Raw genomic sequence first — 57,671 nt, 5'->3', positions numbered from 1 at the left:
TTTCTCGGGATCGAACCGCTTGACGGCCAGCATCAGCCCGACATTGGCCTCCGAGATGAGGTCGGCGATGGCGAGGCCATAGCGGCGATATTGCAGCGCGATCTTCGCCGCGAGCCGCAAATGGCTCGTCACCAGCCGATAGGCGGCGTCACGATCGCCGCTATCGCGCAATCGCCTCGCATAGTCGGCTTCCTCCGATGCCTCGAGCAGCGGAAAACGATGGATCTCCTTGAGATAGCGGGATAGCCCGCTTTCCCCGTGAAGGGCAGGAAGTGAGGTAACCAACATCGCGCCCTCCCTCACGAGCACCGTTCGCCCCGATCCAGGGCGCGTTGCCGATCCAAGCGATAATCTGAGTGAAGCGCCGAGAGCGGCGCGGTCCGAGCGCAGTCAGGTTTCATGGCCAAATCCTCGTTAGAGCAAGATGGTTGGACCACCGCGAACCTGATCCGCTGAGCCCGATCATGGCACCCAGACGCCTCAGGCCGGTGGGCGCCACTAGAATTTGGAAATGGCCGGAATGTTCCAGCGTGACGTGAATGAAATCGGCGATGGCGATTGCCGTCTCCTTCTCCGCGCTCGCCGGGCTCTTGAAACGCGAAGCCTTCATTCCAATCTGGTCCACGCAGGCGCCGATGAGGCTGCACGCATGTTTGGTTCGTGGGATGGATGACTATCGTGATCTCGTGAGCGCGGCTCTTGCGCTGTTCTGCGCCGGCTTGATGTTGGTGGCCGGCCATCTCCTGATCGAATGGCACGCCAGAAGCACCGATCCCGGCATCGGGATCGAGGCGCCGAAGCGCGACGGCGCTCCCGCGCCGCTCATCTCGAACGGTTCGCCGCCGGACACGTGGATGATCGAGCTTCCCGCCGAGATCAGGCGCAAGCGCGCCGCGTGAGTGGCCCTAGATCGCCCGCAACCCTTCCTTGGGCATTTCCCGGATCAGCGCATCGATGTCGCTCTGCTCCAGCGTCTCCTTTTCGAGCAGCTTCCTTGCGGCGCGGTCCAGGATCGGCCGCCGCGTGGTCAGGATGCCCTGGGTGCGCTGGAACACCTGGTCGACGATGGTTTTCACCTCGTGGTCGACCGCGGCCGCGGTCTCCTCGGCATAGTCGCGCTCGCGCGTCGGATAGGGGCGGTCAGGGCCGGCCAGGAAGTTGCCGGGATCGCGCTCATAGGCGACGCTGCCGAGACGCTCCGACATGCCGTAGCGCGTCACCATGCTGCGGGCGATATCGGTGACGCGGCGCAGGTCGTCCGCCGCACCGGTCGACAAGTGCCCGAACACGATCAGCTCCGCGGCGCGGCCGCCGAGCAGCACCGCCATCTTGTTCTCCAGCTCCTCCTTGGTCATCAGGAAACGGTCCTCGATCGGCCGCTGGATGGTGTAACCGAGCGCGCCGACGCCGCGCGGGATGATCGAGACCTTGTGCACGGGATCGGTCCCCGGCAGTGAGAGCGCGACGAGGGCGTGCCCCATCTCGTGATAGGCGACGATCTCGCGTTCCCTGGGGTTGAGCAGGCGGTTGCGCTTTTCCAGGCCTGCGATCATGCGCTCGACCGCATTGTTGAAATCGCTCATGGTCACCGCCTCGGCGGCGCGGCGCGTCGCCAGCAGCGCGGCCTCGTTGACGAGATTGGCGAGATCCGCGCCCGTGAAGCCTGGCGTCAGCGCGGCAACGGCGTCTGCATCGACATTCTCGGCCAGGCGCACCTTCTTCATGTGCACCTTGAGGATCTCGATCCGGCCCTTCTTGTCGGGCCGGTCGACCAGCACCTGCCGGTCGAAGCGGCCGGCGCGGAGCAGGGCGGGATCGAGGATTTCCGGCCGGTTGGTGGCGGCGAGGATGACGAGCCCGGAGCGCGAATCGAAGCCGTCGAGCTCGACCAGCAGCTGGTTGAGCGTCTGCTCCTTCTCGTCATGGCCGCCGGCGAACGGGCCGATGCCGCGGGCGCGGCCCAGCGCATCGAGCTCGTCGATGAAGATGATCGCCGGCGCCTTGTCGTGCGCCTGCTGGAAGAGGTCCCGCACCCGCGCGGCACCGACGCCGACGAACATCTCGACGAACTCCGAGCCGGAGATCGAGAAGAACGGCACCCTGGCCTCGCCGGCCACGGCCTTGGCCAGCAAGGTCTTGCCCGTGCCTGGCGGGCCCACCAGCAGCACGCCTTTCGGCATGCGGCCGCCGAGCCGGCCATAGTCTGTCGGGTTCTTCAGGAAATCGACAACCTCGCGCAGCTCGTCCTTGGCCTCGTCCACGCCGGCGACGTCGGCAAACGTGACGCCGGTGTTGGATTCAACGTAGACCTTGGCCTTGCTCTTGCCGATCGCCATCAGCCCGCCGCCGATCCCGCCGCCCTCGGCCATGCGGCGGCCGATGTACCACCAGACGCCGAAGAACAGCAGAACCGGCATCACCCAGGACAACAGGTCGCGCAAAAACGTGCTCTCGATCTGCCCGGTGAAACGGACGTTGTGCTTCTCGAGCTCCTGGGCGACGTCCTGGTCGACGCGCGTGGTGACGAATTGCTTCTGGCCGCCGGACAGCGGCTCCTTCAGCGTGCCCTGCAAGGTGCGGTCGGAGATGCCGACCGTCTCGACTTTCCCCTGGCGCAGCAATTGCTGATATTCGCTGTAGGGGATCACCGCGATCTGGTTCGCCGCCGAGATCAGATACTGAATCAGGAAGACCGCGAAAATTGCGGCGATGGCGTATCCGATATTGAAACGGGCATTCTTGTTCATGCGAAGACCAGATCCGATCGTGTTACGCAGGCCGGGCTAGCGTCGAGGCGCATTTGGCGCGCTCGCTCGGGCCCGGTGCGCCTCCGGACCTGCATGTTCACGACAGAACTTCTCCTGCTGCCATCGGTTCCAGTCATCCCAAACGCGGGCTCGGCAGCGCCGGACGCAGGCGATCGAGATGCCGGGCTGCGATAAGGCCCGGTTGCAGGCCGGGCCTTTGCATCAGTTCACCAGGGATACCAGTAAGGATATGCCGCCGGATAATACCGGACGGTCCGGTAATAGCGGGGGCCATAATAGTATCGCGGCGGACCATAGACCGGCGCATAATAGACCGGAGGTGCGGCCGCGGCGGCCAGCGCTCCGGTGAACATGCCGAGCGCGATGGCCGGACCAATGCCTGGACCGCCCCAATGATGATGATGGCCCCGCCAATGGGCCGAGGCCGGCGCAACGGTTCCGATGAGGAGCGTTGCTGCCGCGGCGATTGCAAGAGCAAGCTTTCTCATGTGACTTCCCTCGACTTATGCCCGCGTAAGCGGGCTTCTCAATCCTTCGCATGAGTTTCGTTTTGCCGGACACAGCCGGCAGCGTCTGAACTTAGGATGGGCGGCGACGACTTCAAGCCTCTAACCGACAATTGGCCAAGTGGAGAGAACAGTCAGATCGTGTCAATCGAAGAAGGGCTTCGAACGTCCCTGCTGGCGCGTGCCAATAGTGACTAAGTCCGTAAATTCAGCCTTTGGTCCATCTGCGAAGTTGCGCTGCGTCTCACAGAGGTCTGCTTATCGCGGCAGAGCGGTCCAGATTTGCTTAACCTGAGTTCTTCGCATTTTGACCCTTCAGCGACCTCCGGAGCCGTCCGCTTTCCCGCCGCTGTTAAGGTTGGGACCGCAGGCGGTCAGCTGGTTAATGAGCACACAGCCTAGGACAGCACCGGCGCGGCGGGTCCGCCTCTCCGTTGCCATTATGCCGCGGGCCGCGATGGAAACCGGCTCGGCGATTACGCGGTTGATTTGGCATCGAAACCTCCAATGGAGGGTGCCATGCAGAATTGGGAAGGGAATTGGACGAACGCAAAGTTTTGTGACGTTGCGAACCTGATCCTCGGCGCCGTACTGTTCGTTTCGCCCTGGATATTCGGTTTCGATGCGGGGACGGTCTCTCAAAACGCCGTTATCACCGGTATCGCCATCGCGATCCTTGCGGTCGCGGCGCTGGCGGCGTTCGCGGTGTGGGAGGAATGGCTGAACCTCGTCGTCGGCTTGTGGGCACTGGTGTCGCCCTGGGTATTGGGCTTCCAGGGAACCACCGCGATGACGGTGCATGTGATCATCGGCGCGGCGGTCGCAATCTTGGCAGCGATCGAGCTCTGGATTATGTCCCGCAACCCGCCGCGGCTGACCACCGGTAGCTGAGAAGCTGGATCGTTTGGCTCGTGGCATAGCTTCGCCGTCCTCGGAAAAACCTGTCCAGCCGACGCGGACGAAATTCGGTGCGGACCTGGGGCCGGCAGCTACTCAGCGCAGTCGGCCTTGGGTCAGCCGTAAGTGCCGCAGCTCGAGCTAGCCTTGCTGGACGGCTTACTCCCGGCGCCAAATTCCGAAAGTGCCGATGGAAAGGCCTTGCTCCGGGGCTAGGTTCATCGGGCATTCCGTTTGCGTCGGATTCCCAAATTTGAATGCCACGGGGCATGATTTTTGGGACCAAGCTGCGTTTGCCATCCAACGGCAGACCTCTCGGTCCCAGCTCGTTTTTCGATCCGGAAAAACCTCCAGGCTGGGGCCGATGTGGTCTACTCCGGGCGTAAGCCGCCCCATCAGTACCAGCCCATCTTGAAACAGAGACCAAGCCAACCAGCGAGCGCGACTAGAGCGGCAATGTTGATGTACTTCTGAGCGTCTTGCATCATTGCACCGCAATCAAAGGCGCCCCGCAATTCGGAGCAACGGTGATTTGCCACTACCCGTTCCGCCTCTCTGCCCTTGACCAGATCAACAAGGTTCCGGTTTCTGGCGCTCGGTTCATCGCGGGAGCTCGGGGTTTCTCCACCTTATGTGCTTTGGCGTGTTCTTCTCGACCTGCGGGACCATGCGGGCGGGATCGGGACCGCCCGGAACGCCCCTGGGGCCGAGCAGCTCACGCGTAATGTCATCCTCGGTTCTTTCCGGCTCGACGCCGTTGATGGGCCGCTGTCGCACGGGAGCGACCTCCTGATGCCCACGGCAAGCTCAGGTCACCTCAGGCTTGAAGGTCTGCGGCTGCTGCTCTGGCGGCGGCATTTTAAAAGGAATGGGGAACGGCGTGCGCGCGAGGCTTACCAGCGCCGCCCGTTCCTCGGAGAGACGGCTTTCGATGTACTCGCGCTCCAGATCGGAAAGGCGGGTCTTGAGCAGCCGGTGGTAGCGGTGAATGCTATTGCGGTGGGTGCGCAAGCGGGCGAGCTTTTCTTCCAGAGTCATCATCGTCGTCCTCGACGGTTACAAGCAATCCTTTCCAAAAGAGGTCGGAGGAGCCTTCCGGCGTGAGACTTAGAGAGGCTTGATCTTGTTTCAAGATGGATCAGAAGATTGGACCAATTGCCTCAACCTCAAGCCAGCGTTCTGTACGCTCCGTGCTCCCCAGCGCGGGGCCGGATCATGGCAACCGAAAATCCGCCATGTGCTCTTGCATCGTCCCGTTGATGTCCGCTTGTGGCCCTCAGCCGACCATTGGGACCTCGCCCTCCGAGCACCGCTTTTGACCCATAGCAGAAGTCTGAGCCTGCACTCCAACCCCTCAACCGCCCGGGTCGAAACTCATTCTTGCGGTTGCACGTGCCTGACGCCGGAACGTGAGCATCGTCAGGGTCCCTGATCTCCTTAAACAATGGCATGGTCAGCAATCCCAGCGAGATGTGTAGCAGTAATGCTGTCGCAAATTGGCGTGCCATATTGCAATTCTAGGAGCGGGAACAAATGTTTCTCGCTTCGTGGAGCTGGGGGAGACAGAAGTCTGCGGCGGTTCGCGGATGCAACACTTTTGACCTTGGCCACTTTCAATGAGCTCGCCTGAACGGCTACGATGCCGTCACCAGAGAGCTTAGGAGCGCACATGAGACGGCGGGAGTTCATCACGCTTCTTGTCGGCGCGGCACCTCTGTGGCCGCTGACGGCGAGCGCGCAACGTTCAGCGGTAGCTGTTATCGGTGTGTTGTCCGTGGGTTCCCCTGACATTGCGAGTCCCTATGACGCAGCATTCGAAAGAGGTCTCGCGGAGAGGGGTTTCGTAGTTGGCAAAAACGTTACGATAGAACGTAGGTGGGCACGAGGAAACCACAGTAGGCTTCCGGAGCTCGCTCAGGAGCTCTTGCATTTCAATCCAGCGCTGATCATCGGAGGGGGCAATGTGGTTGCGCTCGCCGCAAGGAAAGTGACTTCAACCATTCCGATCGTATTCGTAATCGCGTCAGACCCCGTGAAGCTCGGACTGGCAAAGAGCTTCGCTCACCCCGGGGGCAACGCCACGGGCATATCTATGATGACAGCGAGGCTTGTCCTAAAGCGCCTCGAACTGATCCAGGAGCTGCTCCAGCAAAAGGCTACCGTCGGATTTTTGGTGAACCCTGACAATCAAGACTTGCTTCAGGAAATTGACGAAGTTGCCCGTTCGACCGGGCGGACCTTGAAAGTAGCCAAGGCGCGCAACCAGGATGAATTAGAGCCAGCTTTCAGGCAGCTTGTTAGTGCCCAAGTCGGGGCGGTCCTCGTCAGCAACGATGCGATATTTTTCAACCTGCGTGCGCAACTTGTCGCATTGGCCGATCGTCATTCGCTTCCGGCGTCTTATGAATTCCGCGAGTTTCCGGCGGCCGGTGGCCTGATGAGCTACGGGCCGAGCCTTGTCGCAAACTTTGAAAAAGCCGGCATCTACGCCGCACGAATCTTGGGAGGTGCTCGGCCGGAGGATTTGCCCATTCAGCAGCCCACGGAGTTCAGTTTGGTTCTCAACTCAGCAACCGCGCGATCCTTAGGCATCGAAATCCCGCCATCACTGCTCGCCCGTGCGGACGAGGTGATCGAATAAGGCTCTACGCCCGATGTCGGCCCGTAGCGACCTTGCCGCGCGACCGCGACCGTCTGCATTCGATCCATTGCGGACTCATTTCCCTATCCTCGGTCCTGATTGCGCCCCATAATGCTCCGCTGTTTGGAGGCTAGTCATGAGGCGACGCGATTTCATGTCGACCCTCGGCGGACTGGCCGCAATTTGGCCAGTTGCCGCGCGCGCCCGGCAAAAGGAACGTGTCCATCGAATTGTTTACCTAAGTGCTCCGAGCCGGGAGTTGGTACAACGCACGCTCGATGCTTTTCTGCGAAAGCTCCGAGAGCATAGTTGGGTTGAAGGCGAGAACTTCATCACTCGCTCTGACCTAATTCAGCGAGGTTCTTGCTGTGACGTTATTTTCGACTTATTCAACCCAAACGGCCCATCTCAATCCCGCATACCTCCGTCGATCACACGGTCCCATGGCAAAATGCTAATGTAGTCATCCCCAGGCGTGGTCCTTGGAGGGTACATGCAGCGGCGGGAGTTCATTGCACTGATCGGGGCCATCGGTGCCGTTTGGCCGCGCAGCTTGATCGCGCAGCCCGCCCATCAGCTCATGAAGAAGATGCCTCGCATCGGTTTCCTGGCGTCAGTTCCGCACCAACGTATCGAAGCCTTCGATCGCGGACTCCGCGAGATGGGATATGTGGAGGGCGCGAACATCATCATCGAGCGCCGGTTCTGGAAGAATGACCGGGAACAACTGGCGAGATTTGCCGCCGAGCTGGTGGCTCTCGAAGTCGAGGTGATTGTGGCGTCCAGCACGCCCGAGGCAATTGCCGCCAGGGCAGTCACCGGCACGATCCCCATCGTGACTGCCACCGCAGACGCGGTCGGTGTCGGCCTTGCGGCAAGTCTTGCGCGGCCGGGTGGAAACGTGACGGGACTGACCGGGGTCGCAAGCAGCGGCAAGAATTTCGGGCTTCTGTTGGAGTTACTGCCACGGGCGTCGCGGTTCGCGGTGCTCCTCGACCCCGACAACCAATATCATGCACGGCTGATGGCCGACTTCCAGAAAACCGCCGCGGACCGGCAGGTCGAGATACTTCCGTTGATCAAACGCTCGGTGGAGGACATAGGCCCTGCTTTCCAGACCATAGCTTCGAAGGATATTCAGGGCCTGCTCGTGCTTGTGGACCCCATCGGGTTCGCCAACCGGCGCAAGATCATCGAGCTCGCCGCGCAAAACCGCATTCCGGCGGTGTATCACTGGCGTGAAGAAGCGGTCGAAGGTGGCCTTCTCGCGTATGGCCCTGACATCATTGACCTCAATCGCCGCTCCGCCGGTTATGTTGCAAAACTGCTGCGGGGCGCGAAAGCGGCCGAACTCCCGATCCAGCAGCCGGAACGCTTCCGATTGGTGATCAATCTTAAGACTGCTCGCGCTCTCGGACTGAATATTCCAACCGCGCTACTCGCGACGGCTGACGAGGTGATTGAATGATGCTGCGCTGCATGAATCCGCATGTGGCCCTTCAGCTACATTGGAAGATTGCTGCTTCTCCGCTGGTGTTGGGGCTTAAGCGGACATCAGTCGACGGCCAGCCGCTTAATGCGTACACGGCCTAGATCCCAGTGCCCGGATCACCGGCCAGGCCGCGAGCGCGGCGGCGAGATGTTTGAGCGTATGGCCCGAGACCATGTGGCCGGTCGCTTCGAACACGGTCACGTCGCCGAGTTCGAACAGCTTGGCCAGCACATAGAAGACGATCACGCCGCCGAGCGGCACGCCAAGCGCGCCGGGTCGCGGGCGTGTGAACGCGAGGCCCACGGCCAGCGCCATGCCGCCGAACTGCACGACCACCCAGGGCGTGAGATTCTCGCGTGCCACCCAGGCCGCCAACAGGCCCGCGATCATCGTCAGCACCAGCACCGCTTCGCCTGCGCGCGTGCTGATGCGCTCGCTGGCCGCGATGCCCAGAAAGCCCGCGAACGCGACCGCCATGCCGAGACGATCGGCGATGAGCCGTTGCGGCACGTCGGGGTCGAGATGATAGAAGCCCGAGCCGAGGCACGTGAGGATCAGGCCGACGAGGAACCAGTTCGCACCCACCGGCGCATCGTGGCGGGCACGCAGCCGTTCCGAGCCCCAGACGCCCATCGCGAGGAAGGCGAGATTGCTCAGCACGTCGCCGGCATTGGGCACGCCGAGGAAGGTGCGGCTATCGACGAAATGCGGGATGTGCCAGGCGGCGGCGGGCATCGTGGGCGCCAGAAGCGCGGTGAGCGTCAGGACGAGGAGCGCACCGATAAGATATTTCTCGCCGGTTTGAAGGGGGGCGTACGAGAGTCGGCGAACGACTGGCGGGACCAGTGCATTGGCCGGTTGAGCTTGGTCGCGCGCGCGCAGCATGAAATAGCTCCAGATATTGAACATCGTTCAATATTGGTAGCTTGAAAATGAACTATGTTCAATGCGAAATTGCCGCGAGATTTGCGCAACAAGCAAGATCTTGAAATTACTTTGTTTTTTGAACGTGAGCGGCCGCCACAGCCGTAGGGTGGCCAAAGCGAAGCATGCCCACCATTCCGCTTATGATCGACATTCGTGGGCACGGCGCTGCGTGCCTGCCCACCCTACGAGACCGCGTTTGTGGCGCTAACCCGCCCCGATCTCCGCGACGATGCGGCCCGTCGTGACCTGCTCGCCTTCGGCGACGTCGATCGCGCTAACCACGCCCGCGGTGCCGGCCTTGTGGACGTGCTCCATCTTCATCGCCTCCAGCGTCAACACCGGCTGGCCGGCGGTGACGCGGTCGCCGGGCTTGACCAGCACGGCGACGACGCGGCCGTTCATGGCAGCGCGGACCTTGCCGTCGCCGCCATTGCTCGCGGCGGCCTGCGGTGCGGCTAGCGTGAGATCATTCACCGCGAGCGGGATGCCACGATGCTGCAGATAGAGCCGATCGCCATCCCGCAGGAATTTCGCGCTGTCCATCACGCCGGAGAGGCGGAAGCGGATGGCGTCGAGATCGAGCTGGTCGATCTCGAACTTATGCTGGCGGCCTTCGACGGCGACGGTGTAGCTGCCGTCGCGCTCGCGCATGATGTCGAGCTCGTGCGCATCGCCGCCGATGTCGATTTTCGCCGGCAGCGGAAAGGTGACGGCAAGGCTCCGCCCGCCCTGCCACGACGGCGCGCGCGGGTTGGTGACGTAGAGCAGCAGGCCTGCCAGCGCCATCTCGAATGCCGCGTCCGCACGCGGCGCAAGCAGCTCGTTGCGATGGGCGCCGATGAAAGCCGTCGTCGCTTCCCCCTTGGCAAAGCCGGGATGACGCAGGCACGACAATAGGAACGCCTGGTTCGTCGTCACGCCGAACGCGGTGAGCTGCTCCAATCCGACGATCAGCCGTCCCCTCGCCTCCTCGCGATTGACGCCGTGGCTGATCACCTTGGCGATCATGGAATCGTAGAATGGCGGAATCTCCGAGCCAGGTTGCAACGCGTGCTCGACGCGGATGCCCTCAGGCACCTGCCAGCGCGCCATGCGACCGGACTGCGGCATGAAATCCTGCGCGGCGTCTTCCGAGCAGAGCCGCACCTCGATGGCGTGCCCGGAGAACCTGATGTCCTGCTGCTTCACCGGCAAGGGTTCGCCGCGCGCGACGCGCAGCTGCAGCTCGACGAGATCGAGCCCGGTGATCGCCTCGGTGACGGGATGCTCGACCTGCAGGCGCGTGTTCATCTCCATGAAGTAGAACGCGCCACTGGCATCGAGCAGGAATTCCAGCGTGCCGGCGCCTTCATAGCGCAGCGCCTTCACCGCTGACACCGCGACCTCGCCCATCTTCGCGCGAAGCTCCGGCGTGACCGCCGGCGACGGCGCCTCCTCGATCAGCTTCTGATGTCGCCGCTGTACCGAGCAATCGCGCTCGCCGAGATGGATGGCATTGCCGTGCCTGTCGCCGAACACCTGGATCTCGATGTGGCGCGGGTTCTGGATCGCCCGCTCGAGGATGACGGCCGCATCGCCGAACGCGGCTTTCGCTTCCGACCGCGCGCTGCGCAGGGCATCGGGGAAGGATGCCGCGTCAGTGACGAGCCGCATGCCGCGGCCGCCGCCGCCGGCGACCGCCTTGATCATCACGGGAAAGCCGATCTTCCCGGCTTCGGTGAGCATGACCTCGTCGCCTTGCTCAGCGCCCTGGTAGCCGGGCACGATGGGCACGCCGGCCTTCTTCATGATCTCCTTGGCGCCGGCCTTGTTGCCCATCGCCTCGATCGCCTGCGGCGACGGGCCGATGAAGACGAGGCCGGCATCCTTGCAGGCGCGCGCAAACGCCTCGTTCTCGGCGAGAAAGCCATAGCCGGGGTGAACGGCATCCGCGCCGCTGGCCTTGGCCGCTTCGATGATCGCGGGAATGTTGAGGTAGGATTGCGCCGGCAAGGCTTCGCCGATGCGCACGGCCTGGTCCGCCTGCTTCACATGAAGCGCATCGCGATCCGCATCGGAATAGACCGCGACGACACCGAGGCCGAGTTTTCGCGCGCTGCGCATCACGCGCAGTGCGATCTCGCCGCGATTGGCAACCAGAACCCTAGAGAACGGCCGGTGCTGCACTGATCCGTTCCTCATGGGCGGGCCACCGAAAACTGCATGCGCTGGGGCGTGCGCGCATCGCCCTCGCGGCAGATCGCGAGCACCTCCGATAGCACCGCGCGGGTGTCGCGCGGATCGATCACGCCGTCGTCGAGCACGCGGGCGCTGGTCGAGAACACATCCATCTGGCCGTCGAACACGCCGATGATTTGCGCCTTCATGGCGTCGAGCTTGTCCTTTTCGATCGGCTTGCCGCGGCGCGCGGCAGCGGCCTCGGTCACGATCGCCATGGTCTCGGCGGCCTGCTCGCCGCCCATCACCGCGGTCTTGGCATTGGGCCAGGAGAAGCAGAAGCGCGGATGGAAGCCGCGACCGCACATACCGTAATTGCCGGCACCGAACGAGGCGCCGCAATAGATGGTGATCTGCGGCACCGTCGCCGAGGTCACCGCCTGGATCATCTTGGAGCCGTGCTTGATCATGCCGGCCTCCTCATAGGCCTTGCCTACCATGTAGCCGGTGGTGTTGTTGAGATAGAGGATCGGCGTGCGGGTCTGGCAGCAGGCCTGGATGAAATGCGTCGCCTTGTTGGCGCCGGCGGGATCGAGCGGGCCGTTGTTGGTGATGATGCCGATGGCCTGGCCCTCGATGCGGGCATGGCCGCAGACGGTGGCCGGGCCGTAACTCGGTGCCATCTCGGTGAAATCGGAATCGTCGACGATGCGCGCGATCACCTGTTTCATGTCGACCGGGCGCTTGTGGTCCATCGGCATGATGCCGAGCAGCTCGTCCTGGTCATAGCGCGGCGGCTTGAACTGCGCCGCCGCTTTGCCCGGCCGCTCCCATTGCAGCGCGGCCATGATCTCGCGCGCGATGCGCAATGCGTCACGATCGTCCTCGGCGAGGTAATCGCCGAGGCCGGAGATCTGCGTATGCATCTCGGCGCCGCCGAGCTCCTCCTCGGTCGCGATCTCGCCGGTCGCAGCTTTCAGCAGCGGGGGCCCGGCGAGGAAGGCGCGGGTGCGGCCGCGGACCATGACGATGTAGTCGGAGAGGCCGGTCTGATAGGCGCCGCCCGCGGTGGAGGAGCCGTGCGTGACGGTGACGACCGGCAGGCCCGCCGCCGACAGCCGCGCCAGGTTGCGAAAAATGTTGCCGCCGCGAACGAAATCCTCGACGCGGTAGCGCAACAGATTGGCACCGGCGCTTTCGACCAGTTGCACATAGGGCAGCTTGTTCTCCAGCGCGAGCTCCTGCACCCGCAGCGTCTTGTCGAGACCGTAAGGCTGCAGCGCACCGGCGTCGATGCCGGAATCGCTGGCGCTGACCATGCAGCGGATGCCCGAGACGAAGCCGATGCCGGCGATGACGCCGCCGCCCGGCACGCTCTTGTTCGCATCCGGCACGTCGAACATGTAGCCGGCGAGCGTCGACAGCTCGATGAAGGGCGCCCCGGGATCGAGCACCAGCGCGACGCGCTCGCGCGGCAGCAACTGGCCGCGCTTGTGGAAGCGGTCCTTGGCCGCGGCCGACGCCGCGCGCGTGCGCTCTTCCAGTGCGCGCATGCGGTCGATCAGGCCGAGCATGCCGTCGCGGTTGGCCTGGTAGGCGGCGCTGCCGGGGGAGATGGTGTTTTCGATGGTGGACATGACTTGATCCTGCTCGTCATTGCGAGGAGCGAAGCGACGAAGCAATCCAGACTGCATCCGCGGAGAGATTCTGGATTGCTTCGCTTCGCTCGCAATGACGGGTGAGGCGATACCTTACCTGTTCGTCCCAAAGATCTTCCGCGCCTCGGCGGGGCTTGCGATCTCGCGGCCGGCGCGCCTTGCGCAGGCGGCGACGGCTTCGATCAGCTGACCGTTCGACGTCACCTTGTTGCCGTCGGCGAGATAGAAGGTGTCCTCGAGGCCGGTGCGCAGATGACCGCCGAGCTCGGCACAGCGCTGGTGCAGCGGCCAGATCTCCTCGCGGCCGATGGCGGTGACCTGCCAATGCGCCTCGGGGCGCTTCAGCTTCAAGAGGATCGGCAGCAATTCAGGATCGGCCGGCATGCCGGAGGCGACGCCCATGACGAAATTGTACTCGAGCGGGCCGTTGTACATGCCGACCTGGTGGTACATGCCGACGCAGCGGACGATACCGACGTCGAAGCACTCGAACTCGGGGATGGTGCCGACCGCGTTCATGACGTCGAGATAGTCCTTCACCTTCTCGACCGAATTGTCGAACATCATCGGCGGCCAGGCCCAGCTGTTGTCGGCCTTCACCTTCAGGTAGTTCAGCGAGCCTGCGTTGCAGGCGGCAATCTCGGGCTTCGTCTCGCGGATGCAGTCGAGCGCGCCTGAGTAGTTCGGCCCCGACACGCCCGAGGTGTGGTTGATGATCACGCCCGGGCAGGCTTCGCGGATCGCCTGCTGGATCTCCTTGCTGACCGCGACCTCCCAGGACGGCAGATGTCCCTTGCCCGGCGCCTGCTGGCGCAGATGGATGTGCATGATGGACGCGCCGGCCTCGAACGCAGCCCTGGCCTCGCGCGCCATCTGCTCGGGCGTCACGGGCACGTTGTGCTGCTTGGGGTCGGTGAGCACGCCGTTCAGCGCGCAGGTGATGACGGCCTTGTCGCTCATGCGTTCACTGTCTCGCACGTTTAGAATTCAACGCTTGCGATCATGTGACGCGCGACATGCGGCTTCTTGCGCGGAGAAGCTGGGAAAAGACGAGCTTTCGTAGGGTGGGCAAAGGCGCCCTTGCGCCGTGCCCACCGCTTTCGGTGTTTGGCAAAGATGGTGGGCACGCTACGCTTTGCCCGCCCTACGAGAGCGTGCCTAGCTCGCCTCCGCCATCCGCACGGTCTCGGTGCTGCGGTAGATCGCAAGATCGCGCGAGCCGACGAAGATCGCCCGCGGCTTCAATCCGTAGAAGCGGCGGATCGAGTGGCTGAAATGCGTGGAATCGGGATAGCCGATGTCCTGCGCCAGATGGGCGAGGTTGAGGTCCTGGTTGGCGAAGTGCAGCAGATACCGCGCGCGCTTCCAGGCGCGGAAGGAGCGGAACGAGATGCCGGTCTCCTCCTTGAACAGGTGCAGGAAGCGCGAGGCCGAGAGGCCGGCTTCAGCGGCGCAGGTATCCGCCGTCACCGGCTCGCCGGAGAAGCGCTCGATGCGGGCCACCGCACGCATCACGCGCGGATCCAGCACGCGGCGCGGCAGCGCCTCGCCAAAGCACATCTCGTCGAACTCGGCCGTGGTGATGTCGCCATAGCGGCGCTGACGCAGCAAGGCGTAGGCGGCGAGGATCTTGCGGGCATAGGCGGCCTGATCGGGTCCGGTCAGGCGCGCGGCCAAGGCTTCAAACACGCCATCCGCCATGCTTTCCGGCTCCAGCGTCACGCTGATGACGGTGCGATAGTCGCTGGCGATGGAGTGCCGCTGGTTCGGCAGGGTGACGAACAGCTCGCCGGTGGCGAGAACGTCGTCGATGGTCAGGTGCAGATTGCCCTTCACCGCGACATAGACATGGCAGCAGCCGGGTGTCCGTTTGCGCGGACGGCCGAGCAGGCCCGCATAAAACACCCGCTCCGGCGTGATCAGCATCAGGTGGTCGGATTCGCGACCGTTATATTCCATTTGGTTCCTCCTCGCGCGGCTCTCTGGCCGCTGCGGACGGAGGTCACCTTAGCGGAAATTTGGGCGCTGTCACGGTAGGATAGCGCTGTCAAAAGACATGGCGCGTCGTGGACGCGCAATAGCGCGAACCGGGAATCTCGAGGTTCCGGGATCGCGCTTCCGCGCCCCGGAATGACGGTCTCCCTTACGCCCTCACCCTCGGCGCAACATTCTGCTCTTGCCCGGCCTTTTGCTCCGCAGCAACCGCGCGCTTGAAACCCTCGCGCTGCTGCAGGCGCGCCCAATAGGCTGCGACGTTTGGCCCGAAATCCTTGGCAAGCCCGATATTGCTCGCGAGCCGAAGCGCGTAACCGATGACGATGTCGGCGGCGGTGAAGCGGCCCGCGCACAATGTTTCGGCATTCGCCGTCGCTGCCTCAACGGCGCGCAGTCTGCCCAGAAACCATTTCGCGTAATCGGTGGCGACCTGCGGGTTGCGGCGCTCCTCCGGCTCGAGCTGGGTGTATCTCAGCACCAGCGTCTGCGGGAAGGTTAACGTGGCATCGCTGAAATACATCCAGTTCAGGAACGCGCCGTAGGCGGGATCCTCAGGACCGACCATCAACGGCGTCGGGCCGTATTTGATGCCGAGGTAATGGCAGATGCCGGAGGATTCCGTCATCCTTGTCTCGCCGTCGATCAAGAAGGGGATGGTGCCGAGCGGATTGAGCGCGAGATAGTCCTTGGCGAAGACGCGCGGCGGGAACGGCAGCATCTTCAATTCATAGGGCAGCCCCATCTCCTCCAGCATCCAGAGCGGACGGAACGAGCGTGCGGCGTCGCAGTGATACAGCGTGATCATGAGGCCTTCCCTTTGCTGCCGGGCAGCGTGCCCATCATCTTGCACAGGACCATCAGCATGACCTCGTCGGCGCCGCCGCCGATCGAGGTCAGGCGGCTGTCGCGATAGGCGCGGCTGACCGGCGTCTCGTTGGTAAAGCCCATTCCGCCCCAATATTGCAAGCAAGCGTCGGTGAGCTCGCGGCCGAGCCGCCCGGCCTTCAGCTTGGCCATGGTCGCGAGCCGCGTCACATCCTCGCCGGCGACCAGCTGCTCACCGGCGCGATAGATCAGCGCACGCAGGAGCTCGACCTCGGTCTGCATCTCCGCGAGCTTGAAGTGCACGACCTGGTTGTCGAGGATCGACTTGCCGAAGGCTTTGCGGTTGCGGGTGTATTCGATGGTCTGGTCGATGATGTATTCGTGCGCCTTCAGACAGGCGGCCGCGCCCCAGAGCCGCTCCTCCTGGAACTGGATCATCTGGTAGGTAAAACCCTGGCCCTCCTCGCCGATCCGGTTGCGCTTGGGCACGCGGACATTGTCGAAGAAGATCTGCGCGGTGTCGGAGGAGCGCATGCCCATCTTGTCGAGTTTTCGCGCGACTGTGACGCCCTTGGCCTTCATGGGCACGCAGATCAGCGACTTGTTGCGGTGAACGGGACCGTCGCCGGTGTTGGCGAGTAGGCAGATCCAGTCGGCCTGGGTGCCGTTGGTGATCCACATCTTGCCGCCGTTGATGACGTAATCGCCGCCGTCGGAGCGCGCACTCGTCTTGATCGAGGCGACGTCCGAGCCGGCGCCGGGCTCGGAGACGCCGATGCAGGCGACGTAGTCACCGGAGATCGAGGGCGCCAGGAATTCGCGCCGAACCTCGTCGGAGCCGAAGCGCGCCAGCGCCGGCGTTGCCATGTCGGTCTGCACTCCGATCGCCATCGGCACGCCGCCGCAAGTGATGGCGCCCAGCTCCTCCGCCATCATCAGCGCGTAGGAATAGTCGAGGCCCGAGCCGCCGAATTCGACCGGCTTGTTCAGGCCGAGGAAGCCGAGGCTGCCCATTTTCTTGAACAGCTCGTGCGCGGGGAAGATGTCGGCCTTTTCCCACTCATCGACGTGAGGATTGATCTCGCCCGCAATGAACTTTTGCAGCGAGCGGCGGATGTCGTCGTGGTCGGCGGTGAATAGCATTTTGTCCTCTCGTCATTCCGGGGCGCGCGTAGCGCGAGCCCGGAATCCATTTGTCTACGGTGTCTGCGGCCCGATGGATTCCGGGCTCGCTTCGCTGCGCTTCGCGCCCCGGAATGACGGCCGTAGTCACAACCCCATCTGCCGCGAGGCCAGATCCTTCATGATCTCCTCGGTGCCGCCGCCGATGGCGTTGACCTTGACCTCGCGATAGATGCGTTCGGCCTTGATGCCGCGCATGAAGCCGGCGCCGCCGAAGGTCTGCACGGCTTCCGAGGCGCAAAAAGCCATGGTCTGCGTCGCCTGGTTCTTCATCATGCAGATTTCGGCGACCGGGCTCTCGCCCTGCTCAAGCCGCCAGGCCAGCATCTCCAGCATGGCTTGCGATGCCGCCACCTTCTGCGCCATGTCGACGATCTTGTGGCGGATGACCTGGTGCTGCGCGAGCGGCTTGCCGAAGGTCTTGCGCTCCTTTGCGTAGGCGATGGCCTCGTCGAGGCAGACGCGCGCAAAGGCGGTGCAGCTCGCGGCCATGCCCATGCGCTCGCTGTTGAAGTTCTGCATGATGATCTTGAAGCCTTGGCCCTCCTCACCGATCAGGTTTGCGGCGGGCACGCGGCATGCGTCGAAATGCAGCGTCGCGGTGTCGGAGGCCCACCAGCCCATCTTCTTCAGCTTGGTCCTGGACAGGCCGGGCGTGTCGCCTTCGATCAGGAGCAGGCTGACGCCGCCGGCGCCCTCGCCGCCGGTCCGCACCGCAACGGTGAGGTAATCGGCGCGCATCCCTGACGTGATGAAGGTCTTCTCCCCGCTCACGACGTAGTCATCGCCGTCGCGACGCGCCCGAGTGCGCAGGTTCGCGACGTCCGAGCCGCCGCCCGGTTCGGTGATCGCCAGTGCGGAGATCTTCTCGCCTGCCAGCACCTGCGGCAGCACGCGCGCCTTCACCTCGGCGCGTGCGGCCCGCGCGATCGGGGGAGAGCCGATCGTATGGCTCATCAGGCTGGCGCTGACGCCGCCTGCGCCGGCGCGCGCAAGCTCCTGGCTCGCCACGATCTTCATGAACTGGTCGGCGGCGACGCCGCCATATTCTTCCGGGAATCCAAGTCCCAAGAGGCCAATTTCGGCCGCCTTGCGATAGAGCGTGCGCGGGAATTCGCCGGCTTCGTCCCAGTCATGGGCAAAGGGCGCGATCTCCTTCTCGACGAAGCGCCGCATCACGTCGCGGAACGCGTCGTGCTCGGCGGTATAGAACGGGCTCTTCATCGCGAGACTTGCCTCGAACGGTTTCGTCTCAGCCACCATGGCTCTAACCTGGGCCGTTCACTTGCGCGGAGTGGCTGATCGGCGCGAACGCTTCGAGCAAGCCAGCAACGCACCCCCAGCGGATTGCTGTCACAGCGTCAGAAACAACGCGAACGGCTCTTCCACCGTGCGGCGCAAGTGCTTTCGATACAAGGCGTGGTTGGGATCCTCGGGCGCAACCCGGCCCAAGGAAGGTTTTGGGATATTCCTGAGCGGCACATAGGCGATCGGCGCGGCGATCGGCGTGAGCTGCGAGCCGGGCCCGGCGCGCAGCGTCGAGATGATGCCGTACATCTCGCCTGATACCGTCGGCCGCGACACCGTGATCACGCGGTGCTGGCCGTGCTTGATGATGACGAGGTAGATGAAGCCGGACTGATGGGGAACGGCGACCTCGCCGGTATGCTCGTAGGCGGCATCGGTCCGATCGCCCTCGCGGAAGACCAGCGACGAGAGCTTCGGCTCCCAGGCGATCTCGGTGCGATAGGCGAAGATCGCATCCTTGTCGCCGAACGACGGCCGCAGGGTGATGTAGACGTCCTCGAGCCAGGTCACCGCGCGATGGGCATAGGAGCCGAGACTGTCGGGCGCGACGTCGTTTGCGGCGGGAGGCGCCGCCGCGACGACATTTTTGCGCAAGGAAACGCCGAGCGCCTGCTCCAGCCGGACTGTCGTCGCCAGCGTGAACGGCCGCCGGCCGCCGAGCACCTTCTCCAGCGTCGACAGGCTGAGCTTGGCTTGCTCGGCCAGCGCCTGCCGGGACATCCGGCGCCGGGCGAGCTCCTCGCGAATGGTCTCGGCGATCTCGCGGCTCTGCTCGTCCGAAAGCTGCTTGTCCGTGAGTTTGTCCTGCATCTGCATCGTCAGCCCCGCTCCAGGCCGGTCACTCTAGCAGGGCGGACAAACCAGCACAAAACCGCACATGACCGCCCCGGCTCAAGCGAGCCTGGGCCGGCCGCGGCGGAACATTGCCGATCATTCTGCTCGCGAAATCCCGCCCCGCCGGCGGATGCTGAGGACCAGCAAACATGCTTCGGAGCAAGCCAAATGAACGCCTACGACACGGCCGACGGCGACGACCACCCGCTGTTGAGCCGCCTCATCAAGGTCGGACTGTTCCTTCTGGCGCAGGGCATCGCCGTGATGCTGGTCGCCTTCCTGGCCCTGCTGGTGAGTTTCGGGGCGAGCTGGTCGGCGACGACCGAACAGGCCAGCCTGCTCCAGCCCGGCGAAGCACGGTCGGGCAGCCTGCTACTGAAAGAGGACGGCACTACCACGGAGGCGATTCGCCTCGGGACCGATATCGACATTACCGTGTCGGGCCCGACCTTGCGCGCCCGCGTCACGCAAGCATTTCGCAACCCGACCAAGGATTGGGTCGAGGCCACCTACGTCTATCCGCTCGCGGCCGGCGGCGCCGTCGACACACTGAAGATGGTGGTCGGCGACCGCGTCATCATCGGCGACATCAAGGAACGGCAGCAAGCGCGCGTGATCTACGAGGAGGCGCGCCGCGCCGGCCAGAAGGCCGCGCTCACCGAGCAGGAGCGGCCGAACATCTTCACCAACTCGGTCGCCAATATCGGTCCCGGCGAAACCGTGCTGGTGCAGATCGAGTACCAGGAGCCGGTGCATCAAGTCGGCAACGAATACTCGTTGCGCCTGCCGCTCGTGGTCGGGCCGCGCTACAATCCCGTACCGATCATCCAGAGCGTCGATTTCCGCAAGGACGGCTCGGGCTGGGGCGCGGCGACGTCGGACCCGGTGCCGGATCGCGAGCGCATCTCGCCGCCTGTGCTGGATCCCGCCAAACATCCGCCGCTCAATCCGACCAGCATCATTGTGCGCCTGCAGGCCGGCTTTGCGCTCGGCGAGGTCAAGAGCCACCATCACGCCGTCAAGACGGAAAGCCCGGACAACATGACGCGCGTGGTGACGCTCGCCGACGGTGCTGTGCCCGCCGACCGTGATTTCGAGCTGACCTGGAAGCCGGCTGCCGAGACAGCGCCATCGGTCGGACTGTTCCGCGAGCACATCGGCGATGCCGATTACCTGCTCGCCTTCGTCACCCCACCGAGCGCCGAGCAGGCGGCGCAGAAGCCGCTGCCCCGCGAGGTCGTGTTCGTGATCGACAATTCCGGCTCGATGGGCGGCACGTCCATCGTGCAGGCCAAGGCAAGCCTGCTCTACGCTCTCGGCCGCCTGCAGCCGAATGACCGCTTCAACGTGATCCGCTTCGATGACACCATGGACATGCTGTTTCCGGCCTCCGTGCCGGCCGATGCTGCGCATGTCGGCGAGGCGACCTCCTTCGTCGGCGCCTTGCAGGCGCGCGGCGGCACCGAGATGGTGCCGGCGATGCGCGCGGCACTGGCCGACAGGCTCGGCGACACCGGCATGGTCCGCCAGGTCGTGTTCCTGACCGACGGCGCGATCGGCAACGAGCAGCAATTGTTCGATGCGATCACGACGATGCGCGGCCGCTCGCGCATCTTCACGGTCGGCATCGGGTCCGCGCCCAACACCTATCTGATGACCCGCGCCGCCGAGCTCGGCCGCGGCGCCTTCACCCATATCGGCTCCACCGAGCAAGTGGAGGAGCGCATGCGCGGCCTGTTCGCCAAGCTGGAGAATCCGGCCGTGACCGGCCTCACCGCAACGTTTTCCGAGGCCAAGGCCGACGTCACCCCGGCGATCATTCCCGACGTCTATCGCGACGAGCCCCTGGTGCTGGCGGCGAGGCTCGACAAGCTCGCGGGCTCGCTCGAGATCAAGGGCCGCGTCGGCGGCCGCCCATGGTCGGCGACGCTGCCGCTGCAAAACGCAGCCGAAGGCAAGGGCCTGTCGAAGCTCTGGGCCAGGCGGAAGATCGCCGATGCGGAGGTCGCGCGCACCCTGCGCGAAATGACGCCGGAGGAAGCTGACAAGGCGATCCTGGCGCTGGCGCTCGACCATCAGATCGTCACGCGGCTGACCAGCCTCGTCGCGGTCGACAAGACGCCAAGCCGTCCCGAAGGCGAACCGCTCAAGCTCAGCGAACTGCCGATCAACCTGCCCGCGGGCTGGGACTTCGAGAAGGAGTTTGGCGAGCGGCCGCATCTGACGCCGACGCAGCTGCACGAGCGCCATGCCGATGCGCGCAATCAGCCGGCAACGCGACGGCCGACGCCTGCTAGGCCCGATGCGATCCGCCTACCCAAGACCGCGACCTCGGCCGAGCTGAAGATGATCGCGGGTTTTATCCTGATCGTGCTCGCCCTGATCCTGTTCGTGTTCAAGCGGCGTCGGACCTTGCTCACCGACGCCGCTTGAGAGAGGAGCTCCCCGAACTCCTCTGTTAGCGCGCGCGGCTGCCCGTCCCCTCCAAACGGCCGCGCGCGCCTTTTTTCACTGTCATTGCGAGGAGCGAAGCGACGAAGCAATCCAGACTGCCGCCGCGGAGACAGTCTGGATTGCTTCGCTTCGCTCGCAATGACGGGAGACGAAACACAATGTCCCGCTTCATCTCTCCGCTGGTCCTCGCGCTTGTCGGCCTCATCCTGTTCGGCGACGGCGCCTATATTTACGCCAAGGCGTGGCTGGCGCAGGTGCTGCTGGAGCGCGCCTTCGACAGGAGCATTGCCACGGGACAGGCGGTAAAGCCCTGGTCCTGGGCCGACACCTGGCCGGTCGCGCGGATCGAGGTGAAGCGGATCGGTGCCAGCGCCATCGTGCTGGAAGGCACGAGCGGACAAGCGCTCGCTTTCGGGCCCGGTCATATCCAGCACACGGCTGATGCGGGCGAACGCGGGATCGCCGTCTATGCCGCCCATCGCGACACTCATTTCCGCTTCCTGAAGGATGTTGCCATTGGCGACGTCATCGATGTCACGCGCAGTGACGGTCGACACTTTCGCTATCGCGCGGATTCCTCGGCCGTGGTTCGCTTCGATGCATCCGGCATCGATCCCATGGCACAGGGTTTCGAGCTTGTTCTCGCGACCTGCTGGCCATTCGATGCCGTCACATCCGGCCCCGAGCGCTACATCGTGCATGCGACATTGATTGGCGCCGACGGATAGAGCGCCGATCGGACTGACACGCACCGGTGCGCGCTTCATTCCACCACACGGCATACCAGCCACACAGTTGCCAAAGGACTCGCCATAGAACAGAGTGACGCGACAGCAATAAGAACAACAGGTGAGGTCACGCCATGGAAGCCCGTGTGTCTGCTGCGCCCGCATCACGTCCATGGTCTCCGCCGCCCGATGCCAGCGACATCGTCAAGGGCATCCACGCAATGCTGCACCCGCACAACATCGTGCTGGTGGGCGCGACCGACAAGCCCGGCAATTATGCCGAGCGCATCTGGAACAATCTGATCAAATATGGTTTCGAAGGCGGGCTCTATCCGGTCAACGCCAAGCGCGACACCGTCTGGGGCGTTCCCTGCTACAAGGACTTTGCGAGTCTTCCGGAGAAGCCCGATCACGTCCTGGTGCTGGTGCCTGCGCGCTTTGCCGTGCAGGTGATCCGCGACGCCGCCGCAGCCGGCGCGCGGTCGGCCACCATCGTCACCTCCGGCTTCAGCGAGCTGCAGGATGACGAAAGCCAGAAGCTCGCTGCCGAATTGCAGGCTGCGGTGCGCGAGACGGGGCTCGCGGTCACGGGCCCGAACTGCCTCGGCAATTTGAGCGCCGGCGAGAAGCTCTTCACCAATATCGACGATCGCATCGTCACCATGGAACAGGGCGCGGTGGCGATCGCCGGCCAATCCGGCGCGATCGTCATGGCGATCCGCCAGACGCTGGAAGACCGGGGTGTCGGCGTCGGCTACATGGTGACCACGGGCAACGAGGCCGGGCTCGAGACGCCGGATCTGATGCGCTATTTCGCCGAGGATCCGAGCATCAAGGTGATCGTCGTCTATCTCGAAGGGGTGCGCAACACCAAGGCGTTCCGCGATGCCTGCAAGGCGGCACGCGCGGCGAGCAAGCCGGTGATCGCGCTCAAGCTCGGCGCCTCCGAAGGCGGCCGCGCCGCGGCGATGGCCCACACCGGCGCACTCGCCGGCTCGATCGAGACGTTCGACGCGATCGCGACGCGCGAAGGGGTGATCCGGGTCGGCGGCCTCGACGAGCTGATCGAGACCACCGAGTGCTTCGTGCACGCGGCCGTTCCGAAAGGCTACCGGCTCGCCGCTGTGACGCTGTCCGGCGGCAAGCGCGGCATGCTGATCGACGCCTTCTATGCCGCAGGCCTGAACTTCGCGCCGCTGAGCCCGCATGTCAGCGCGGAGCTGGCGAAGATGCTCGGCCCCGGCTCGATCGTCGGCAATCCGCTCGATGCTGGCTTTGCCGCAGTGGTCGATCCCTCCGTCTACATGAAATCGATCAAGCTGATGATCGACGACCCCGATATCGACATCGTCATCGTCGATGCCGAGCTGCCGAAGGCGCCGCATGAGCTGCGCGAGCGCAATTTGCGCATCGTCAACGAGATGGCGAGCCAGGCGGGCAAGCCGGTGATCTACATCAGCGCGATGTCGATCGGCTTCACCGAATACACCAAGGACTTGCGGAAGTCGCTGCCGCATCTCGCGGTGATGCAGGGCATGGACCGCGCGGTGACCGCGATCAAGTCGCTGCTCGCCTATGCGAAGCTGCGCAAGGAGGTGCCCGATATCGTCTCGAGCTCGAAACCCGCCGCCCGCGCCGTGCTGGAGAGGACGTTGAAATCGGCGACCGGTGCTGCGCTCGACGAGGTCGCCTCGAAGAAGCTGCTCAAGGCCTACGGCATCCCGATCTCGAAGGAGGCGATCGCACAGACCGCGGCGGACGCCATCAAGATTGCCAAGCAGATCGGTTTTCCGGTCGTGGCAAAACTCGTCAGTGCGGAGATCCTGCACAAGTCCGACATCGGCGGCGTGGTGCTGAACCTCAACAGCGCAGCCGAGGTGAAGAAGGCGTTCGCCGACATCACCGCGCGCGTGGCGAAGCTCAAGGGCAAGCCGAAGCTCGACGGCATCCTGATCGCACAGCAAGTCAAGGCCGAGCTCGAGCTCGTCGTCGGCGCCTCGCTCGATGCAGAGATGGGCCCGGTCGTGCTGTTCGGCACCGGCGGCATCGATATCGAGCTGATGAAGGACGTCGCGCTCGCCGGCGCGCCGCTGGATGAGAGCGAGGCACGGCTCCTGATCGGCCGCACCAAGGCCGGCGTCAAGATGCGCGGCTATCGCGGCAGGCCGGTCTTGCACGAGGCCTCGGCGGTGAAGGCGCTGGTCGGGCTGTCCAACCTGATCGCGGATGCGGGCGATCGCATCGCCTCGATCGACATCAACCCGTTCCTGATCAACACCAGGACGGGCGTGGCCGTCGATGCCCTGATCGTGCTGAACAATGCTGCGGCAAAGCGGGCGGCCGGGCATTGACGTCGCGCCGTGCCGTAGGGTGGATTAGCGCAGCGTAATCCACCAATTCATCCCCAGGCGTACGAGAGATGGTGGCGGGTTACGCTTCGCTAACCCGTCCTACGTAACATCGCGGGCTCCTTCCAACTTCCCCGCTTTGGCCGTAAAATCGCCCCTGCATGGCACGCGCGAGCAATCTTGTGATCGGAACGGCAACGCTGGCGGCGATCGCCGTGGCGTTCGGCGGCCTGCTCGGCGCGCAGAAATGGCGCACCATCCAGAGCCGCAGCCAGTTGCGCGTGGTGTTCGAGGGCGGCTCCGCCAGCGGGCTGCGCCGCGGCGGGCCGGTCAATTTCGACGGCGTGCCCGCCGGCCAGATCCTGTCGATCAAGCTGGATAGTCCGCGCAGGATCGTGGCACTCGTCATGCTCGACAACACCGCGCCGATTCGCAAGGACACCGTGGCCGGAATCGAGTTCCAGGGCCTCACCGGCATTGCCGCGATCTCACTCATCGGCGGCGCCCCCTCTGCACCGCCGGTGCCGCTGGACGCGGACGGCATCCCGGTGCTGACGGCCGATCTCAGCGACGCCGAAACCATCGTCGAAACCCTGCACAGCGTCGACCGCACCATCGTGAACAACGCCCCCGCAATCAAGGAGGGCCTGCACACGTTCGAGACCTATACCGCCGACCTCAGGAGCAAGGGCGCCGAGATCGATTCGGTCATGGCCAAGGTCGACAGCGCCTTTGCGGGCTTCGACAAGGCGGTCGCCAAGATCGAGGGCGCGGTGCCGGGCTTCGTCGACGGCAAGGCCGACGAGCTGTTCGAGAAGATCCAGGGACTGCACGAGCTTGCCGGCACCATGAAGAAGAAATCGGCGGCCTACCTCGACGACATTCGCCGCTCGCTGCTCGACGTCAGCGAGGCCGCCAACAAGATGAGCGGCACGCCGGCGCCGCCGCGGCCCCCGCGCCCGCCGCGCAGGCCCACGGAGCAGAAGCGGTAGTGCTTACCCTCCCCTGGAGGGGGAGGGTCGATCGCGCGAAGCGCGAGCGGGGTGGGGTGATCTCTCAACGCGGGCAGTGTGAACTGCGGATGGACTGTCACCCCACCACGGTTCGCATTGCGCTTCGCTGCATGCGAACCGATCCTCCCCCTCCAGGGGAGGATGGCAATCCCGCCGTGGCCTATCAATCGCGCCTACCACGCGTAGCGCACGAGGCCCTTGCCGGCGTAGGAGCGGGTGACATTCGAGAACTCGCCCTCGAAGGTCGCCGACGCGGACCAGCCGTTCATCCAGTTCATCTGAGCCGATGCCGTGGTTAGCGCCGAGTCGCGCGCCTGCGCGGCGCCGTTCACCACGAAGGCCGATCCAGGCAGGGTCTGAAACACCGCGCCGATGCTGCGATCCGGGTTGTAGTCATGCGCCCAGGCGAGACGGCCGCGCAGGGTCATCAGGCCGCCGGCCGCGGCAAAGGACCGGTCCGCGCGCAGGCCGAGCTCGGAGCGCGTGCTGGTTACATCCTTGGCGGCATAGTTGAGCGCGAAGACGTTGCTGCCGACCACGGCCGCCTCTGCATAGGAGGGAAGGCTGAACAAGATGGCCTGGAGCGCGGCGTAGGGCGTAACGCCGGCCCATTGCATGGCGTAGCGATAACCGCCCTCGACGCGGCCCGAGAACGCGTTGGTATTGAACTGGGCGCGCAGCTGGTCGAACCCGGCCGCGGTGACGACGCGATTGGTGGTGACGTCCTGCCAACCATAGGCCAGCGCAGCCGTGACATAGGCGGGCCCAGTGGTGTGGCGCACGAACGCGCCGGCCTGGAACAGATCGGAACGGCCCCAGCCAAGGCCGTTGACCCCGAAGCTGGTGCCGCCGCCGGCAAGCGCGAAGCCGGCGAGCGTCGACGGCGAGAAGCGGTAGTCGAGGCCGACGGCCGTGCCGTAGACGCTGCTGGTGGTGTCGTTCGAGCCGAGAGCAACATGGCCGTCGGTAGCCTGCGAGCCGCCATAGCCGGCCGCCCACACGTCCCAACGCTGCTCGAAAGTCGCGGCCGGCGCCTTGCGGTAGATCGAGGCAAAGGCGTCGCGCGCGTCCTGGCGACGTGCGGCGTAGGCATTTGCGGTCACATCGCTGGCATATGGCGTCGCACCTGACATGCCGCCCCGTCCCGAATTGTAGACATCGGTGAGCAGGCCGAGGAACAGGTTCATCGCGTTGAACGTCGTCTGCTGCGAGCCTGTCGCGGACTCGCCGGAGGCCTGCGTCAAGCCCTCCGGGGTGAGGTTCGCGAGGGCAACAGGCAGGCTGCCGGTGGTGTTGAAGACACGCGTCAGGGCGTTAGCGACATTCTGCTGGTTGATGTTGAGGCCGCTGCCATAACCCAGCGCAAGGTCGAGGAAGACGTTGTTGGGGTCGTAGCTCAACGTCGCATGCAGGTTTGGCGACAGGCCCGTCACGACCGGATTGAAAGTATCCGGCAGCGTTCCCGCCGTCAGGATCGTATAGTGCTTTGCGATCGAGCCGGTCGGCACCACGACGACGGTGGCGCTGTTGAGCGTCGCCGTTCCGGTCACGACTGCGACGCCGTTGCTCGCTCCCGAGACCTGCACCATGTAGCTCGACGCGGTAGCGAAGGTGAGATCGCCGGTCACGTTGAGCGTTCCCGTGGGACTGCCCGGTGCCAGCGCGCCGCCATTAACGACGATGTTGTTGACCGTGCCGACGCCGCCGAACGTGCCGGCGGCGACGGTCACATTGCCGTTGATCGTGCCTGCGAGGACGAGCGTTCCACCGAGAACGTTCCAGTCCTGATTGCCTATGCCGGTCACAGTCCAGGCCGAGCTGTCGATCTTGTTGAAGGTCGAGAAGCCGTCGTACTGGAGGCCGGTTCCGATCAGGCCGAGATTGAACGTGTCCTTGCCGCTGCCACCGAGCTGGAATGTGTCGGTGCCGGATGCAAGAACCTGCCCGTTGATGATGCTGCCCGGGCCGAGCGTGAGTATGCTGTTGCTACAACCGCAAAGATCGATCGCGGCGAAGCCGGTTGCCGCATTGATCGTGCCGGAGTTGAAGACGCTGCCGCCATTGCTCAGACTGATTCCGACGCCATTAACACCGACGTTGATGGTACCGGTATTGACGATCTGGTTGGTCGTCGAGATCGTGGTCGCATAAATGCCGGTGCCGATGTCGCCGACTGTGATCGTGCCGCGATTAGTTACGACGTTGTCGTCACCAAGCAGCGTCATGCCGTATGCGCCATCGCCTCCGACAATGGTGCCGTTGTTGGTGAGCGTGCCCGACACGCCGGTCAGACCAATGCCCATGCCTCCTACACCCACATTGACCGTTCCATTCTGGGTAACGACGGCGAAATTGCCCTGCACTTGCATGCCGGCCGTGGAATCGACCCCAGTGACCGTTCCGGTATTGGTCACCTTCGCATTATGGCCGATCACGGCGATGCCCATGCCGAACTGCGCGACGCTGATGCTGCCAGCGTTGCTGACTGTCTCGGTGTTGCCCTGCGCAAAGATGCCGGTGGCGCTCTGACCGACGGAGATGCTGCCGGTCGCTGCGTTCGTGACGGTATTGCCATCATTGATCGCGAAAATTCCGCCGGAACTTCCGATCGAGGCGCCGACCGAGACTGCGCCCGCATTGGTGACGCTCGCATTGCCGAAAACGTAGATGCCGATCGTGTTGTCCAGGCCCGTGATCGTGCCGCTGGCGGAATTGGTGATCGTGTTGTTCACGCCGGCGAAGATACCGGAGCTTCCGGCGCCCACGGACAGCGCGCCGCTATTGCCGATGACGTTGTTGTCCTGGACCGAGATCGCTGCGCCACCATCACCCGTGTTGATCGTACCATTGTTGGCGATGGTGTTGTTGCTCAGCAACGAAATTCCGAGACCGTTGCCGATTACCGTGACGTTGCCGTTGTTGGTCACGGTGTTGAGATTGCCGCCATTGATGCCGGTGAGGCCCGAGCCGGCCGACACGGTCCCGTTATTGGTAACGACGTTGGTGTCGTTGACGTTGATCGACGCCGTGCCGTTGTCGTTGACGGTCGCACCCGTCAGCACATTCACAGTCAGGTTGGTGACGCCGCCGCCGGCTGCAAAACCATCAGCATCGCTGCCGCTGCACGTCACCGTCTGCCCGCTCGTCGCCGGGTCGGGTGCGCAGTCCGCCCGCGCCGATGTCGCGGGCAGGCCAAGGCTGAAAATGACCGTCACGACAGACGATGCGACCACGCCAAGACGCAACCCACCTCGCCCGCTCGATGGCAATCGAACGCCCACCCCAAAGCCCTCAATGGCGCTCCCAGCGGCGCCGCCGGTAAACTAGGCGACCGGGTCCACCCGTGGAACTACGGAATCGACGGAATCACCGTACGAAGGCGCAACCTGGGTTGATTCAAAAGATCATGTTGCAACTGCGCCACGCTTTTACCGCGCAGAATGATCAATTCGCGCACGGGCGTCGTGTGCGACCCCAATGCCATATGGACGACCGTTCACATCGACGGCGCAGCACGCGAGACATGCCGTTGGCTCCGAGCTACCGCGACAGGCGGACGCGCCTCGAGCCGCTCAACGTGGCGTGGCCGATAATGGCTTAATAGTTGGACGCCGCCGCGCCGTTCGGGATGCCGTCGATCGGGCATTCCTCGGTGCCCGGCGTCGAGCGGGTCATTGCCTCGACCATGTCGCGCGTGCCTTCGGGATCCCTGATCCAGTTCTTGTAGAAGTCATACGGGCACACGGCGACGCCGCGCGGGCTGTCGCCGGAATTGATCATGCCGGTGTAGCCGCGGTGAACCAGCTTGTAGAGATGGTTCTGCGACTGGCCGTTGCGGCGCGCGTCGCGGATCAGATGCTTCGACAGCTGCGCGTACTGGATGCCGTAATCCTCCTCGCCGCATTCGCCGAGCGTGCGGCCGTCGAAACCGATGATCGCGGAGTGGCCGAAATAGGAGTAGACCCCGTCGAAGCCGGCGGCATTGGCGACCGCGACATAGACGTTGTTGGCCCAGGCCATGGCCTTGGAGATCATGACCTGCTGCTCCTTGGCCGGATACATGTAGCCCTGGCAGCGCACGATCAGCTCCGCGCCCTTCATGGCGCAGTCGCGCCAGATCTCCGGATAATTGCCGTCATCGCAGATGATCAGGCTGACCTTCAGACCCTTGGGCCCCTCGGAGACATAGGTGCAATTGCCGGGGTACCAGCCTTCGATCGGCACCCAGGGCATGATCTTGCGATACTTCTGCACGATCTCGCCCTTGTCGTTCATGAGGATCAGGGTGTTGTACGGCGCCTTGTGCGGATGCTCCTCGTGGCGTTCGCCGGTGAGCGAGAACACGCCCCACACTTTGGCCTTGCGGCAGGCTTCCGCGAAGATCGCGGTCTCCTCGCCCGGCACCATCGAGGCCGTCTCGTACATCTCCTTGGCATCGTACATGATGCCTTGCGTGGAATATTCCGGGAAGATCACGAGATCCATGCCGGGCAGCCCGACCTTCATGCCGACGATCATGTCGGCGATCTTGCGGGCGTTGTCGAGCACCTCGGCCTTGGTGTGCAGGCGGGGCATCTTGTAATTGACCACCGCGACGCCGACCGTGTCGTTGCTGCTGGAGATGTCACCGTGAAGCATGTGGAGCGCTCCTGTTGTCTGATGCTGGCGTGGGTTAGTGGCTGATCATCCAAGGGCGTGCGGTCGGAAAGCCCTTGGCGCCGCTTTTGGTCTTGGTCATCAGCCGCGCCGGCTTTGTCCTGTCCGCCGCGCTCTTGTCCTTCACGGTCTTGCCCGAGGAGCAGCAGCCGCAGCCCGGGCCGTGCGAGGCCTTATATTGCGCCAGCGTCTGCGGCGCGTGCGTGCTGCGTTCGTTGACGGCGTGCGCCTTGCGCTTCTCCGCCGGCATGCAGAAGAAGTTCGGCGCCGTCAGGATGACGCGGGGCGCCATCGTCTCGCAGTGTGGGCAGCTCTGCGGATCGTCGCATTCCGCCATCGGGCGCAGGTCCTTGAAGGGACCGCAATCGTCACAGAGATATTCGTAGACCGGCATCGCATCACCTACGCTCTTGCCTGTTCACACAACTCGCTGCCACCGTGCGTGTGGAGACAGCCCCTCACCCCGGCCCTCTCCCCGTGAGAACGGGGAGAGGGAGCGCGGCGTCATTTGTCCGGCGAGATCGGCATCTGGATGTCGCCGGTGATGTGCTTGATGGGTCCGGCCGCCGACGGCATCACGTCGAAGTCGAAGATCTCGGTCGGCAGCCACAGCGTGGCGCAGGCGTTGGGTACGTCGACGACGCCGGAAATGTGGCCCTGGCACGGCGCGGTGCCGAGGATCGAATAGGCCTGGGCGCCGGAATAGCCGAACTTCTTGAGATACTCGATCGCATTCAAGCAGGCCTGGCGATAGGCGATGTGGACGTCGAGATAGTGCTGCTTGCCGGCCTCGTCCACCGAGATGCCCTCGAAGATCAGATAGTCCTTGTAGTTCGGCGTGATCGGCGATGGCTTGAAGATCGGATTCTTGATGCCGTATTTCGACATGCCGTCCTTGATCACCTCGACTTTCAGGTGCAGCCAGCCGGCCATCTCGATCGCACCGCAGAAGGTGATCTCGCCGTCGCCCTGGCTGAAGTGCAGGTCGCCCATCGAAAGGCCTGCGCCGGGGACGTAGACCGGGAAGTAGATCTTCGAGCCGCGCGAGAGATCCTTGATGTCGCAATTGCCGCCATGCTCGCGCGGCGGCACGGTGCGCGCACCCTCGGCGCCGATCTTGGCTTTCACATCGCCCTTGGCGCGGCCGCCATGGGCGGTCGGCGCGAACGGCGGATTGGCAAGGCCGGGCACGCGGGTCGGGTTGGTCGAGATCAGCTCGGCCTCGCGCTTATTCCAGGTGTCCAGCATCTTCGGATCGGGCAGACAGCCGATCAGGCCAGGATGGATCAGACCGGCAAAGTTGACGCCGGGCACGTGACGCGATGAGGTGTAGAGACCCTTGATGTCCCAGATCGACTTCTGCGCCAGCGGGAAATGGTCGGTGAGGAAGCCGCCGCCGTTCTGCTTGGAGAAGAAGCCGTTGAAGCCCCACAGGCTCTCCTTGAGCGGACCGACGTCGAGCAGGTCGACGACGAGAAGGTCGCCGGGCTCGGCGCCCTTGACGCCGATCGGGCCGGAGAGGAAGTGCACGATCGACAGGTCGATGTCGCGCACGTCGTCGGCGGAATCGTTGTTCTTGATGAAGCCGCCGGTCCAGTCATAGGTCTCGATGATGAAATCGTCGCCGGGATTGACCCAGGCCACGATCGGGATGTCGGGGTGCCAGCGGTTGTGCACCATGTCGTTTTCATAGGCCGACTTGGTGAGATCGACCTTGATCAGTGTCTCTGGCATCGAGATGCTCCCCTTTTACACGGTTGGTTAGACGGACAGATATTTCGAGACCTGCGCGGCATCGACGGCATCGCGCGGATCGTCGCGCACGATCTCGCCGTTCTCGATCACCAGCACGCGATCGGCGATGTCGAGCGCGAAACTGAGGACCTGCTCGGACACGACGATCGACAGCCCCTTCTCGTCGCGGATGCGCTTCAACGTGCGCGCCATCTCCTTGATGATCGAGGGCTGGATGCCTTCGGTCGGCTCGTCCAGCAGCAGCACCTTCGGCTTGGTGGCGAGCGCGCGCGCGATCGCCAATTGTTGCTGTTGCCCGCCGGAGAGATTGCCGCCACGGCGGCCCTTCATCTCCAGCAGCACCGGGAACAGTTCGTAGATGTCGTCAGGCACCTCGGAGCCGCCGGAGACGACGAGCCCGGTCTCGATGTTCTCCTTCACCGTCATGGTGGAGAAGATCATGCGGCCCTGCGGCACGTAGGCGAGACCCTTGGCGACGCGCTCAAAGCTCTTGAGGTTGCCGAGCTCGGCGCCATCCATGTTCACCGAGCCGCTCTTGGCCGGCAGGATGCCCATCAGCGACTTCATCAGCGTGGTCTTGCCCATGCCGTTGCGGCCCATGATCGCAACGATCTCGTTCGCCGCGACCCTGACGTTGAGCCCGTGCAGCACCTCGCTCTGGCCGTAGGCGACGTGGAGATCGGAAATAGCCAGCATCAGCGTGCTCCTTGCTTCTTGCGCATGATCTTGTCCGGAAACCGGACGCCACTTTCCGGGATCATGCGCTAGTGACCGAGGTACACTTCGATGACCTTGGGATCGTTCTTCACCTTCTCCATCGTCCCTTCCGAGAGGATCTGGCCCTGGTGCAGCACGGTGACCTTGTGCGCGATGTCCTCGACGAACTTCATGTCGTGCTCGATCACCAGCACCGAACGGTTCTTGATGATGCGGTTGAGCAGCTCGGCGGTCTTGGCGCGCTCGGACACGCTCATGCCGGCGACGGGCTCGTCGAGCATCAAGAGGTCGGGATCCTGGATCAGCAGCATGCCGATCTCGAGCCACTGCTTCTGGCCGTGGCTGAGCTCGTCGGCATAGGTGTTGAGCTTGTCCTTGAGGAAGATCATCTCCGCGACCTCCTCGACCCGCTCCTTCACCAGCTGGTCGCGCTGGAAGGTCAGAGAGCCGAACACGGTGCGGCCGCGCGGAAACGAGATCTCGAGGTTCTCGAATACGGTGAGATCCTCGAACACCGACGGCGTCTGGAACTTGCGCCCGACGCCGGTCTGCACGATCTCGTTCTCCTTCATCTTCGTGAGCTCCTTGCCACGAAACTGGATCGAGCCCGAGGTCGCCTTGGTCTTGCCGCAGATCAGATCGAGCACCGTGGTCTTGCCGGCGCCGTTGGGGCCGATGATGACGCGGATCTCGTTCTCCTCGACATAGAACGAGAGATCGTTGACCGCCTTGAACCCGTCGAACGAGACGGTGAGGCCGGAGACCGCGAGCAGGAAGTCCTTCGGCTGATGACCGATGAGCATGATCGCCTCCTCACTCTGCCGGCGCGCCGTCGGCGACGGAATTGTCGGTCCAGTTCTCCTTCGCCTTGCGCGAGGCGAACAGCCGGTCGATGCGCGGCTGCACGTAGTCGGCCCAGAGCCCGGACAAGCCGTTCGGGAAAGCGAGCACGACGGCGATGAACAGCGCGCCGAGGCCGAACAACCAGAGTTGCGGGAAGGATTCCGACAGGCTGGTCTTGGCGAAATTCACCAGGATCGCGCCCCAGACCGCGCCGAAGATCGACATCCGCCCGCCGACCGCGGTGTAGATCACCATCTCGATCGACGGCACGATGCCGACGAAGGATGGCGACATGAAGCCGACGTTGAGCGCGAACATGGCCCCACCGATCGCGGCGAAGACCGCGGCCATGCAGAAGGCGAAGATCTTGAAATTGGCGACGCTGTAGCCGGAGAAGCGGACGCGATCCTCCTGCTCGCGCATCGCCACCAGGATACGGCCGAGCTTGGTCAGGCGGATGAACTGCGCGATGCCGATGCAAGCGAACAGCAACACCACCTCGACGAAGTACAGGACGATCTTGGCGTGGTCGGGCCGGATGTCCCAACCCTTCAGCGTGCGCAGATCGGTCATGCCGTTGATGCCGCCGGTATAGCCCTGCTGGCCGACGATGAGGATGGTCAGGATGGCGGCGACGGCCTGGGTGATGATCGCGAAATAGGTGCCGCCGACGCGGCGCTTGAACATCGCGGTGCCGATGATCAGAGCGAACAGGCCGGGGACCAGGATGATGGCGAGGATGGTGAAGGTGAGGCTGTGAAACGGCTGCCAGAAGAACGGCAGCGCCGTGATCTGATTCCAGTCCATGAAATCGGGGATGCCGGGCGTCGACTGGATCTTGGTATTCTCGACGCTGGAGGCCTCGAGCTTGAGGAACATCGCCATGCAATAGCCGCCGAGTCCGAAGAACACGCCCTGCCCCAGGCTCAAGATGCCGCCGTAGCCCCAGCACAGCACGAGGCCGATCGCGACGAAGGCATAGGTCAGATATTTCGCGACCAGGTTGAGGCGGAACACGTCCAGCGTCAGCGGCAGGATCACGAACAGCACGGCGGCGAGCGCAATGAAGCCCATCAGTTCGGATCGGTTGAAGAAGCGTGAATTGATGATCATGACTTGCCTGCTTCTCGTTATTTGCGGACCTTGAGGGCGAACAGACCCTGCGGCCGCAGCATCAGGATGCCGACGACGGCGAGCAGCGTGAGCACCTTGGCCATCGAGCCCGACATGAAGAACTCGAGCGTCGATTGCGTCTGCGAGATCGAGAAGGCCGAGGCGATGGTGCCGAGCAGGCTGGCGGCGCCGCCGAACACGACGACGAGGAAGGTGTCGACGATGTAGAGCTGCCCCGACGTCGGCCCGGTCGAGCCGATCATGGTGAAGGCGCTGCCGGCGACACCGGCGATGCCGCAGCCAAGGCCGAAGGTGTAGCGGTCGACCTTCTCGGTGTTGATGCCAACCGCGCCGGCCATGATGCGGTTCTGCACGACCGCGCGCACCTGGCGGCCCCAGCGCGACATGTAGAGGACGTAGGCGACGGCGATGGTGATCAGCACGGTGAGGCACATCACGAAGACGCCGTTGATCGGCACCTCGATGCTGTCGGTGACGCGGAGCGAGCCCAGCATCCATTGCGGCAGCTCGACGCCGACCTCGCGCGCGCCAAACACCGAGCGATAGGCCTGCTGCAGCATCAGGCTGAGGCCCCAGGTGGCGAGCAGCGTATCGAGCGGGCGCTTGTAGAGGTGCCGTATCAACCCCCATTCCACCAGCATGCCCAGCGCGCCCGAGGCGAGGAAGGCCAGTATCATGGCGAGGAAGAAGTAGCCGCTGAACAGGCTCGGCAAATAGGCCTGGAAGAGATTGGAGGTCATCCAGGTGACGTAGGCCCCGAGGATCATGAACTCGCCATGGGCCATGTTGATGACGCCCATCTGGCCGAAGATGATCGCAAGGCCGAGCGCCATCAGGACATAGACGGAGAACAGGATCAGTCCGGCAAACCCCTGCATGACGAAGATCGAGCCGAGGTCGCCAATCGAATAGTCGCCAAACATCCATGTCCTCCGTCGGGAAAGGGTCCCGCGTCGCGAGCAGGTTCGCGACGCGGGGGCTTGAGGCATGGACTTGCGATCCACGCCAGGGAGCGGTTTTGCCTTGAGGGGGTGCGACGGGCGCCGCGACTTACCGGTAACGCTTCTTACTGGTAACCCTTCGGGAACGGATCCGGCTCGACGAGATCGGCGGTCTCGTAGATCAGCTCGAACTGGCCATCGAGCTTGGCGCGCCCCACCCGGGTCTTCGACCAGAGGTGATGGTTCTCGTGGATGCGCACATAGCCTTCCGGCGCGCCCTTGAACTCGACACCCGTAGAAGCCGTGGCGATCTTGTCGACGTCGAAAGAGCCGGCCTTTTCGACCGTCAGCTTCCACAGCCACGGGCCGAGATAGGCAGCCTGGGTGACGTCTCCGATCACGGTCTTCTCGCCCCACATCTTCTTGAACGCCGAGACGAAAGCCTTGTTGTTCGCATTGTCGAGCGACTGGAAGTACTTCATGCAGGCATAGGCGCCCGCGATGTTCTCACCGCCGATACCGTCGATCTCGTCCTCGGTCACCGAGATCGTCAGCAGTGCCTGCTTGGAGAGATCGATGCCGGCCGCCTTGAGCTGCTTGTAGAAGGCGACGTTGGAACCGCCGACGACGTCGGTGAAGATCACGTCCGGCTTGGTCAGCTTGATCTTGTTGATGACCGAATTGAACTGCGTCGAGCCGAGCGCATAATATTCCTCGCCGACCACTTTGCCCTTGAGCACGTTCTCGACGTGCTTGCGCGCGATCTTGTTGGAGGTGCGCGGCCAGATGTAATCCGAGCCGATGAAGAAGAAGGACTTGGCGCCCTTCTCCTTGGCGATCCAGTTCAGGCCGGCGAGAATCTGCTGGGTCGCTTCCTGGCCGGTATAGATGACGTTCTTGGACTGCTCGAGGCCTTCGTAGAAGGTCGGGTAGTAGAGCATGCCGTTATATTGCTCGACGACCGGCAGCACCGCCTTGCGCGAGGCCGAGGTCCAGCAGCCCATGATCGCCGCGACCTTGTCGTTGACGAGGAGCTTCTTCGCCTTCTCGGCGAAGGTCGGCCAGTCCGATGCGCCGTCCTCCTGGATGAACTTGATCTTGCGGCCGAGCACGCCGCCGGCCGCGTTGATCTGCTCGATCGCAAGCTTTTCGGCCTGGATCGAGCCGGTCTCGGAGATCGCCATGGTGCCGGTCGCCGAATGCAGGATGCCGACCGTGACCTCGGTGTCGGTGACGGCCAGACCCGTGGTGTTGACCGCCGAGGTCGCCGGCGCCTGCGCAAATGACCCGCGCGGCAGCATGGTGATGGCCGGGACCGCGGCCATTCCCATCAATAATTTGCGCCGCAGCGGCGACAACAGGCCCTTGTTTGCTTCGTCTGACATGAGCACCCCACTTTTGTTCGAGAACACGCGATTGGTGCCCGTGAGGATGGCTCGAATTTATGCAGCCCACGCATACGCAAGATCGCGTATACTGCACCGCAAAATGCCGACGTAGGCTTCTGGTACGGAATTTGCGAGGGGTCCGGGTCCGTATCGGGAGTGGGGTTAAGTGGCAGGGCGGCAGCGAATAGACCGCGTCAGGCGCCAGTACAATCAATGGGTCGCCAACCAGACGCTGGAAGATTACGCCCTGCGCTTCACCGCCAAGAGCGCGCGGCGCTGGTCCGCCGCCCGCGTCGCCAACACGGCACTGGGCGCGATCTCGTTCCTGGCGATGGAGGCGATCGGCGGGACCATCACGCTGAACTATGGCGTCACCAACGCGACTGCCGCCATCGTCGTGGTTTCCATCATCATCTTCGGCTGCGGGGTGCCTATTGCGTATTATGCCGCCAAATGCGGCATCGACATCGACCTGCTGACGCGGGGGGCCGGCTTCGGTTACATCGGCTCGACCGTCACCTCGCTGATCTACGCCTCCTTCACCTTCATCTTCTTCGCGATCGAGGCCGTGATCCTCGCCTCAGCGCTCGAGATGTGCTTCGGGATTCCGCGGCCGGTGGGCTATCTCATCAGCGCCGTCGTCATCATCCCGCTGGTGGCCTACGGCATCACGCTGATCAGCCGCTTCCAATTGTGGACGCAGCCGCTGTGGGTGATCCTTCACATCATTCCGTTTGCCGCGATCGCCTGGCACAACCCGCGCTCCTTTGCGGAGTGGCACAAGTTCTCCGGCGAGCACGGCGACCTCAACGGGCATTTCGATCTCCTGCTGTTCGGCGTTGCGGCCTCGGTCGTGTTCTCGCTGGTGGCGCAGATCGGCGAGCAGGTCGACTTCCTGCGGTTCCTGCCGCGCGACCGCCGCGCCTCCAGGGCCTCCTGGTGGATGGCGCTGATGAGCGCGGGGCCGGGCTGGATCGTGCTGGGCGCGCTGAAGCTGCTGGCGGGCTCGTTCCTCGCCTTCTTCGCACTCAGCCACGGCGTGCCGCCCGAAGAAGCCGCCGAGCCGGCGCACATGTATCTCGAAGCATTCCGCTATGTGCTGTCGCAGCCCGACCTCGCTTTGGCCTTGACCGGCACCTTCGTGATCCTGTCGCAGGTCAAGATCAACGTTACCAACGCCTATGCCGGCTCGATCGCCTGGTCGAATTTCTTCTCGCGCTTGACCCACAGCCATCCCGGGCGCGTGGTCTGGCTGGTCTTCAACGTCGTCGTGGCCCTGCTGCTGATGGAGATCGGCGTCTACAAGGCCCTGGAGCAGACGCTGGCGCTCTATTCGAACGTCGCGATCGCCTGGGTCGGCGCGCTGGTCGCCGACCTCGTCATCAACAAGCCGCTCGGACTGCGGCCGCAGCAGATCGAGTTCAAGCGCGCGCATCTCTACGACGTCAATCCAGTCGGCGTGGGAGCGATGACGATCGCGACCATCGTCTCGATCAGCGCCTTCTACGGCCTGTTCGGGCCGACCGCGAAGGCGCTGTCGGCCTTCATCGCGCTCGCCGCGGCCTTCCTCACGGCACCGTTGATCGCCTGGGCCACGGACGGCAAATACTACATCGCCCGCAAGCCGAAGCGGAGCTGGCAGAACATCGAGGCGATCCAGTGCTGCATCTGCGAGCACTCGTTCGAGCCGGAGGACATGGCCTCCTGCCCCGCTTACGCCGGCCCGATCTGCTCGCTGTGCTGTTCGCTGGACGCGCGCTGCCACGATCTCTGCAAGCCGCATGCGAGATTCCAGGCGCAGGTGTCGGAAACGCTGGGCCGGCTGATGCCGCAGCCGATCTACGCCCGGATCAACTCGCAAGTGGGCCACTATATCGGCGTGTTCGTGGTCTCCGCCGGGCTGATCGCCCTGGTGCTGGGACTCATCTATCTACAGACGTCGGCGAACGTGCACGGCGACAACGAGCTCGTGTCCGACGTGCTGTGGAAAGTGTTCTTCTCCCTCAGCATCATCATCGGCGTGGTGGCGTGGCTGTTCGTGCTGGCGCAGCAGAGCCGCCGCGCCGCCGAGGCCGAAACGCGGCGGCAGACCGCGCTGCTGATCCAGGAGATCGACGCGCACAAGCGCACTGACGCCGAGCTCCAGCGTGCCAAGGAGGTCGCCGAATCCGCCAACCTCGCCAAGAGCCGTTATGTGGTCGGCCTGAGCCACGAGCTGCGCTCGCCGCTCAATGCGATCAGCGGCTATGCGCAACTGCTCGAGCAGGATACGAGCCTTGGTGCCAAGCCGCGCGACCAAGTCCGCGTCGTCCGCCGCAGCGCCGACCATCTCTCCGGCCTGATCGACGGCATCCTGGACATCTCCAAGATCGAGGCGGGGCGGCTGTATCTGTCGCGCGACGAGGTGCGCTTGAGCGAGTTCCTCGACCAGCTCGTCGGCATGTTCCGCCTCCAGGCCGCGGCCAAGGGCATCGACTTCGTGTTCAGGCGGCCGCCGGCGCTGCCGCGGGTGGTCTATGCCGACGAGAAGCGGCTGCGTCAGGTGCTGATCAACCTGCTCTCGAACGCCATCAAGTTCACCCAGTCCGGCAGCGTGCAGTTCGTGGTGCACTACCGCAGCCCGGTCGCCGAGTTCGAGGTGATCGACACCGGCCCGGGCATCCAGGGCGGCGACCTCGAACGTATCTTCGCACCATTCGAGCGGGGTGCGCTCGGCGCGTCGCAGCCGCAGACCGGCACCGGCCTCGGGCTCACCATCAGCCGCCTGCTCGCCGGCGTGATGGGCGGGGACATCAAGGTCACGAGCACGGTCGGCACCGGCTCGACCTTCAGGGTCAAGATCCTGCTCTCGGAGGTCGCCAATCCCCAGCGGATCGCGCCGGTGGAGGCGCCGGTCTCAGGCTATCACGGCCCGCGCAAGACCATCCTCGTCACCGACGACGATCCCGTGCATCGCGACCTCCTGCGCGAGGTGCTGACGCCGCTCGGCTTCATCCTGCTCAGCGCACCCGACGGCGCCGGCTGCCTCGCATTGGCGCAGCATTGCCGGCCCGATCTGTTCCTGCTCGACATCTCGATGCCTGCCATGGACGGCTGGGCGGTCGCCGAGGCCTTGCGCGCCAGCGGCCATCATCAGGCCCGCATCCTGATGGTGTCGGCAAGCGCGCTCGAGGCTCATGGCACGCCGCTGGCGCAGCCCTTCCACGACGGCTACCTGATGAAGCCGATCGACATCCCGCGGCTGCTGGCGACGATTCGCCAGCTTCTCAAGATCGAATGGCAATACGGCTCGCATGAGGTCGCGGTGCCGTTCTGGCATCCGGAGACCGGATCGAAGCCGCCGCTGCGGCACATCGAGGCGCTGATCGGGCTCGGCCAGATCGGCTACGTCAAGGGCATCCAGCTGAAGCTGGACGAGATCGGCAGCGAGCACCCCGAGCATGCCGACTTCGTCGCGCAGATGCGGTCGCTGGTCGATCGCTTCGATCTCGACCAGTACATGGACACATTGAAGACGTTGCATGCTTATGAGCATTGAATCGAAGAAGCGCGACGTCGCGCTCGTCGTCGACGATTCCCCGGAGACGCTCCGGCTGCTCACCGACGCGCTCGACGGCGCCGGCATGACGGTGATGGTGGCGCTCGACGGCGCCGCGGCGATGCGCATCATCGACCAGATCACGCCCGACATCATCCTGCTCGATGCCGTGATGCCCGGCATCGACGGCTTCGAGACCTGCCGCCGGCTCAAGCGCGATGCGGGTCTCGCCAATGTCCCGGTGATCTTCATGACGGGTCTGGCCGAAACCGAGCACATCGTGCGTGGATTGGAAGCCGGCGGCGTCGACTACGTGACCAAGCCGATCGTGATCGAGGAGATGCTGGCGCGCATCCGGGTCCATCTCGGCAATGCCCGGCTGACCCAGAGCGCGCGCGCCGCGCTCGACGTCTCCGGCCGTTTTCTGCTCGCGGTCAATCGCCAGGGCAACGTGCTGTGGGCGACGCCGCAGGCGCAGAAGCTGCTATCCGATCATCACGGCGCGCAGACCGACGACTTCGTGCTGCCGCCGACGCTGCTGCAATGGCTCGAGCAGGCGAAGGCCAAGAGCGGCTCGAAATCCCAGGCCGCGTCGCTGCCCGATAGTCCGCAGCTCCGCTTCTATTACATGGGCGAGACCGCGCCGAACGAATTCCTGCTGCGGCTGTCCAAGGAAGCCGGCACCGCGCTGCCGCCCGAATTCACCAGCGAGCTCGGCCTCACCACGCGCGAAGGCGAGGTGCTGGCCTGGCTCAGCAAGGGCAAGACCAACCGCGACATCGCGCAAATTCTGGGCCTCAGCCCGCGCACCGTCGACAAGCACCTGGAGCAGATCTACGCCAAGCTCGGCGTCGAGAACCGGACCGCCGCGGCCGCGATCGCCGCGAATGCGACGCGGCGGAATTCTTGAGCGTGGTGTAGATGAGTTGAGGCGCTGCCAACCGAGCAAATGGTGTCGTCCCGGACAAGCGCAGCGAAGCGGAGCGCCGATCCGGGACCCATAACCCCAGGGAGTAGTTTGGCGAAGGCTCGGAGTGACCAGCTCGCTCTATAACCACCGCCTGGGAGTATGGGTCCCGGGCTCGCTTCGCGCCCCGGGACGACAGTGGCGATCGCTAACCTCGCCTTACATCGGCATCGTCAACTGTAGACGAACGCCTTGTCATCCAGGTCCGTCTTCGGGATCTCGTCCTTCTCGGTCCAGTAATCCTGGCTGTGCTGCCATTCCGGCTTGTCGCCGCGCTTGGGCAGCAGGTTCATGTTGCGCATCATGTAGCCGGGATTGAAGTTTTCCGGATCGATCCAGGGCAGGATCGGCATGTTGTGGTCTTCAGGCCGCAGCTTGACCTCGACCTTCTTTGCACCCTTCGCCTTCATGTGCCCGAGCAGCCGGCAAACGAAATCGGCGACGAGATCGACGCGCAGCGTCCAGCTGGCACGGAAATAGCCGAATACCCAGACCATGTTCGGCACGCCCGTGAACATCATGCCGCGATAGGTGACGGTGTCGCCGAAGGCGAGCGGCTTGCCGTCGATCTCGAAGGCGATGTCGCCGAGCGCGGCAAGATTGAAGCCGGTCGCAGTGACGATGACATCGGCCTCGAGCAGCTTGCCGGACTTGAGCTGGATGCCATTCTCGACGAAGCATTCGATCTCGTCGGTGACGACGGAGGCCTTGCCGCTGGCGATGCCCTTGAACAAATCGGCATCCGGAACGAAGGCGATGCGCTGCCGCCACGGCCGGTATTTTGGCGTGAAATGGGTCTCGACGTCGTAGTCGGGACCGAGCACGGCGCTGATCTGGCCGATCAGTTCCTTCTTCACCTGCTCGGGCTTGGACACGCAGAGCTTGGTGAACGCATCCTGCTCGAACAGGATCTTGCGCCGCACGATCTCGTGGATCCAGGCTTCATCGACCTGCAACCGGCGCAGCTCTTCCGCGATCTCGATGGCGTTGCGGCCGAGGCGGAAATAGGTCGGCGAGCGCTGCAGCATGGTGACATGGGCGCACTTGTCGGTGATGTTCGGCACCAGTGTTGCCGCGGTCGCGCCCGAGCCGATCACGACGACCTTCTTGTTCGTGAGGTCGATATCGTCGGGCCAGGTCTGGGGATGGACGATGCGGCCCTTGAAACGGTCCATGCCCTTCCATTCCGGCGTGTAGCCTTCGGAATGGCGATAATAGCCCTGGCACATCCAGAGGAAGTTCGCCGTGAAGGTCCTGGGCTCGCCGGTGTCGGTCGTCACGGCGTCGATGGTCCAGAGATTCTGCTCGCTCGACCAGCTCGCGGAATTGATCTTGTGCTTGTAGCGAATGTGCCGCGCGATATCGTTGTCGTCGATCACCTCCTTCATATAGGAGAGGATCTCTTCGGCGGTCGCAATCGGCGGGCCGACCCAAGGCTTGAAGCTGTAGCCGAAAGTGTGGAGATCGCTGTCGGAGCGAATACCGGGATAGCGATGTGTGCTCCAGGTGCCGCCGAATGTTTCCTGCGTCTCCAGGATGACGTAGCTCGTGCCCGGCAGCTGCTTCTGGATGTGATAGGCGCTACCGATGCCGGATATGCCGGCGCCGACGATCAGCACGTCGAAATGTTCAGAAGCCTGTTTGGCCGTGGCGTGACTGCGAACAGCGACATTCATTGTTGCTTCTATGCCTTGCTTGTCTTTGTGGCCGTCCTTTGACCGGACGGCGCGTTTCCTCCGCGACTGGCATGATCACCCGCCGCGCCTCCACTTCAAAATGACATAGATCAAGTCGCGGTCAAATCACAGTGCCGCACCCCAGCTCCGCGCGGTCTGCAAGATCCAGTCGCGATAGAGCGTCAGCGGCGTCACGCCGGTCAAGCCGCCGCAACCGGCGGCGCCGTTCGGTCCTGTCGACCAGCTGATGAGGCCGACGAGCACGGGACCGTTCGACCTGTCCTCGAACACGGGGCCGCCGGAATCGCCGGTGCAGGCGCCAATTCCGCCGCGAACACCGTTGGTTACGGGATCGACCAGACGAATCTGCAGCGTGCCGGGCTGCCCGGTTGCAACGAGGCCGGCCACGCGCGTGGTGCCGCCGCTCTTGCCATCACCGAGAACCGTGACGCCGATGCCGGCGACGACGAAGCGACTGCCGACCTGAATTGGAATCGTGGGCATGCCGACCGTCACCGTGGATTTTCCCTTCAGTGGAATTTCCAACTGCAGCAGCGCCACGTCGGCGGTGGCGCGATGCGCCTGCATCGCCTGCATGTTGAAGTTCGGATGGATCGCGACGGTGCGCACGTTCAGCAATTGCGGCTGGCCGTCGCCGCCGCGATCGACCACCTTGTAATCCGCGCCCGGCTGCACGCAATGGGCGACCGTCAACACCAGCCTCGGGGCGATCAGGCTGCCGGTGCAGAAATTGCCGCGCGAGCCGACGATGGTGACGACGGCGCGGGCGACGCCATCTGCCTGCGGCGTGCCGCCGCCGACGATGGCGTGAGCGGGCGCAGCGAGCAGCAGCGTAGCTGCGATGAGGGTGGCGAGCTTCTTCATGGGAACACGCATCGGCATCGATGAAGGCGGGCGATTGCTTCGGACTGGCTCTTGCCGATAGCGCATGCTAGCCCTCTTGGAAAGCAATTGACGAGGGCAGGACATTGGCGATCGAGGCGGTGATCTTTGATTTCGGCGGCGTGCTGACGAGCTCGCCCTTCGAGGCGTTCACGCGGTTCGAGACCGAGCGCGGCCTGCCCGCCGATATCATCCGGCGCACCAACGCCGCCAATCATCTGGAAAACGCCTGGGCCAAATTCGAGCGGGCCGAGGTCGACATCGAGACGTTCGACGCATTGTTCGCCGCCGAATCGCTCGCGCTCGGTGCGGAGGTGCGCGGCCGAGACGTGCTGCCGCTGCTGCAGGGCGATCTGCGCCCGGAGATGGTCGAGGCCCTGAAGCGCATCAAGGCGCAATTCAAGACCGGCTGCATCACCAACAATCTGCCGGCCAACGCGATCGGCAGCATGACGGGACGTTCTCTCTACATCGCCGAAGTCATGGTGCTGTTCGATCACGTCATCGAATCCGCCAAGATCGGTCTGCGCAAACCCGATCCACGCATCTACCAGATGATGGTCGAGACGCTGAAGGTCGATCCGAACAATTGCGTCTATCTCGACGATCTCGGCGTGAACCTGAAGCCGGCGCGTCAGATGGGCATGACCACGATCAAGGTGACGAGCGGGGCGCAGGCGATCGCGGAGCTGGAGACGGCGACGGGGCTGAAGCTGGGGTAGTTCGACATACGCCGTCATTGCGAGCGCAGCGAAGCAATCCAGAGTCTTTCCGCGGAGGGAGTCTGGATTGCTTCGCTGCGCTCGCAATGACGGTTGTGGCGAGATATCGCCCAACCAAATCTACTTCGCCGCCGTAGAGATCCGCTCCGGAAATGCCGACGCCAGCGCGGCGCGATCCGGCTTCAGCACGCCGCGCTCGGTGATGAGACCGGTGACGAGCCGCGCCGGCGTCACGTCGAAGGCGTAATTCGCGACCGGCGAGTTTTCGGGCACGATGCGTACCGTCTCCAGCCGGCCGTCCGCGGTGCGGCCGGTCATGTCGGTGACCTCCACGCCGCTGCGCTGTTCGATCGGGATGTCGCGGATGCCGTCATGGACGGCGAAATCGATCGTCGGCGACGGCAGCGCGACGTAGAACGGCACACCGTTGTCATGCGCGGCAAGCGCCTTCAGGTAAGTGCCGATCTTGTTGCAGACGTCGCCATTGGCGGCGACGCGGTCGGTGCCGACGATGGCGAGATCGACCATGCCGTGCTGCATCAGGTGCCCGCCGGTATTGTCCGGGATCACCGTGTGCGGCACGCCGTGATGGCCAAGCTCCCAGGCCGTGAGCGAGGCGCCCTGGTTGCGCGGACGGGTCTCGTCGACCCAGACATGGATCTTGATGCCGCGCTCATGCGCGAGATAGATCGGCGCCGTCGCCGTGCCCCAGTCGACGGTGGCGAGCCAGCCGGCGTTGCAATGGGTCAGCACGTTGACGACTTCGCCCGGCTTCTTCGCCGCGGTCGCCTCGATCAGCTTCAGGCCGTTGTCGGCAATGCCGCGATTGATCTCAACGTCCTGCTCGGCGATCTCGTCGGCGCGCGCATAGGCAGCTTCCGCCCGTTCCACCGGATCGATCGGCGCGAGCGCCGCGCGCATCTCGTCCAGCGCCCATTTCAGATTGATCGCGGTCGGCCGCGCCACGACCAGCGTGTCATAGGCGCGTTGCAGCCCGGCGTCGGAAGCGTCCTCGCGCATCGCGAACGCCATGCCGTAGGCGGCGGTGGCGCCGATCAGCGGCGCGCCGCGCACCAGCATGTCCCTGATTGCAACGGCCGCATCTTCACACGAGGTCAGCCGCGCAACGACGAATTCATGCGGCAGCCGGCGCTGATCGATCGCGCCGACCGACCAGCCGTCGCGCTCGCGCCAGATGCTGCGGAAATGCTTGCCGTCCACCTTCATGGCATTCTGCCTTTTCGTTTGTCTTGCGTCTCACGCTCGCAGGATGCGCCCGGCCACCGCATCGAGCTTCTTCAGGAGCTCGGGATCGCGCGCCTCGGGCGCCGTGATCAGCGCGGTGTCGAGCGCACGGTCCGAACCGATCGGGCACGGCTCGTGCTCACGCGGAAAATCCTTGGCCAACCGCGCCACCAGCGCCTTCGCCTTGTCGGCGTTCGAATTCAGCACGCGGATGATGTCCTGCACAGTGACCGCATCGTGGTCGGGATGCCAGCAGTCGAAATCCGTCACCATGGCGACAGTGGCGTAACAGATCTCCGCCTCACGGGCGAGCTTGGCTTCGGGCATATTGGTCATGCCGATCACCGAGTAGCCCAGCGTCTTGTAGGTCATGCTTTCCGCGTAAGTGGAGAATTGCGGCCCTTCCATGCAGACATAAGTGCCGCCGCGCGCGATCGCGATGCCTTCCGCTTCCGCGGCGGCCGCCAGATGGATGCGCAGCCGCGGCGAGACCGGGTGCGCCATCGACACATGCGCGACGCAGCCGCGGCCGAAGAACGAGCTCTCGCGCTTATGGGTGCGGTCGACGAACTGGTCGACGAGAACGAAGGTGCCCGGCGGCAGTTCCTCCCTGAAGGAGCCGCAGGCCGAGAGCGAGATCAAATCGGTGACGCCGGCGCGCTTCAGCACGTCGATGTTGGCGCGATAATTGATGTCGGAGGGGGACAGCCGGTGCCCCTTGTCATGCCGGGGCAGGAACACGATCGGCAGGCCGGCGATGGAGCCACGCCTTAAAGGAGCCGACGGCTCGCCCCAGGGGCTCTCGATCACCTCTTCGCGCGCACCCTCTAAGCCGGGCAGGTCATAGATGCCCGAGCCGCCGATGATGCCCAATACCGCCTGCGTCATGCCTGCTCCACCCTGTCCGCCAAATGTGACATGGTTAAGCTATGCCAGTTTTGCGGCGGATTTGGAACGGGGGGAGATGCGCCCCTGTTAAGCCGCGGTCGCCGGCTGGAGCTGCATCGCGACCATCCGCTCCAGCGTCTCGACGGACTGGAAATTCTCCGGCGTGATCTCGGACTGCGGAATGGTGAAGTCGAATTCGGCCTCGACGCCGAGCATGAGATTGACCATGTCCATCGAGGTCAGGCCGATATCGACGAGCTTGGCCGAAGGTGTGACCTCTGCGGCGAGCGAATTCTGTTCGAGAATGCCCTTCACCAGCTTGGTGATGCGGTTGCGCAAAACGGTATCGAAGGCCTGCATCGGCAAATTTCCATTTGTCTATCGGGGTCGGACCGGACTGCCGGCTACGATGGGTGCGGGCTGCCGGTCCTGCAATGGGCGACACCAATACTTCGCGTTTCTTAGTAAACGATGACTCAGATTGTCGGAAATCCAACCTTCTTCCAGAGTCCTAACGCGATACCAGAAAATCCGGCGATGCGAACAACCGGACCTTAACTGTTCGTTCGGAATTGGGTTTTGTTTACCCTCTATTTCATCGACGAATTTGAATTAAATCCGTAGCCTCGTCTCACAAGCAAAGATGGCTGGAGGATCGCCTCAAGCGGCATCGCGAATGATGCCGGCGATCTCGAACGGCAAACCGGAGGCGGACGAGCATGAACGTGCGTGAAGCAGTCCTCACTGTCGACGAAATGCAGGCGAGCTTTCTCGAGCAGGGTCCCTCCCTGATCGAGCGCGTCGCCCGGACCGCCGCAGCGGCCGCGGCCGACGCCGACGAGGTCGATCGCGACGCCCGCTTCCCGCGCCGGGCTTTCGACGTCGCACGCGAGCAGAAGCTGCTCGGCGTGATGATTCCGGTCGAGTTCGGCGGCTTCGGCGCCTCGATCCATGACGTCACCGACATCTGCTACACGCTCGGACGCGCCTGCGCGTCCACGGCGATGATCTACGCGATGCACCAGACCAAGGTCGCCTGCGTCATCAGGCACGGCCATGGCATCCCCTGGATGGAGACCATGATGCGCCGGGTCGCCCGCGACCAGTGGCTGCTCGCCTCCTCCACCACCGAAGGCCAGAACGGCGGCAACATCCGCGCCAGCGCGGCTGCGGTCGACCATGCCGGCGATACCGTCTCGCTGGTGCGCGACGCCACCGTGATCTCCTACGGCGCCGAAGCCGATGGCCTCGTCACCATCGCCCGCCGCGCCACCGAAGCCGCCGCCTCCGACCAGGTGCTGCTGGCGCTCGCCAAGGACGATTATTCGCTGAAGCGGACGCTGGGCTGGGAAACGCTCGGCATGCGCGGCACCTGCTCGACCGGGTTCGAGCTGAAGGTCGACTGCCCCGCCGACCGCGTCTTCCCGGAATCCTATGACAAGATCCACGCCCAGACCATGACGCCGTTCGCGCATCTGTGCTGGTCGTCGGCCTGGGCCGGCATCGCCGCTGCGGCGGTGACGCGCGCGCAGGCCTTCATCCGCAAGGCGGCCCGCTCGTCCGGCGGACAGATGCCCCCGGCCGCGGCGCACTTCACCGCCGCCAAGATGTCGCTGGCCAAGCTGCGCGCGCTGATATCAGCCAATATCGACGCTTTCGCCCGCGTCGAGCATGACGAGCGTGCTCTGAGCTCGCTCGACTTCCAGTCCTCGATCACGCTCTTGAAGGTGCAGGCCTCCGAGCTCGCGGTTGAGACCGTGATGCACGCGATGCGCACCGCGGGACTTGCCGGCTATCGCAACGACGGCGAGTTCACCATGGGCCGTCACCTCCGCGACGTGCTGTCGTCGCCGATCATGATCAACAACGACCGGATCCTGGCCAATGCCGCGACATCGACATTGATGAGCGGGGTGCCGGCGAGCCTTCGCGACTGACGTACCTCCGCGGCCGATTCAACAAGAACAATTTTGAGATAGCAGGACATCGAACCATGAATATTGCCGTCCTCCCCGACTCGCCCACCACCGCCCCGCAAATGATCGATCCGCTCGATCATCTCGCCGACAAGCTGTTCCACCGCATGGGCGCCGACGGCGTCTATGCCCGCACCGCGCTCTACGAGGGCATCGTCGAGAAGCTCGCCGCCCTGATCACCGGTTATCGCGAGGCCGGCACCGAGGTGATGCGCTTCCCGCCGGTGATGAGCCGCTCGCAGCTGGAGAAGTCCGGCTATCTCAAGAGCTTTCCCAACCTGCTCGGCTGCGTCTGCGGCCTGCACGGCACCGAACGCGAGATCAACGCCGCAGTGAGCCGCTTCGATGCCGGCGGCGACTGGACGACTTCGCTGTCGCCGGCTGATCTCGTGCTGTCGCCGGCCGCCTGCTATCCGGTCTATCCGATCGCGGCGAGCCGCGGCCAATTGCCGAAGGGTGGCCTGCGCTTCGACGTTGCCGCGGATTGCTTCCGCCGCGAGCCGTCGAAGCATCTCGACCGGCTGCAATCGTTCCGCATGCGCGAATATGTCTGCATCGGCAGCCCCGACGACGTCGCCGATTTCCGCGAGCGCTGGATGGTGCGCGCGCAGAAGATCGCGACCGATCTCGGCCTCACCTTCCGCGTCGACTATGCCAGCGATCCGTTCTTCGGCCGCGTTGGCCAGATGAAAGCGGTGAGCCAGAAGCAGCAGCAGCTCAAGTTCGAGCTGCTCATCCCGCTGCGCTCGGAAGAGCAGCCGACGGCGTGCATGAGCTTCAACTATCACCGCGAGCATTTCGGTACGACCTGGGGAATCCAGGACGCCGACGGCGAGCCGGCGCACACCGGCTGCGTTGCCTTCGGCATGGACCGCCTGGCCGTCGCCATGTTCCACACCCACGGCACCGATCTTTCCGCCTGGCCCGCCAAGGTGCGGGACGTCCTGAGCCTGCAGCCGCCTGTCGCGGCCGAGGCCCATGGCGAAGGTTGGCGCTAGAGCAACTCACGAGGCCGACCATTTCCACGGGCAAGACGAGCGTGATCCATACCAAGGTCCGATGCCGCGAGATCACCGAGTCCGACGTCGATAAGATCGCGGACTTGCTGACGCGCGGCTTCGTCGGCCGTTCACGCGACTACTGGATCCAGGGTCTGCGCCGGCAGGCCTTCCGGGCCGCGCCGGAGGGTTATCCGCGCTTCGGCTACGTGCTCGACGACGACGGCAGGCCGGTCGGCGTGCTGCTCTTGATCTACACCTCGCGCAAGGAGGGCGAAGAGACCGCCATCCGGTGCAATCTGTCGAGCTGGTATGTCGATCCGGCCTACCGCAACTACGCGCCGCTGCTGACCAAGATCGCCCAGCGGCACAAGGACGTCACTTACTTCAACATCAGCCCCGCGCAGTGGACCTGGCCGATCATCGAAACGCAGGGCTTTCGCGCCTATTGCCGCGGCATATTCTTCTCGGTCCCTGCGCTAGCGCGCGTCCCGCGCTGGAACGAGATCGAGGTCATTCCGCCGCACGCCAAGGAGATCAAGGGGCTTTCCGAGACGGAGACCGAGCTTTTAACGCGACATGCGCGCTACAATTGCCTTAGCCTCGTCTGCCGCACGCCGAAGGGAACCTTCCCCTTCATCCTGCAACCGGTGCGCATCCGCCGCGGTTTCATCGCACCGCCCGCCATGAAGCTGATCTATTGCCGGAGCACCGCAGAATTTGCCGAATGCGCCGGCCGCATCGGACGGCTGCTGCTGCGGCTCGGCAAGATCGCGGTGGCCGTCGATGCCAACGGTCCGGTTCCCGGCCTCGTCGGCATTTACACCGAGCGGCGCGGCCGGAAATACTTCAGGGGCCCGCACCAGCCACAGCTCGGCGACCTCACCGATACGGAGCTCGTGCTGTACGGGCCGTAGAGCAACGCCCGGCGCTGTAAATCTGTAAGAGCGGAGCGGGAATATCGCCGCGCTCGTCCGGAGCTACGGCCTATTGCCTTGGCAGCGGGCCGTTTACGCGTGCGCTCACCATCGCCGGTCATCCTCCGTAAACTACGGCGCTTAAGGGAATTTTCCGGCCTGTTCGCTAGCCTCGGCGGCTGAATTAGGCTGCATTCAGTCTATTGCTGGCCGAGGCCCCGCCGACCCCATGATGTCGACCCGCGAGAGCGAGCTTGGTACAGGCCGTGAGCAGGGCCCAGGCGCCCTCGTCGCGCTGAGCCAGCTTGCGCTCGACCACATGGAACAGGGCGTCTGCGTCTACGATGCCGACAACCGGATCGTGGTGACGAACCAGCGCTATCTCAGACTGTTCGACATGTCGGCCGACATCGTGCGGGTCGGCACCAGCTATCGCGAGGTGCTCGCGCACAGCGCAAGCCGCGGCAACTTTCCGCAAGACCAGCTCGACGCGTTGTATTCGAGGCGGATGGCGCAGATCGCCGCGGGCAAGCCGTTCCGCACCGAGCAAATGCTGGCGAGCGGCCTCGTTATGTCGCTCGAGCTGAAGCCCCTCCCCGGCGGCGGCTGGATGACGATCTGCGATGACGTCACCCGCCTCGCCCGGCTCGAAGCGGAACTGCGCGTGCAGACCGAGCGCAGCCAGCACGCGCTCGCCAACATGTCGCACGGACTGATCATGTACGACGTCGACAGCCGTGTCGTCGTCTGCAACGAACGGTTCCTGAAGCTCTACAACCTCGACCCCGAGATCGTGAAGCCGGGCGTCGCGCATTCCACGGTGATCGAGCACTGGATGTCGCGCGGCAACCTGCCGGGCATGTCGAGCGACGAATTCTACCAGAACCGGCTGGAGGACGTGCGCACTAGGAAGCCGAAGACGCTGCTGGTGATGCGCTACGACGGACGGATGGTGCAGGCGGTCTCCCGCTTCCTGCCCGACGGCGGCTGGGTGACGGTGCACGAGGACGTCACGGAGCGGCTGCAATACGAGGAAACGCTGCGGCAGCAGAATTTCATCCTCGATGCGGCGCTGGAGAACATGGCGCACGGGCTCGCCTTCTTCGACAGCGACATGCGGCTTCGGGTCTGCAACTCCACCTACCTCAAGATCTACCTGTTGTCGCCGGAGGAGACCCGCCCCGGCACACACCTCGCCGAGCTGATCGAGCGATCCATGGCGAACGGCGCGTTCTCCCCGGAATACAGCCCGCAGCAGATCCTCAAAGCCGCCCGCGCGCGGATCGCAAGCCGTGATTCCTCGCCGATGCGCCGGCGCATGTCGAACGACACGGTGATCTCGGTGCGCTATTGCGCGCTGGCCGAAGGCGGCTTCGTCGCCACCTATGAGGACATTACCGAGCGCGAGCGTGCGATCGAGGAGCTGAGCGAGCAGTACCGCCGGTTCGACGCTGCCCTGAACAACATGAGCCAGGGCCTGTGCATGCTCGACGCCAGCCTGCGCGTGATCGTCTGCAACCGCCGCTACATCGAGATGTATGGATTGTCGCCGGAGACCGTGAAGCCAGGCGTCTCGATGCGCGACATCATGGAGCACGCCTGCGAGCTCGGCATCCATCCGAACATGACCGGCGCCAAGCTCTATGCCGACTACGTCGAGAGGCTGCGCGAGGGCGAGCACACGCTGCACCGCCATTTGAACGACGGCCGCATCATCAAGCTCAACCACAAGCGGATGGAGCATGGTGGCTGGGTCGTGACCTATGAGGACGTCACCGAGCGCCACAAGGCCCAGGCCCGGGTGGCGCACATGGCGCGGCACGATTCGCTCACCGACCTGCCCAACCGCACGCTGTTCCGCGAGAAGATGGGCGAGGGGCTGAACCAGGTCGCGATCGCCGGCGGCGCCATGGCCGTGCTGTGCTTCGACCTCGACAATTTCAAGACCGTCAACGACCGCCTCGGCCACGCCGCCGGCGACCGCCTGCTGCGCTGGGTCGCGGCGCGCCTCAAGGAGAATGTCGGCGAGCACGACACCGTCGCGCGGCTTGGCGGCGACGAGTTCGCCGTTCTCCAGCGCGGGCCGCAGCCGCAATCGGCCGAGGCGCTCGCCCGCCGCCTGGTCGAGATCATCGGTCATCCGCCGCCGCTGGAAAGCCAGTCGATCCATGTCGGCGTCTCCGTCGGCATCGCGATCGCGCCCGATCACGGACTCGATGCCGATGAGCTGATGAAATGCGCCGACCTCGCGCTCTACCAGGCCAAGGCCAAGGGGCGCGGAGCCTATCAGTTGTTCGAGCCCGAGATGGAGGAACAGGCGCGCAGCCGGCACGCGCTGGAGCAGGACCTGGTCGGCGCGCTGGAAGGGCGTGAATTCCACCTGGTGTTTCAACCGCAGATGCGGCTCGATTCCTCCGAGCTCACCGGCTTCGAGGCATTGCTGCGCTGGAAGCATCCCTCGCGCGGCTTCGTCTCTCCGGCCGAGTTCATCCCGATTGCGGAGGAGAACGGGCTGATCGTTCCGATCGGCGAATGGGTGCTGCGCACGGCCTGCGCCACCGCCGCGTCCTGGCCCGGCGTCACCGTCGCGGTGAACCTGTCTCCGGTGCAATTCCGCTCCCGCGGCCTGGTGGCGATGGTCACGAGCGCGCTTGCGGAAGCCGGCCTGCCGCCGCAGCGGCTCGAGCTCGAGGTCACGGAGACGGCGCTGCTCGACGACAGCAAGGCGACCATCGACATCCTGCACCAGCTCCGCGCACTCGGGGTGCGCGTCAGCCTCGACGATTTCGGGGTCGGCTATTCCTCCCTGAGCTATCTGCGCAAGTTTCCGTTCGACCGCATCAAGATCGATCGCTCCTTCGTCGGAACGCTCGGCGAAAGCCCGGAGAGCGTTGCCATCGTCAGAACGATCGCGAGCCTCGGCTCCGTGCTCGGCGTCGAGACCACGGCGGAGGGCGTGGAAACCGAGGAACAGCTCGACTTCGTCCGCGAATGCGGCTGCACCGCGGTCCAAGGCTATTATTTCGGCAAGCCGTGTCTCGCCTCGGAAGTCGGTCGCACCATCGAGAAGCTGAACACGGTCCGGCGGGTGGCCTGACCGCTTCGGCCGCTCAAATTCCGCCTCTCGGCACGCGGCCAAACGACGAATTGTCGCAGAGGTCGGCTCTGTCGGCGTTAGCTGACCGACGGCCGCACAGCGATGCGCGCAACACGCTTTTCTTCTCCGTCAAATTCAGGAACAATCGCCTCGCAACGAGAGACGGCGCCCCCAGAGAGGCCGCCGCGAGGGAGGCTTTCGATGTCGGGATACGGGCTGAAGACGATTGCATTTGCCGCGGTGCACGCCGTCATGGGCTTATTGCTCTCCACGGCGGTCAATGCGCAGGACTATCCAACGAAGCCGATCACGTTGATCGTGCCTTGGCCGGCCGGCGGATCGACTGATCTCTCGATGCGCGCGATCGCCGACAGCGCCTCGAAGGTGCTGGGCCAGCCGATCGTGATCGACAACAAGGCCGGCGGCAGCGGCACGGTCGGGCCGGCGACGATGGCCGCGGCGGCGAAGCCGGACGGCTATACCATCTCACAGATCCCGATCACCGTGTTTCGCCTGCCCTTGATGCAGGAGGTGTCGTGGGATCCGGCAAAGGATTTCACCTATATCGTCCATCTCACCGGCTACACCTTCGGCGTGACCACCAGCGCGGAATCGCAGTTCAAGAGCTGGAAGGACGTGGTGGAGTTCGCAAAGGCGAATCCGGGCAAGGTGACCTATGCCACGCCCGGCGCCGGCACCTCGCTGCATATCGGCATGGAGCAGATCGCCGCGATGTCCGGCATCAAGCTGACCCAGGTCCCCTTCAAGGGCGGCGCGGAGACCAACGCCGCCGTGCTGGGGCAGCACACCATGCTGCAGGCTGATTCCACGGGATGGCGGCCGCTGGTCGACGCCGGCAAGCTGCGGCTCCTGATGGTGTGGACCGGCGCACGCTCGCCGAACTATCCCGACGTGCCGACGCTGAAGGAGCTCGGCTATCCCATGGTCTATGATTCCCCGTTCGGCATTGCAGGACCGAAAGGGATGGATCCCAAGATCGTGGCCAAGCTGCACGACGCCTTCAAGAAGGCGGTCGAAGACCCCGCGGTGGTGGCGACGCTCGCCAAATACGACATGGTGCCGAACTACAAGAACACCGAGGATTACAAGAAATTCATCGTCGAGGTCACGGAATCCGAGCGCAAAGTGATCGAGACGCTCGGGCTCGCGAAGAAGTAAGACCGCGCTGCTTGTGTCCCGGACGCGCTGCAGCGTGCAACGCTGCTGCGCAGTGCCGGGACCCATCTTCTTCGCCCACACGCATGGGCCCCGGCTTTGCAGCGCACCTGCCATAGCACGTCGAAGACGTGCGTGAACGCAACTTGCGGTGCTGCGCTGCGTCCGGGGCACGAGAGAGAATCGATGAACGATCCAACCAACGTCAAGCTCCGCCTCAGCAACTCCGAATTCTGGGGCGGGCTGATCGGGCTCGCACTCGGCGGCTTCGTGATCTGGTCGGGCTTGAAGCTCAGGCTCGGCACCATCAACGATCCCGGCTCCGGCTATGTGCTGTTCTACACGGGCATCCTGATGTGCGTGTTCGCGAGCGCGATCATCGTCTCGGCGATCACCGAGGGCGGGCCGACGCTGGCCTCGCGCTGGGAGAACGTGCGCTGGAGCAAGCCGCTTGTCCTCATCGCCTGCCTCACCGCATTCGCCTTCGCGCTGGAGCCGCTGGGATTCCTGCTGTCATCGATCCCGCTGATGCTGCTGCTGTTGCGGCTGATCGATCCGGTGCGCTGGAGGCTGGCGATTCCGATCGCGGTGCTGGTGCCCTCGGGCATGTGGTGGGTGCTCAAGCGGCTGCTGTTGATCCAGTTGCCGTCAGGCCTGTTCGGGATCGGCTGACGCCATGGATACGCTTGTCAACGTGGCACATGGATTCGGCGTCGCGCTGCTGCCGGTCAACCTGCTCTACTGCTTCATCGGCGTGTTCATCGGCACGCTGGTCGGCGTGCTGCCCGGCATCGGCCCGATCTCGGCGATGTCGCTACTGCTACCGGTGACACTGTCGGGAACGCCGGAATCCGGCATCATCATGATGGCCGGCATCTATTACGGCTCGATGTATGGCGGCTCGACCACCTCGATCCTGGTCAACATCCCCGGCGAGGCGGCCTCCGTCGTCACCTGCATCGACGGCCACCAAATGGCGAAGCAGGGCCGTGCGGGCCCCGCGCTCGGCATCGCCGCGTTCGGCTCCTTCGCTGCCGGCACCTTTGCGCTGGTCGCCTTGATGTTGGTGGCGCCGAAGCTCGCCAGTCTCGCCATTGCTTTCGGCCCGGCCGAGTATTTCAGCCTGATGGTGCTCGGCCTCGTCGTGCTCACCTTCCTCACCCAGGGATCGATGCCGAAGGCATTGCTGATGGCGTGCATCGGTGTCGTGCTCGGGCTGATCGGGCTCGACAGCATCACCGCGCAGCCGCGACTGACCTTCGGCCGCATGGAGCTGATCGACGGCATCGGCCTCGTGCCCGTGGTGATGGGCCTGTTCGGCGTCGCCGAGGTGCTGCTCAACACCGAGCAGACGATCAAGCGCGACGTCATCAACACCAGGATCACCCATCTCCTGCCGAGCAAGGAGGACTGGAAGGCGAGCGCCGGTCCGGTCGGCCGCGGCACCATCCTCGGCTTTTTCCTCGGCATCCTGCCGGGCGGCGGCGCCGTGGTCTCGTCATTCGCGTCCTACGCGCTGGAGAAGCGGCTGTCGAAGACCCCTGAAAGGTTCGGCCACGGCGCGATCGAGGGCGTCGCCGGCCCGGAATCGGCGAACAACGCCGCAGCCGGCGGCGCCTTCATTCCGCTGATGACGCTCGGCATCCCGCCGAACGTGGTGATGGCGCTGCTGCTCGGAGCCTTCGTCATTCACGGCCTGCAGCCGGGCCCGCTGATGATCACGCAGAACCCCGGCCTGTTCTGGGGCATCGTCGCCAGCATGTATATCGGCAACGTCATGCTGCTGATCCTGAACCTGCCGATGATCGGCATGTGGGTGCAGCTGCTCAAGCTGCCCTACAACATCCTGTTCCCCCTGATCATCCTGTTCACGATCCTCGGCGTCTACTGCTCGAGCAACAACGTGTTCGACGTCTATGTGATGATCGCGTTCGGGATCATCGGCTATTTCATGCGCAAGCTCGGCTACGAGCCGGCGCCACTGGTGCTGGCCTTCGTGCTGGGTCCGATGATGGAGAACAATTTGCGCAAGTCGCTGATCCTGTCGCAGGGCGATCTCTGGACCTTCGTGCAGCGGCCGATCTCGGCAGTGTGTCTTGTGTTTGCCCTGGTGCTGCTGATCGCGCCGCTGCTGCCGTCGCTGCGCAAGAAGCGCGAGCTGGTGGCGCTGGACGAGGGGGCGTGAGAAGATCTCGTAGTCGGTAGGGTGGATTAGCCGAAGGCGTAATCCACCGCTTCTCTCGAGGCGGACAGTAAAGTGGTGGGTTACGCCTTCGGCTAACCCACCCTGTACCCTTCTGGCGTTCGGAGGCCAGTCAGTTGGTGTAGGCTGGTCGCCGGGCCGATCCGCCGGGAGCCGCCTTGCCCACCTGTGCCTAGAGCACCGACGTAGGACCCGCGT

At 64.2% G+C, this 57,671-nt stretch carries 45 protein-coding genes (1 of these 45 running past the window's edge); 18 read left to right on the top strand and 27 right to left on the bottom strand.

What is annotated here, in order from left to right:
• A protein-coding gene (rpoH, locus tag I6F31_RS35280; RefSeq protein ID WP_225186964.1) for an RNA polymerase sigma factor RpoH crosses the window boundary here: on the bottom strand, nt 1-288 show its 5' portion. It extends 600 nt beyond the left edge of the window; the window shows 288 of its 888 coding nt (coding positions 1-288); it begins with the start codon at nt 286-288; the stop codon falls past the left edge of the window.
• A gap of 377 nt (nt 289-665) precedes the next feature.
• Here rpoH and I6F31_RS35275 point away from each other — a divergent pair, with 377 nt between their 5' ends.
• Nucleotides 666-899, top strand: coding sequence for a hypothetical protein (locus I6F31_RS35275; RefSeq protein ID WP_225148584.1), 234 nt, complete (start codon nt 666-668; stop codon nt 897-899).
• Between the two features lie 6 nt (nt 900-905).
• Here the strand turns inward: I6F31_RS35275 and ftsH are convergent, their stop codons facing one another.
• Both ftsH and I6F31_RS35265 read right to left on the bottom strand, forming a co-directional pair.
• Complete coding sequence (gene ftsH, locus I6F31_RS35270) at nt 906-2,747, bottom strand: ATP-dependent zinc metalloprotease FtsH (RefSeq protein ID WP_225186963.1); 1,842 nt, start codon at nt 2,745-2,747, stop codon at nt 906-908.
• A 227-nt stretch (nt 2,748-2,974) separates the two neighbouring features.
• Complete coding sequence (locus tag I6F31_RS35265; protein WP_057030022.1) at nt 2,975-3,256, bottom strand: hypothetical protein; 282 nt, start codon at nt 3,254-3,256, stop codon at nt 2,975-2,977.
• Nucleotides 3,257-3,793: 537 nt separating this feature from the next.
• Between I6F31_RS35265 and I6F31_RS35260 the strand changes: the two genes are divergently transcribed.
• Nucleotides 3,794-4,165: an SPW repeat protein gene (locus I6F31_RS35260; protein ID WP_225145710.1), complete on the top strand. Its 372-nt coding sequence runs from the start codon at nt 3,794-3,796 to the stop codon at nt 4,163-4,165.
• Nucleotides 4,166-4,978: 813 nt separating this feature from the next.
• Here the strand turns inward: I6F31_RS35260 and I6F31_RS35255 are convergent.
• Nucleotides 4,979-5,212, bottom strand: coding sequence for a hypothetical protein (locus I6F31_RS35255; RefSeq protein ID WP_306469161.1), 234 nt, complete (start codon nt 5,210-5,212; stop codon nt 4,979-4,981).
• A 598-nt stretch (nt 5,213-5,810) separates the two neighbouring features.
• Between I6F31_RS35255 and I6F31_RS35250 the strand changes: the two genes are divergently transcribed.
• Both I6F31_RS35250 and I6F31_RS35245 read left to right on the top strand, forming a co-directional pair.
• Nucleotides 5,811-6,812, top strand: coding sequence for an ABC transporter substrate-binding protein (locus I6F31_RS35250; RefSeq protein WP_081492914.1), 1,002 nt, complete (start codon nt 5,811-5,813; stop codon nt 6,810-6,812).
• A gap of 493 nt (nt 6,813-7,305) precedes the next feature.
• Entirely contained in the window at nt 7,306-8,280 is a 975-nt protein-coding gene (locus tag I6F31_RS35245; RefSeq protein WP_225183242.1) for an ABC transporter substrate-binding protein, read from the top strand.
• Between the two features lie 105 nt (nt 8,281-8,385).
• Here the strand turns inward: I6F31_RS35245 and I6F31_RS35240 are convergent, their stop codons facing one another.
• From I6F31_RS35240 to I6F31_RS35200, 9 genes are all read right to left on the bottom strand, one after another.
• The gene (locus I6F31_RS35240) at nt 8,386-9,189 is read right to left on the bottom strand and encodes a hypothetical protein (RefSeq protein ID WP_225186962.1); all 804 of its coding nucleotides are present in this window, start codon (nt 9,187-9,189) and stop codon (nt 8,386-8,388) included.
• A 246-nt stretch (nt 9,190-9,435) separates the two neighbouring features.
• Nucleotides 9,436-11,412, bottom strand: a complete 1,977-nt coding sequence (locus I6F31_RS35235) for an acetyl-CoA carboxylase biotin carboxylase subunit (protein ID WP_225186961.1) — start codon at nt 11,410-11,412, stop codon at nt 9,436-9,438.
• Nucleotides 11,409-13,025, bottom strand: a complete 1,617-nt coding sequence (locus I6F31_RS35230; protein ID WP_225186960.1) for an acyl-CoA carboxylase subunit beta — start codon at nt 13,023-13,025, stop codon at nt 11,409-11,411. Before I6F31_RS35230 ends, I6F31_RS35235 begins: the two co-directional genes overlap by 4 nt.
• A gap of 114 nt (nt 13,026-13,139) precedes the next feature.
• Nucleotides 13,140-14,006 (bottom strand): 3-keto-5-aminohexanoate cleavage protein, encoded by an 867-nt coding sequence (locus I6F31_RS35225; RefSeq protein ID WP_225186959.1) that lies wholly within the window; start codon nt 14,004-14,006, stop codon nt 13,140-13,142.
• A gap of 198 nt (nt 14,007-14,204) precedes the next feature.
• Complete coding sequence (locus I6F31_RS35220) at nt 14,205-15,005, bottom strand: AraC family transcriptional regulator (protein WP_225186958.1); 801 nt, start codon at nt 15,003-15,005, stop codon at nt 14,205-14,207.
• A gap of 184 nt (nt 15,006-15,189) precedes the next feature.
• Nucleotides 15,190-15,846 carry a glutathione S-transferase family protein gene (locus tag I6F31_RS35215; RefSeq protein ID WP_057025965.1) on the bottom strand — a complete coding sequence of 219 codons (657 nt, stop codon included), beginning with the start codon at nt 15,844-15,846 and terminating at the stop codon, nt 15,190-15,192.
• Complete coding sequence (locus I6F31_RS35210) at nt 15,843-17,009, bottom strand: acyl-CoA dehydrogenase family protein (protein WP_225186957.1); 1,167 nt, start codon at nt 17,007-17,009, stop codon at nt 15,843-15,845. The genes I6F31_RS35215 and I6F31_RS35210 overlap by 4 nt, the downstream gene beginning before the upstream one ends.
• 126 nt (nt 17,010-17,135) lie before the next feature.
• Nucleotides 17,136-18,272 (bottom strand): acyl-CoA dehydrogenase family protein, encoded by a 1,137-nt coding sequence (locus I6F31_RS35205; RefSeq protein WP_225186969.1) that lies wholly within the window; start codon nt 18,270-18,272, stop codon nt 17,136-17,138.
• A gap of 129 nt (nt 18,273-18,401) precedes the next feature.
• A complete protein-coding gene (locus tag I6F31_RS35200; RefSeq protein ID WP_057025963.1) occupies nt 18,402-19,172 on the bottom strand; it encodes a helix-turn-helix transcriptional regulator in 771 nt (256 codons plus the stop codon).
• Between the two features lie 186 nt (nt 19,173-19,358).
• Here I6F31_RS35200 and I6F31_RS35195 point away from each other — a divergent pair, with 186 nt between their 5' ends.
• The 4 genes from I6F31_RS35195 to I6F31_RS35180 all read left to right on the top strand — a co-directional run bounded on the left by I6F31_RS35195 (nt 19,359) and on the right by I6F31_RS35180 (nt 25,712).
• Nucleotides 19,359-21,623, top strand: a complete 2,265-nt coding sequence (locus tag I6F31_RS35195; protein WP_225186956.1) for a marine proteobacterial sortase target protein — start codon at nt 19,359-19,361, stop codon at nt 21,621-21,623.
• A 179-nt stretch (nt 21,624-21,802) separates the two neighbouring features.
• The gene (locus I6F31_RS35190; protein ID WP_036023897.1) at nt 21,803-22,372 is read left to right on the top strand and encodes a class GN sortase; all 570 of its coding nucleotides are present in this window, start codon (nt 21,803-21,805) and stop codon (nt 22,370-22,372) included.
• 134 nt (nt 22,373-22,506) lie between these two features.
• Nucleotides 22,507-24,723, top strand: a complete 2,217-nt coding sequence (locus tag I6F31_RS35185) for an acetate--CoA ligase family protein (RefSeq protein WP_225186955.1) — start codon at nt 22,507-22,509, stop codon at nt 24,721-24,723.
• A gap of 158 nt (nt 24,724-24,881) precedes the next feature.
• Entirely contained in the window at nt 24,882-25,712 is an 831-nt protein-coding gene (locus I6F31_RS35180; RefSeq protein WP_036023901.1) for an MlaD family protein, read from the top strand.
• 194 nt (nt 25,713-25,906) lie between these two features.
• On the opposite strand, the gene I6F31_RS35175 is transcribed toward I6F31_RS35180, so the two are convergent.
• From I6F31_RS35175 to urtA, 9 genes are all read right to left on the bottom strand, one after another.
• Nucleotides 25,907-28,948 (bottom strand): autotransporter domain-containing protein, encoded by a 3,042-nt coding sequence (locus tag I6F31_RS35175; RefSeq protein WP_225186954.1) that lies wholly within the window; start codon nt 28,946-28,948, stop codon nt 25,907-25,909.
• Nucleotides 28,949-29,330: 382 nt separating this feature from the next.
• Complete coding sequence (locus tag I6F31_RS35170) at nt 29,331-30,371, bottom strand: aliphatic amidase (protein WP_225186953.1); 1,041 nt, start codon at nt 30,369-30,371, stop codon at nt 29,331-29,333.
• Nucleotides 30,372-30,405: 34 nt separating this feature from the next.
• Nucleotides 30,406-30,783, bottom strand: coding sequence for a zinc ribbon domain-containing protein (locus I6F31_RS35165; protein ID WP_225186952.1), 378 nt, complete (start codon nt 30,781-30,783; stop codon nt 30,406-30,408).
• Nucleotides 30,784-30,893: 110 nt separating this feature from the next.
• Entirely contained in the window at nt 30,894-32,123 is a 1,230-nt protein-coding gene (gene fmdA, locus I6F31_RS35160; protein WP_028133835.1) for a formamidase, read from the bottom strand.
• A gap of 27 nt (nt 32,124-32,150) precedes the next feature.
• The gene (gene urtE / locus I6F31_RS35155; protein WP_225186951.1) at nt 32,151-32,840 is read right to left on the bottom strand and encodes an urea ABC transporter ATP-binding subunit UrtE; all 690 of its coding nucleotides are present in this window, start codon (nt 32,838-32,840) and stop codon (nt 32,151-32,153) included.
• Between the two features lie 68 nt (nt 32,841-32,908).
• Nucleotides 32,909-33,664: an urea ABC transporter ATP-binding protein UrtD gene (gene urtD, locus I6F31_RS35150; RefSeq protein WP_057025953.1), complete on the bottom strand. Its 756-nt coding sequence runs from the start codon at nt 33,662-33,664 to the stop codon at nt 32,909-32,911.
• A 10-nt stretch (nt 33,665-33,674) separates the two neighbouring features.
• A complete protein-coding gene (gene urtC / locus I6F31_RS35145; protein ID WP_225186950.1) occupies nt 33,675-34,817 on the bottom strand; it encodes an urea ABC transporter permease subunit UrtC in 1,143 nt (380 codons plus the stop codon).
• A gap of 17 nt (nt 34,818-34,834) precedes the next feature.
• Nucleotides 34,835-35,761, bottom strand: coding sequence for an urea ABC transporter permease subunit UrtB (urtB, locus tag I6F31_RS35140; protein WP_036002129.1), 927 nt, complete (start codon nt 35,759-35,761; stop codon nt 34,835-34,837).
• A gap of 143 nt (nt 35,762-35,904) precedes the next feature.
• Complete coding sequence (gene urtA, locus I6F31_RS35135) at nt 35,905-37,164, bottom strand: urea ABC transporter substrate-binding protein (RefSeq protein WP_036002134.1); 1,260 nt, start codon at nt 37,162-37,164, stop codon at nt 35,905-35,907.
• Nucleotides 37,165-37,333: 169 nt separating this feature from the next.
• Here urtA and I6F31_RS35130 point away from each other — a divergent pair, with 169 nt between their 5' ends.
• Together I6F31_RS35130 and I6F31_RS35125 are read left to right on the top strand one after the other, a co-directional pair.
• On the top strand, nt 37,334-40,705 hold the full coding sequence (locus I6F31_RS35130; RefSeq protein ID WP_225186949.1) for an ATP-binding protein: 3,372 nt from the start codon (nt 37,334-37,336) through the stop codon (nt 40,703-40,705).
• Entirely contained in the window at nt 40,695-41,615 is a 921-nt protein-coding gene (locus I6F31_RS35125; RefSeq protein ID WP_225186968.1) for a response regulator, read from the top strand. The genes I6F31_RS35130 and I6F31_RS35125 overlap by 11 nt, the downstream gene beginning before the upstream one ends.
• Nucleotides 41,616-41,845: 230 nt before the next feature.
• On the opposite strand, the gene I6F31_RS35120 is transcribed toward I6F31_RS35125, so the two are convergent.
• A complete protein-coding gene (locus I6F31_RS35120) occupies nt 41,846-43,348 on the bottom strand; it encodes an NAD(P)/FAD-dependent oxidoreductase (protein ID WP_192893038.1) in 1,503 nt (500 codons plus the stop codon).
• A 126-nt stretch (nt 43,349-43,474) separates the two neighbouring features.
• Nucleotides 43,475-44,233: a trypsin-like serine protease gene (locus tag I6F31_RS35115; RefSeq protein ID WP_036023917.1), complete on the bottom strand. Its 759-nt coding sequence runs from the start codon at nt 44,231-44,233 to the stop codon at nt 43,475-43,477.
• Between the two features lie 104 nt (nt 44,234-44,337).
• Here I6F31_RS35115 and I6F31_RS35110 point away from each other — a divergent pair, with 104 nt between their 5' ends.
• Complete coding sequence (locus tag I6F31_RS35110) at nt 44,338-44,973, top strand: HAD-IA family hydrolase (RefSeq protein ID WP_036002146.1); 636 nt, start codon at nt 44,338-44,340, stop codon at nt 44,971-44,973.
• A 120-nt stretch (nt 44,974-45,093) separates the two neighbouring features.
• Here I6F31_RS35110 and mtnA read toward each other — a convergent pair whose 3' ends face one another.
• The 3 genes from mtnA to I6F31_RS35095 form a co-directional block, all read right to left on the bottom strand.
• On the bottom strand, nt 45,094-46,200 hold the full coding sequence (mtnA, locus tag I6F31_RS35105; protein ID WP_225186948.1) for an S-methyl-5-thioribose-1-phosphate isomerase: 1,107 nt from the start codon (nt 46,198-46,200) through the stop codon (nt 45,094-45,096).
• 30 nt (nt 46,201-46,230) lie between these two features.
• Nucleotides 46,231-47,106 carry an S-methyl-5'-thioadenosine phosphorylase gene (locus tag I6F31_RS35100; RefSeq protein ID WP_057025947.1) on the bottom strand — a complete coding sequence of 292 codons (876 nt, stop codon included), beginning with the start codon at nt 47,104-47,106 and terminating at the stop codon, nt 46,231-46,233.
• 87 nt (nt 47,107-47,193) lie between these two features.
• Entirely contained in the window at nt 47,194-47,466 is a 273-nt protein-coding gene (locus I6F31_RS35095; protein ID WP_225113321.1) for a phosphopantetheine-binding protein, read from the bottom strand.
• Nucleotides 47,467-47,825: 359 nt separating this feature from the next.
• On the opposite strand from I6F31_RS35095, the gene I6F31_RS35090 reads away from it, so the two are divergent.
• From I6F31_RS35090 to I6F31_RS35060, 7 genes are all read left to right on the top strand, one after another.
• Nucleotides 47,826-49,043 (top strand): acyl-CoA dehydrogenase family protein, encoded by a 1,218-nt coding sequence (locus tag I6F31_RS35090; protein ID WP_225186947.1) that lies wholly within the window; start codon nt 47,826-47,828, stop codon nt 49,041-49,043.
• A gap of 56 nt (nt 49,044-49,099) precedes the next feature.
• Nucleotides 49,100-50,080: an amino acid--[acyl-carrier-protein] ligase gene (locus I6F31_RS35085; protein WP_225186946.1), complete on the top strand. Its 981-nt coding sequence runs from the start codon at nt 49,100-49,102 to the stop codon at nt 50,078-50,080.
• 41 nt (nt 50,081-50,121) lie between these two features.
• Nucleotides 50,122-50,997, top strand: a complete 876-nt coding sequence (locus I6F31_RS35080) for an acyl-CoA acyltransferase (RefSeq protein WP_225186945.1) — start codon at nt 50,122-50,124, stop codon at nt 50,995-50,997.
• Between the two features lie 229 nt (nt 50,998-51,226).
• Nucleotides 51,227-54,094, top strand: a complete 2,868-nt coding sequence (locus I6F31_RS35075; RefSeq protein ID WP_225186944.1) for a PAS-domain containing protein — start codon at nt 51,227-51,229, stop codon at nt 54,092-54,094.
• 201 nt (nt 54,095-54,295) lie between these two features.
• Complete coding sequence (locus tag I6F31_RS35070) at nt 54,296-55,273, top strand: tripartite tricarboxylate transporter substrate binding protein (RefSeq protein WP_036023927.1); 978 nt, start codon at nt 54,296-54,298, stop codon at nt 55,271-55,273.
• Between the two features lie 183 nt (nt 55,274-55,456).
• Nucleotides 55,457-55,942, top strand: coding sequence for a tripartite tricarboxylate transporter TctB family protein (locus tag I6F31_RS35065; protein WP_225186943.1), 486 nt, complete (start codon nt 55,457-55,459; stop codon nt 55,940-55,942).
• A gap of 4 nt (nt 55,943-55,946) precedes the next feature.
• Entirely contained in the window at nt 55,947-57,455 is a 1,509-nt protein-coding gene (locus tag I6F31_RS35060; RefSeq protein WP_225186942.1) for a tripartite tricarboxylate transporter permease, read from the top strand.
• Nucleotides 57,456-57,671 lie beyond the last annotated feature (216 nt).

The sequence above is a fragment of the Bradyrhizobium sp. NBAIM01 genome, assembly GCF_020194115.1.
GTDB classification, from domain to species: Bacteria; Pseudomonadota; Alphaproteobacteria; order Rhizobiales; family Xanthobacteraceae; genus Bradyrhizobium; species Bradyrhizobium yuanmingense.
The sequence above is the reverse complement of the archived record's forward strand: the minus strand, read 5'-3'. Positions and strand labels throughout refer to the sequence as shown.

Coding starts and splice junctions, on each gene's coding strand:
- I6F31_RS35165 (WP_225186952.1), bottom strand. CDS start 30,783: ATGCCGGTCTACGAATATCTCTGTGACGATTGCGGTCCCTTCAAGGAC.
- I6F31_RS35240 (WP_225186962.1), bottom strand. CDS start 9,189: ATGCTGCGCGCGCGCGACCAAGCTCAACCGGCCAATGCACTGGTCCCG.
- I6F31_RS35085 (WP_225186946.1), top strand. CDS start 49,100: ATGAATATTGCCGTCCTCCCCGACTCGCCCACCACCGCCCCGCAAATG.
- I6F31_RS35225 (WP_225186959.1), bottom strand. CDS start 14,006: ATGAGCGACAAGGCCGTCATCACCTGCGCGCTGAACGGCGTGCTCACC.
- I6F31_RS35230 (WP_225186960.1), bottom strand. CDS start 13,025: ATGTCCACCATCGAAAACACCATCTCCCCCGGCAGCGCCGCCTACCAG.
- I6F31_RS35205 (WP_225186969.1), bottom strand. CDS start 18,272: ATGAAGAGCCCGTTCTATACCGCCGAGCACGACGCGTTCCGCGACGTG.
- I6F31_RS35260 (WP_225145710.1), top strand. CDS start 3,794: ATGCAGAATTGGGAAGGGAATTGGACGAACGCAAAGTTTTGTGACGTT.
- I6F31_RS35060 (WP_225186942.1), top strand. CDS start 55,947: ATGGATACGCTTGTCAACGTGGCACATGGATTCGGCGTCGCGCTGCTG.
- I6F31_RS35170 (WP_225186953.1), bottom strand. CDS start 30,371: ATGCTTCACGGTGACATCTCCAGCAGCAACGACACGGTCGGCGTCGCG.
- I6F31_RS35115 (WP_036023917.1), bottom strand. CDS start 44,233: ATGAAGAAGCTCGCCACCCTCATCGCAGCTACGCTGCTGCTCGCTGCG.
- I6F31_RS35195 (WP_225186956.1), top strand. CDS start 19,359: ATGAACGCCTACGACACGGCCGACGGCGACGACCACCCGCTGTTGAGC.
- urtB (WP_036002129.1), bottom strand. CDS start 35,761: ATGTTTGGCGACTATTCGATTGGCGACCTCGGCTCGATCTTCGTCATG.
- I6F31_RS35190 (WP_036023897.1), top strand. CDS start 21,803: ATGTCCCGCTTCATCTCTCCGCTGGTCCTCGCGCTTGTCGGCCTCATC.
- I6F31_RS35255 (WP_306469161.1), bottom strand. CDS start 5,212: ATGATGACTCTGGAAGAAAAGCTCGCCCGCTTGCGCACCCACCGCAAT.
- I6F31_RS35245 (WP_225183242.1), top strand. CDS start 7,306: ATGCAGCGGCGGGAGTTCATTGCACTGATCGGGGCCATCGGTGCCGTT.
- ftsH (WP_225186963.1), bottom strand. CDS start 2,747: ATGAACAAGAATGCCCGTTTCAATATCGGATACGCCATCGCCGCAATT.
- urtE (WP_225186951.1), bottom strand. CDS start 32,840: ATGCTGGCTATTTCCGATCTCCACGTCGCCTACGGCCAGAGCGAGGTG.
- I6F31_RS35210 (WP_225186957.1), bottom strand. CDS start 17,009: ATGCTATTCACCGCCGACCACGACGACATCCGCCGCTCGCTGCAAAAG.
- I6F31_RS35275 (WP_225148584.1), top strand. CDS start 666: ATGGATGACTATCGTGATCTCGTGAGCGCGGCTCTTGCGCTGTTCTGC.
- I6F31_RS35185 (WP_225186955.1), top strand. CDS start 22,507: ATGGAAGCCCGTGTGTCTGCTGCGCCCGCATCACGTCCATGGTCTCCG.
- I6F31_RS35235 (WP_225186961.1), bottom strand. CDS start 11,412: ATGAGGAACGGATCAGTGCAGCACCGGCCGTTCTCTAGGGTTCTGGTT.
- I6F31_RS35070 (WP_036023927.1), top strand. CDS start 54,296: ATGTCGGGATACGGGCTGAAGACGATTGCATTTGCCGCGGTGCACGCC.
- I6F31_RS35220 (WP_225186958.1), bottom strand. CDS start 15,005: ATGGAATATAACGGTCGCGAATCCGACCACCTGATGCTGATCACGCCG.
- fmdA (WP_028133835.1), bottom strand. CDS start 32,123: ATGCCAGAGACACTGATCAAGGTCGATCTCACCAAGTCGGCCTATGAA.
- I6F31_RS35120 (WP_192893038.1), bottom strand. CDS start 43,348: ATGAATGTCGCTGTTCGCAGTCACGCCACGGCCAAACAGGCTTCTGAA.
- I6F31_RS35065 (WP_225186943.1), top strand. CDS start 55,457: ATGAACGATCCAACCAACGTCAAGCTCCGCCTCAGCAACTCCGAATTC.
- I6F31_RS35250 (WP_081492914.1), top strand. CDS start 5,811: ATGCCGTCACCAGAGAGCTTAGGAGCGCACATGAGACGGCGGGAGTTC.
- I6F31_RS35095 (WP_225113321.1), bottom strand. CDS start 47,466: ATGCAGGCCTTCGATACCGTTTTGCGCAACCGCATCACCAAGCTGGTG.
- urtA (WP_036002134.1), bottom strand. CDS start 37,164: ATGTCAGACGAAGCAAACAAGGGCCTGTTGTCGCCGCTGCGGCGCAAA.
- I6F31_RS35180 (WP_036023901.1), top strand. CDS start 24,882: ATGGCACGCGCGAGCAATCTTGTGATCGGAACGGCAACGCTGGCGGCG.
- mtnA (WP_225186948.1), bottom strand. CDS start 46,200: ATGAAGGTGGACGGCAAGCATTTCCGCAGCATCTGGCGCGAGCGCGAC.
- I6F31_RS35125 (WP_225186968.1), top strand. CDS start 40,695: ATGAGCATTGAATCGAAGAAGCGCGACGTCGCGCTCGTCGTCGACGAT.
- I6F31_RS35075 (WP_225186944.1), top strand. CDS start 51,227: ATGATGTCGACCCGCGAGAGCGAGCTTGGTACAGGCCGTGAGCAGGGC.
- urtC (WP_225186950.1), bottom strand. CDS start 34,817: ATGATCATCAATTCACGCTTCTTCAACCGATCCGAACTGATGGGCTTC.
- I6F31_RS35090 (WP_225186947.1), top strand. CDS start 47,826: ATGAACGTGCGTGAAGCAGTCCTCACTGTCGACGAAATGCAGGCGAGC.
- I6F31_RS35265 (WP_057030022.1), bottom strand. CDS start 3,256: ATGAGAAAGCTTGCTCTTGCAATCGCCGCGGCAGCAACGCTCCTCATC.
- I6F31_RS35200 (WP_057025963.1), bottom strand. CDS start 19,172: ATGCAGATGCAGGACAAACTCACGGACAAGCAGCTTTCGGACGAGCAG.
- I6F31_RS35100 (WP_057025947.1), bottom strand. CDS start 47,106: ATGACGCAGGCGGTATTGGGCATCATCGGCGGCTCGGGCATCTATGAC.
- urtD (WP_057025953.1), bottom strand. CDS start 33,664: ATGCTCATCGGTCATCAGCCGAAGGACTTCCTGCTCGCGGTCTCCGGC.
- I6F31_RS35215 (WP_057025965.1), bottom strand. CDS start 15,846: ATGATCACGCTGTATCACTGCGACGCCGCACGCTCGTTCCGTCCGCTC.